The organism is Rheinheimera baltica, assembly GCF_030731985.1.
Classification (GTDB): domain Bacteria; phylum Pseudomonadota; class Gammaproteobacteria; order Enterobacterales; family Alteromonadaceae; genus Alishewanella; species Alishewanella baltica.
The window spans coordinates 1-57,671 of sequence record NZ_JAPJDY010000003.1 but is presented as its reverse complement, the minus strand read 5'-3'; the positions used below and the strand labels follow the sequence as shown (position 1 = coordinate 57,671).

Genomic DNA, 57,671 nt, shown 5'->3' with positions numbered 1-57,671 from the left:
AAGCACTGTCAGGCTATATTGGTGATGGTGCAGCACATAAACTCGCACTGAGCCTGAAACAACTGCAGCATTATATTAGTGCCAAAAGTAGTGCTGTGCAGCAGATGAGTATTGAGTTAGCGCAAGATGAGCTTAAATTAAGCCCGGTACCAGTTGAGATGGCCGAGTTTAGCGACGCAGTGAGTAAACTATCTGCCCGCGTTGACGTACTGCAGCAGCAGTTGCAAAAGTTTCAGGAGTCATAGTGCGTATCGGCCGCTTTTACCACATTCAAAAAACATTGTTACAGTTTGGTCTGGACGAACTTATTCCGTCTCAATGGCAACCCTGGTACGCCAAGTTATTTCGCCGTAGCTTATTCTGGCTGCGAAACCGCTATCCAGAACACCCTGTTGGTGTAAGGTTGCGGCTGGCATTACAAAGCCTCGGCCCGGTCTGGGTTAAATTTGGCCAAATGCTGTCAACACGTCGAGACTTGTTCCCGTCACATTTGGCTGATGAACTCGCAAAGTTACAAGACAAAGTCCCCCCGTTTGATGGTGCGCAAGCACAACGTTTAATCGAACAAGCGCTTGATTTGAAAAACATCTCCGATTTTTTTATCGATTTTGAACAAACCCCGTTGGCTTCGGCCTCCATCGCTCAGGTACACACAGCCAGATTGATGCAAGACGATGGCAGCTTGGCAGATGTTGTTATAAAAGTAATTCGGCCAAATATTAAACAGCAAATTCTTGCTGATTTAGCTCTAATGGACACTTTAGCGGATGCAGCAACCCGGTTCTTACCTGATGGCAAGCGTTTAAGGCCCCGCGAGGTGGTATCCGAATATCGTAGAACCATTCTGGACGAGCTGGATTTAAAGCGCGAAGCAGCCAACGCTATTCAATTACGCCGTAATTTCGACGGTTCTGACTCACTGTATATTCCTTTTGTTTATAGTGATTATAGCCGGGCGAATGTGATGGTTATGGAACGCATCTATGGTATTCCTGTGTCAGATATTGCCGCGTTAGAGGCGCAAGGCACAGATATGGAACTGCTGGCCAAACGCGGTGTTGAAGTGTTTTTTACACAGGTATTTCGTGATAGTTTTTTTCATGCTGACATGCATCCGGGCAATATTTTTGTTTCACGCGAGACGCCAACTAACCCCAAATATATCGGTATTGATTGTGGTATTGTCGGCACGTTAAATGCCGAAGATAAGCGCTACTTAGCTGAGAACTTTGTTGCCTTTTTCAACCGCGACTACAAAAAAGTCGCCCAACTGCACATAGATTCAGGCTGGGTGCCAGCTCATACCAAAGTGGAAGAGTTCGAGAGCGCTATTCGTACCGTGTGCGAACCCATATTCCAAAAACCGCTGGCAGAAATTTCCTTTGGAAACGTACTGCTAAATCTGTTTAACACCGCACGTCGCTTTGATATGCAGGTACAGCCACAATTGGTTCTGCTACAAAAAACCTTACTGTACATTGAAGGCTTAGGCCGTCAGCTATACCCGCAACTGGATTTATGGAAGACGGCAAAACCTTTCCTAGAAAACTGGGTTAAACAGCAAGTTGGTTTGCCTGCCATCTGGCGTCAGGTAAAAGATAACTTACCTTTTTGGGCAGAAAAAATGCCGCAGATGCCAAACCTACTGCACCAGTATCTTGAGCAAGGACCAAAGCAGCAGCATCAACTGTTGCAACAACTGCAACATCTGGCACAACAGCAACATAAGACCAGAACCCAAATTGTTGCGGCAACCTTTGCAGCAGCAAGCTTAATAAGTGCTAGTATGTTGCTTTGCTTTGGTCATAATGCTGTTGCGGCCGCATTAGCCTTATTAAGCATCGGGCTCGCATTTAAAGCTTGGCGCTGAACCAGCTGATAATATCACTGTCACAATAACGACATACACTGATGACTCTGAAATCGTGATGTATTATTAAAGAGGATTAACCATGTTCGGCAATATCAGTATTTGGCAATTACTCATTGTATTAGCAATTATCGTGTTGTTATTTGGCACTAAAAAACTGCGTGGCATTGGCACTGATCTTGGCTCTGCAATTAAGGGCTTTCGCAGCTCAATAAAAGATGAGCCGCAGGAAGATGATGAACTCCCCGCTGCACAGTTGTCAGAAAAGGCAAAAGCCGACGCCGAAAAAACCACTGCCAATCAGTCAGCAGCAAAAGACAAAGTGTAAATGGGTTTCTGGGAACTGATTGTTATCGGTGTTGTAGCCCTGTTGGTTCTGGGCCCGGAACGCCTACCCGGCGCTATTCGATCCGTGCATAAAACCGTGCGTAGTGTTAAACAATTTGGCCAGCAGATGCAGGCAGAACTTAACGCAGATTTACGAGCCCATGAACTTCACCAAAAGCTTAAAGATGCCGAAGCCAAAGGACTGTTAAATCTGACAGATCAAGAACAGGCTGCGTTGACAGAGTTGAAGCAGGCTGCAGCTGACGTCAATACCCCTATTATTAGCAGTGAAAAAAAACATGAGCCAGAACGCTAATCCCGACAGCCTGCTTGGCCACCTTATTGAACTTCGAAACCGGCTACTACGTTGCGTTGTTGCAGTAATTGTGGTGTTTGCCGCGTTGGCGGCTTTTGCTCAGGATATATATCATCTTTTGGCAAAACCTTTAATTGCGGTACTGCCTGAAAACAGCAGTATGATTGCAACCGACGTTGCAGCGCCGTTTTTTGCTCCCTTTAAACTCACATTTATCGTTGCGATTTGTTTTGCCATTCCCTATATTTTGCTGCAAGTGTGGCAGTTTATTGCGCCCGCTCTTTACAGCAGAGAGAAAAAGTTAATGGCTCCGCTCGTCATTAGCAGCACTCTATTGTTTTACAGTGGTATCGCGTTTGCTTATTTTGTCGTGTTTCCAATTATTTTCGGTTTCTTTACCAGTGTCGCGCCCGAGGGCGTTACCGTTGCTACCGATATCAGCAACTACCTTGATTTTGTCCTTAAGCTGTTTTTTGCTTTTGGTTTGTCATTTGAGATACCCGTTGCCATTTTGCTAATGGTATGGACCGGCGTTAGCACACGCGAAGGCTTGGCTGAAAAACGCCCTTATATCGTCGTAGGCGCCTTTATTTTAGGCATGCTGTTAACGCCACCTGATGTCTTGTCACAGACCTTATTGGCCGTGCCCATGTGGTTGCTTTTCGAGCTTGGTCTGGCGCTAAGCCGCTTTTACCAACCCCGTTCTATAGAAGAATCAGAAGATCAGGAACAGAAGCTATGAAACCGTTTTATGCTATTTGCTTTGTTATTTCCAGCCTACAGGTTAGCGCAGCTTCGCCGGTAGAGCAGGCCCTTGAGCTGTGTCGGGCTGAACAAAATTCATTGCGCCGTCTAACATGTTACGACGCGATTAATACCGACATTAACCCAAGCACGTCGACCAGCGCAGTTGTGATATCAAAGCCTGCTGTTCAGGAAGCAATTGCGGTTGAGGACGTTACAACTGCGGAGGCTTCAGTAGAGAGTAAGTTTGGTTTAGAGCACAAAGTAATTGACGATGAAGTGGCAGACAAACTCAGCGTCACCGTTAGTTCGGTTAGCTACAGCCCACGAAAAGAACTTATTGTAACCTTTGATAATGGTCAGCGCTGGCGCCAAATTGGCACTGAGCATTACAGTATCGCTGTTGGCGAACAGCACTATGTTAAACGCGGTGTTCTCAATTCATTTTTATTAGGCAATAATAACAACAACCGTTCTATAAAAGTCAAACGCGATAAATAATATGCTGACCTGGTGCGATATTGGCGTTAACATTTTTAGTAGTCAGTTCGATACCGATAGACAAGCTGTAATAAAGCGTGCCGCCAATGCAGGTGTTCGCCAGCTGATTCTTATTGGCAGTGATATCGCAGAAAGCCAGCTGAATATCAGCTTTTGTCAGCAAAATACCGGCTGTTATACCACCGCAGGTGTGCACCCACATCAGGCTGCTAATGTGAAAAGCGGTTGGCTTGATGACCTGACACTGATGCTAACTAAGCCAAATGTTATCGCTGTAGGCGAGTGCGGGCTTGATTTTAACCGTGATTTCTCACCACGCCCGGTACAGCAGCAGGTATTTGCCGAGCAGCTACAGCTCGCCGTATGTACCAATAAGCCGGTGTACTTGCATGAGCGCGATGCGTTTGATACTCAACTGGCTATGTTAAAAGAACAGCCGAAAATAACGGGCGTTGCACACTGTTTCACTGGGGACTCGGTCCAATTAAAAGCCTGGCTCGATCTTGGCTTATATATCGGCATTACAGGCTGGTTATGTGATGAACGCCGCGGCGACGTCTTGCGCCACGCATTACAGTATATTCCTTTAGATCGTTTGCTTTTGGAAACGGATGCCCCTTATTTGCTCCCTAGGAATTTGACACCAAAACCAGCCAGCAGATGCAATGAACCGGCTTTTCTTGTGCATATTGCCAACACCGTAGCAACACTGCGCCAACTGGAACTAAGCGATATTGCTAGAATTACAGTGGCTAATAGCAAGGAGTTGTTTAAGCTAAACAACTCGCTATTGGCAGTGGAGGCATAATATGGTCGACTGGCTGCCGTATTTTTTCGCTGGGTTATTAGTCGGTGCAGCTTTGGCCGGTATTGTCGGATATAAAATGTTAGTTCGCTGGCAGCATGCGGCTTCAGATATGGAAACCCAACTGCGTAGCCATAGCTTTGAGCTGCAAGTTACGCTTGATGAACTGGCAGAAAAAAACCAACAATTAGAGAAACAGAGCCAGCGCGATGCTCTATCAGGAATATACAACCGCGCATACTTTGACCGGCAAATGAGTGCGGAAGTAAAACGTAGCAGACGTGAACAACGCTCTTTGGCCATTATCTTATTCGACATTGATCATTTTAAAAAAATCAATGACACCTACGGACATTTGGCCGGTGATCAAGCAATTAAGCAGGTATCTGCTGCCATCTTGCAACAGCTTAAACGGCCCGGTGACAAACTGTGCCGCTATGGCGGTGAAGAATTTGCTTTAATTTTGCCTAATACAACGCTAGCAGGCGCCAGGCAACTCGCTGAACAGATCCGACAGTACATGGCAGACAACAAACTGCTGTTAGCAGAGCAGCACGTCTCACTGACGCTCAGTGCTGGCTGCTATGCTGCCATACCACAACCCGCCACAAACAATGACGAGTATATCGCTTTTGCCGACACCGCACTTTATCGTGCTAAGTCTGCCGGGCGTAATCAAGTGCAAAGTTATCCGCCAATGGCGGCGAGCGACTGCCTTGATATACCAGGAGAAGTTAATGAACACTAACCGTTTTTTCCCTGCCAGCCGTTTACGCCGTATGCGCGAACATGACTTTAGCCGTCGTTTAATGGCAGAGCATCAGCTGACGGTAAACGATCTGATTTATCCTATGTTTATTGTCGAAGGAGAAAATCAGCGTGAGGCTATAGCCTCGATGCCTGGGATTGAACGTCTTAGTCTGGACCTGTTGCTAACTGAAGCTAAGCAACTCGTCGAGTTAGGTATTCCGGCTATTGCGCTGTTCCCGGTTATTGCTAGCGGTAAAAAATCACTGCAAGCAGAAGAAGCCTGGAACCCTGAGGCACTCGCACAACGCGCCGTTCGGTTGCTAAAACAACATGTGCCAGAACTGGGCATTATTACTGATGTAGCGTTAGATCCCTTCACGACGCATGGTCAGGATGGCATCATCGACGACAACGGCTATGTGATGAATGACATTACCACAGCAGCCTTGGTCAAGCAGGCATTGTCGCATGCTGAAGCGGGGGCAGATGTGGTTGCGCCATCAGATATGATGGATGGTCGTATCGGTGCTATACGAGAAGCGCTAGAAGAGGCAGGTTTTGTTAATACCCGTATTATGGCGTACTCAGCCAAGTACGCATCCAGCTATTACGGCCCGTTTCGCGATGCCGTAGGTTCTGCCGGTAATTTGAAAGGTGGTAATAAGAAAAATTATCAGATGGACCCGGCAAACAGTAATGAAGCCTTGCATGAGGTAGCACAGGATTTAGAAGAAGGCGCCGATATGGTGATGGTAAAACCAGGCATGCCCTATTTGGACATTGTTCGCCGGGTAAAAGACGAATTTGGCGTGCCCACTTTTGCTTATCAGGTTAGTGGCGAATACGCCATGCATATGGCTGCCATTCAAAATGGCTGGCTAGCGGAACAGCCGGTAATTATGGAGTCATTACTGGCGTTTAAACGCGCCGGCGCCGATGGCATTTTGACCTACTTCGCTAAAAAAGTAGCTATTTGGCTACAACAAAAATAGTTAACGCGAGTCTTTGTATGTCCTCTTTTAAACAACAACCCCGTTTGATAATCAGTCATCAACCAACACCGCTTGAGCAGGCGCCGCGCTTGTCTGCCAAGCTGGGAATTAACTTGCTGTTTAAACGCGATGACTGCACCGGCTTAGCCGGCGGAGGCAACAAAACCCGCAAGCTCGAACATCTGCTGGCTGATGCGCAACAGCAAGGTGCAGACACACTGGTTACCATAGGTGGCTTGCAATCTAACCATGCCAGACAAACTGCAGCGGCGGCAGCCAAATTTGGCTTTAACTGCGAATTGGTGCTGCAAGATGTTCCTGGCACGCCCAGAGTAGACTATTTAACTAATGGCAATATGTTTTTACATGAATTATTAGGCGCCACAGTTCATCAGGTGCCGGTAAAAGAAGATTGTCACCAGTATGCCAATTCGCTTGTCGCACGCTTACAACAGCAAGGCAAAAGGCCGTATCTAATACCTATTGGTGGTTCAAACGCCGTTGGGAGTTTGGGTTATGTCCGATGTGCACTAGAGCTGATCGAGCAACTAGATGAGCAGGCTTTAAAAGTCGATCAGCTTGTTGTCGCCACCGGCAGTGCCGGCACACAGGCTGGTTTACTGGCAGGATTGATTATAGCCGGAGTGGATATTCCGATTCTGGGTATCACAGTAAGCCGTCCCGGGTCAGAGCAAGAACAGCTGGTGTTGACGCTATTACAGCAAATTCTACAACGGCTAGGCCTTGACCCGGTGTTAGCCAACGGGAAAGTGCATGCAAATGGTGACTATTATGGTGCCAGCTATGGCGTTGTCACGCAGGACTCACTTAATGCAATATCAACGACTGCGCAAACAGAGGGGATATTGCTGGATCCGGTGTACACAGGTAAGGCAATGGCAGGATTAATTGATTTATGCCAGCGTGGTATTATTGCAATAGGGAGTACGCAGTTGTTTTTACACACCGGCGGTAGCCAGGCTCTTCCGGCGTATATCTCAGCATTTAACTGAGATTAACCGCTGCCATGTTTATTTAAAAGTGAACTCCCAACCTGCCAGCTGCTGATATTGCAGTTCTTGCTCCAGCTCAGCACGCATTAAAGGATGCTGTTCCAGCCAGCCAATTGGCATTTGTAACATGATCGCCTCACCTTTACTGCTGATGTTAACCTGCGGCAGTACTTCATGCCGCCGACGCATAGACAAAATTACTGCTAAGCGCAAAATTCGGGTTAAACGTACAGTCAGTAATACCGAAGTCATGGTTTGGCGGGCAATAACATCCCGGCTAATATCGGCACGATGGTTATGTACCAACGCCATAACTAATTGCTGTTGGGCGCGGGTAAAACCGGGTAAGTCAGAGTGATTAATTATGTAAGCGCCATGGTGATGGTGGTTTTTGTACTCGATGAGTAGACCTAATTCATGTAGCAAGGCACCACAACGTAACATGCTGTGCCCTTCAAACTTATTCAGATCCCAGCGTATTTGTAACTGATTAGCCAATTCCTCGGCCATTTCAGCCACACGCTCTGCATGTAGCTGGTCAATAAAATACCGCACCATCAAACTTTGTACGGTACGATTGCGCACGTCAGCATGCTGCAGTTGCGGCAGCATGCTGTAAAGCACACCTTCGCGCAGGGCGCCTCCAGACAACGTCATACCGCTAATGTTTAAACAACGAAACAATGCGATTAAAATGGCCAACCCAGACGGAAATACCTGCTTTCGCTCTTGTGCCAAACCAACAATGTTCAATTGTTCCATGCGGCCACATGCCAAGGCTTGCTGCATAATGTCTTCTAAACGGCTTAACGTAATGACTTCATCTTTACCCTGAGCGACGAGGCATTCCTGCATGGCCTGCACAGTGCCAGACGCCCCAACAGCTAGCTGCCAGCCGGTTTGCTGATATTGCTGTGCAATAGCCAATATTTCTTGCTCTGCTGCTGCGATCGCCTGATTAAAATTGTCTTCGCTTAGCTCGTCATCGCTAAAGTATTTTTCTAAATAGGTGACACAGCCCATATTCAGGCTGGATAACAGCAGTGGCGCGAAACCGGCACCAATTACTACTTCAGTACTGGCACCGCCAATATCGATGACTAACCGGTTACTGTCACTGTTGGATGTGTGAGCGACACCAAGATAGATAATACGGGCTTCGTCTTCACCGCTGATAACGGTAACTTTTTGCCCCAGGATGGTTTCTGCTTCTTTGAGGAAAGTTTTAACATTCTTAGCGAGTCGCAACGTGGCGGTGCCAACAATACGGATGTTTTCTGGCGGGATATCCTGCAGCCGTTCAGCAAACAATGACAAGCATTCCCAGCCACGCTTCATCGCTTTACGGCTTAAGACCAAATTATCATTTAACCCGGCGGCTAAGCGTACTTTACGTTTCACCCGACCAATAACCTGGACCGATCCACCAACCACTTTAACCATCAGCATATGGAAGCTATTAGAGCCAAGATCAATCACCGCATAGATATCCTGATGCGGTGATTGGCCGGTTGTTAAGGCCGGATTAACGAGGACGGTTGCGAGGAGCTCTTGCGCCATTACTGCTACGTCCACCTGAGCCACTGCGACTACCGGTTCTTGCCTGGCCAGCACGACGACGGACCCGAGGTTTAGGTGTTTTGATATCATCCAGCAAAGCGCTGGCATCATACTGGCTTACCGGTACCATATGACGAATATAGTCTTCTATCGCGGTAAGATTAAGTGCATAACGTTCACAGGCAAAACTTATCGCTTTACCGCTCTCACCGGCCCGGCCGGTGCGGCCGATACGGTGCACGTAGTCTTCACAATCGTCCGGTAAGTCATAGTTAAAAACATGACTCACTTTGGGTATATGTAAACCACGGGCGGCAACGTCAGTTGCGACCAGAATATCTAACTTACCGCTGGTGAAGTCTTCTAAAATGCGTAACCGTTTCTTCTGGATCACATCACCGGTTAGCAAACCAACACGATGGCCATCCATTTCCAACCAGTTATGTACTTCTTCACACCAGTGTTTAGTATTGGCGAATACAATGGCTTTATCTGGCCATTCTTCTTCCATCAACGTTAATAATAACGGTAGCTTATGCTCATCTGATGGGTAAAACAGTTCTTCACTTATGCGGCTGCCGGTCATTTCTTCCGGCGCAATGTGAATATGTTCTGGTTGATTCATTTTCTCAAACGCCAGTTCCTGCACCTTGTAGGATAACGTAGCGGAGAATAACAGGCTTAAGCGCTCTGTCGCCGGAGGCATACGGTTAAACATAAAACGAATATCTTTAATGAAACCTAAATCGAACATACGATCAGCTTCATCCAGCACGACAACCTGAATTTGTGACAAGTCGTACAAGCCCTGCTTTAAATAATCGATTAGCCGGCCAGTAGTACCAATTAAAATATCTACGCCTTTTTCCAGTAACTGCCGTTGAGTATCATAACCTTCGCCCCCATAAATCAAACCAAGGCGTAAGCCTGCCTTTTCGGCAAGCATTTTAGCATCCTGATGGATTTGTACCGCCAGCTCTCGCGTTGGTGCCATAATAATGGCTCGCGGCTGGCCTGAACCTTTTGGTTCGTGGGTCAGTAAATGGTGGAAGGTCGCTGTTAAGAACGCCAATGTTTTGCCTGTGCCCGTTTGGGCCTGCCCAGCAATATCCTTGCCGGCTAACGCCAGCGGTAAACATTGGGCTTGAATAGGCGTACAATAGCCGTAACCTTGCGCGTTAAGAGCGTCAAGAACCTGTGGTGCCAATGCAAAATCGGCGAATTTATGTGATGTTAAGTGTGTTTTATTCATACGGCGCTAAGCATAACCGTTACGCTTGCAATAAGGAACAGCCACGTTTAAATTGATAACACTTTTTTGCAGCGATGCTGCACAGCACTAGCGGAGACACAAATGAGCGAACATATTTTACAGGTTTCTGATGACAGCTTTGAAACCGACGTACTAAAAGCCGAAACCCCGGTTTTAGTCGACTTTTGGGCAGAGTGGTGTGGTCCATGTAAAATGATCGCTCCGATTTTGGATGAAGTTGCACAGGAATACACGGGTAAAGTCGCCGTGGCCAAAGTAAATATTGATCATAATCCGAATACACCGCCAAAATTCGGCATTCGCGGCATTCCAACCTTACTGTTATTTAAAAACGGTGCGGTAGCGGCGACTAAAGTGGGCGCGCTGTCAAAAACGCAGTTAAAAGAGTTTTTAGACAGCAACATCTAAATAAAATGAAAAAAGGCGTATTTTTATACGCCTTTTTTATTTCACCGCTGGACGCACCCATGGCCAGCTGCTATTGTGTAGCAAATAAATTGTGCAAAACCACGCTTGTCTGTCGAAAAAACCACTTCCAAACCTTATTTTATCGAACCGATAAGCATTACCCTGTTTTTATATCAACAAGAAACCCATCAATATGCATTTAACAGAACTGAAACTAAAGCCAATTAGCGAGCTGGTTGAATTGGCTGAGTCTATGGGCCTGGAAAATATGGCCCGCCTGCGTAAACAGGACATTATTTTCGCCATTTTAAAATCACATGCCAAAAACGGCGAAGAAATTTTCGGTGATGGCGTACTGGAAATCCTGCAAGACGGTTTCGGTTTCCTACGTTCCGGCGATAGCTCTTACTTAGCTGGACCAGACGATATCTATGTGTCGCCCAGCCAGATCCGCCGCTTTAACCTGCGCACCGGTGATAGTATTTCTGGTTTAATCCGACCGCCAAAAGAAGGCGAACGTTACTTCGCGCTGTTAAAAGTTAACGAAGTTAACTTCGGCCGGCCAGAGCAAGCCCGCAACAAGATTTTGTTTGAAAACTTAACGCCACTGCATGCCAACTCTCGTATGCGGATGGAGCGTGGTAACGGCAGCCGTGAAGATATCACCGCACGGGTACTGGACTTAGCGTCTCCGATCGGTAAAGGTCAGCGCGGCTTAATCGTGGCACCGCCAAAAGCCGGTAAAACCATTTTACTGCAAAATATTGCCCAATCTATTGCCGCTAACCACCCAGACTGTGTGCTGATGGTGCTGCTGATTGACGAGCGTCCGGAAGAAGTTACCGAGATGCAACGCCTGGTAAAAGGCGAAGTTATTGCATCTACGTTTGATGAACCTGCTAGCCGCCACGTGCAAGTAGCCGAGATGGTTATTGAAAAAGCTAAACGCCTGGTTGAGCATAAAAAAGACGTTATTATTCTGCTGGATTCTATTACCCGTTTAGCCCGTGCTTATAACACCGTAATCCCTAGTTCAGGCAAGGTATTAACCGGTGGTGTTGACGCTAACGCGCTACACAAACCTAAGCGCTTCTTCGGTGCGGCTCGTAACGTTGAAGAAGGTGGTAGCTTAACCATTATCGCTACTGCGCTGGTTGATACCGGCTCGAAAATGGATGAAGTTATCTACGAAGAGTTTAAAGGTACCGGTAACATGGAAATGCACTTGTCGCGTAAAATCGCCGAGCGCCGTGTGTTCCCTGCTATCGACTTTAACCGTTCAGGTACGCGCCGCGAAGAGCTGCTGGCGTCGCCGGAAGAACTACAAAAAATGTGGATCCTGCGTAAAATTCTCAACCCTATGGACGAGACCGAATGCATGGAGTTCCTGATAGACCGTCTGTTGATGACCAAAACCAACGACGAGTTCTTCGATGCCATGAAACGGCAAAAAAGTTAACTACATAAACCGGCCTTAGCGCCGGTTTTTTCTTGCCCACTTTTAACGGCAAGACGTTGCACTACTTTATTTTTGACAGAAGGAAGTAGCACATGACACGCCCACGCATACTAATTGTTGGCGGAGGAGCTGGCGGCCTGGAACTGGCAACCCGCTTAGGTAATAAGTTAGGCCGTCACACCAAAGCGCATATTACCTTAGTAGACCGTAACCACACTCACATTTGGAAACCCTTACTACACGAAGTTGCTACCGGCACATTAGACATCGAAATTGATCAGCTCAGTTACCGCGCCCATGCCGCTGCACACGGTTTTGATTTTCAATTAGGCCGTTTTGACGGCCTGAACCGGCAACAGCAAAAAGTTATTTTGGCCCCCGTATTTGCTGACGATGGCGAGGAAGTGCTAGCAGCAAGAGAACTGGACTATGACTACTTGGTGTTGGCCATCGGCAGTGTGTCAAACCACTTCAATACCCCTGGCGTAGCAGAGCATTGCATCTTTTTAGATAGTCCGGCACAGGCACAGCGCTTTCATCGACACTTACTTGACGCCTATTTAAAGCTGAATTCACCGCGTCACCCGAAAGAAACGCTCAATATTGCCATCGTTGGTGCAGGCGCTACCGGAGTTGAACTAGCAGCTGAGCTATATCATGCCGCCGCCGAACTCAACTTGTATGGCTTTGCTGACTTACGAAAAGCGCGTTTAAACATCAGTGTGATAGAGGCCGGGCCGCGTATTTTACCTGCGCTACCAGAGCGCATTGCCATTGCTGCGCAAAAAGAACTAGAAAAACTGGGCGTTAAGGTACGTACCAATACTAAAGTCACTGCGGCGAACAGCACTGGGCTGCAGTTAGGAAGTGAACAGTTGGACGCCGAACTGATGGTATGGGCTGCAGGTATTAAAGCGCCAGATTTTTTACATCACCTTGACGGCCTGGAAAACAACCGCATTAATCAGCTACTGGTAAACAGCAAGCTACAAACCACGCTGGACAGCCGCATTTATGCTATTGGTGATTGTGCCGGCTGCCCTTTACCAGACAACAAATGGGTGCCACCACGAGCACAGTCGGCGCATCAAATGGCCAGTTCTGTTGCCGATAATATTTTGGCTGAGTTAAATGGCAAATCGCTACGTGAATTCACCTACAAAGATCATGGATCACTGATTTCGTTAAGCCGCTTTGGTACCGTTGGCAGCCTCATGGGCAACCTGGTTGGTGGCGCCATGATGATTGAAGGCCGCATTGCCAGACTGGCTTATATTTCGCTGTATCGAATGCATCAGGTTGCGCTACATGGCTGGTTAAAGATGTTGGTTATCAGCTTAGTAGCGCGCATCAATCGCATCGTGCGACCGCGCCTGAAGCTACACTAAGGCCTGCTGTAGCCTCCAATCAGTACGAAAGACTCAGTACGCAAGACTTGCTAGGCGGCACCCTGAAGTTGACTTGCAAAATAACAGTCAATTTCGGGTGCGCAATGCCAGTTAACCAATAATATGATGCACCAATGGGGCTGCAGTAACTTGTTCCGCTATCGATAGCGCAGCCAGATACTCTGCAGAAGCTATCGTTGCCGCCTCTATACTGGCAGCGTGCACACAAGCAATGACATCGCCCTGCTGCACTTTGCTACCACCGGCTAAAATATGACTAAAACCGACGGCGGGGTCTATTTGCTGACTAGGGTGAGAGCGGCCGCCACCCAAGCGCACTACTGCCATACCAAGCCCAACAGTATTGGTATAGTTTAGGTAGCCGCTTGTCGGTGCAACAATGTCCTGTACCACAGGTGCGCTTGCGAGATACTGCTGTGGCTTTTCCAGTAAATCAACCGGGCCACCTAAGGCTGAAACCATTTGTGCAAAAATTTCAGCGGCTTTGCCTGAGCTTAAACTGTACTCTAACGCTGCAATTGCGGAGGCTTTATCTTTATGCAGCCCACCCAGCATCAGCATATTGGCGCCAAGTTCCAGTGTTACCTGATGTAAGCGTGGCTCACGGTATTTGCCGGTTAAATAATCCAGCGTTTCAACAACCTCCAGCGCATTACCGGCAGTACGACCTAAAATCTGGTTCATGTCTGTTAGCAGTGCGCGCGTTGGCACACCCGCCCCATTGGCGACATTGACAATGCTGCTGGCCAACGCAGACGCATCATCTACCGTACGCATAATGGCACCATTGCCAATTTTTACGTCCATTACCAAGGCATCTAAACCTTCTGACAGCTTTTTGGACAAAATTGACGCGGTGATAAGGGGGATAGATTCAACGGTGGCTGTGACATCACGAATAGCATATAAGCGACGGTCGGCCGGCGCCAGCTGGCTACTTTGTCCAACAATAACGCAGCCCAATTGTGGTAATAATTGCTCAATTTTATCCAAGGGTTGCGTACAACTATACCCAGGGATCGTTTCCAGTTTATCTACCGTGCCGCCAGTATGCCCTAAGCCACGACCGGCAATGCTGGGCATAAAAGCACCACACGCTGCTACCATGGGTGCCAGCATCAAGGTTACTTTGTCACCCACGCCGCCGGTGCTGTGCTTATCCACCACCGGGCCATTTAGCTTACCTTGCCAGTTTAGTACCGTACCGCTGTCACGCATGGCTAGCGTTAACGCGACGATTTCGTCTACATTCATACCATTTAAGTAAATGGCCATCGCCAATGCCGCTACCTGGCCTTCGCTAAAGCTGTCATCGGTTAAGCCGCGGACAAACTGGCTAATCTCGGCCGGGTTTAACTGGCCACCATTACGCTTGGTTTTAATAATTTCCTGCGGGATCATATATTAAGCTCCAACTTTAGTGCTGTTGGCTAGGTAGGTTGGGGTAAAGGCAGACGGCAGCAACTCAGCCAATGTCCAGCTTTGCTGCTGACCTAAATGGTTGCAACTTGCAACTGGCGAGTCTGGTGTAAAAAATTCGGCGATAACCTGACGACAGATACCACAAGGTGGCGTTAACATCTCTTGCGGTGTATATACCATCAGCGCATCAAATGCACGCTCACCCGCGACCACGGCAGCCGCAATTGCGTTACGCTCCGCACATATTGTGCCGCCATAAGAGGCGTTTTCAACATTACAGCCACTGTAGATTTTACCACTGCTGGCCAATACGGCTACGCCGACGGGGAATTTGCTGTAAGGCGCATAAGCCTGCGCTGCGGCGTTTTTTGCGGCTTGCTGCAAGGCAGCCCAGTTAATTTCACTCACTGGTTAAACTCATGTTAGTTATGGGCATATAGTGTTACTGCGAATAGCGTCCGGGTCAAGCCTGTGTATAGCAATCAATAAAACATACACCGCAATGCATACTGACGGCAGTTTAGATGCGCCTTATAATGCCGGCATAAATAATTAAAGATACGATAATGTGAAGCCCATGAATTACCTCGCCGGCTACCCGGCGCACATTCAGCAGCAAGCTAACGAACTGTTAGACAGCGGACAACTTGAGGCGTATTTGGCGCGCAAATATCCTGCGCCACATCAGGTGCAAAGTGATAAGGCGCTGTACAGCTATATTAACGAATTAAAAAATGACTATATGCGTAATAGCGCACCGCTAAGCCAGGTAAGGTATGACAGCAAGTTAAATGTATTGCAGCAAGCACTCGGTATGCACACCTATCAATCCAGGGTGCATGGTCACAAATTAAAATCGCATAACAGTATTACCGTTGCTGCATTGTTTAAGCAGGCGCCAGCCGAATTTTTACGTATGATCGTGGTGCATGAGCTGGCTCATTTCAAAGAGAAAGAGCATAACAAAGCCTTTTATAAACTCTGCCAACATATGGAGCCCGCCTACCATCAGTTGGAGCTGGATACCCGGCTCTGGTTACTTTGGCGGGATTCGAGTAAGACTTAAATATCGACCAAACAAAACAATCTAAATATGTTCCCGACCTATTTGTCCGGTCATCCAGGGGCTCCAACAGTTCATTTGGAGCAAACCGATCATGATTTTGCCGGTATCAGCGCAAAGGCATCAGTATCTAAATAGGCCGGAAATTGCTGCCGGTATTGGTTTAGCGCAGCTAAGTTAAGTGCTGCTGCTAAAATGGCAGGGCTAGCGGGTGCTACATCAGCCAGTGGCTTGCCCAAAAAATCAACAATCAAGCTATCGCCACGATAGCTAATACCATTGCCGTCCGTGCCTACGCGGTTACACCCCAGCACGTAGGCCTGGTTCTCAATGGCACGCGCCTGCAATAGTGTACGCCAGGCATGGGCCCTTGCCGCTGGCCAGTTTGCCACATACAGTGCGATATCGTAATCGTTGCGGTTACGGCTAAACACCGGGAAACGCAGGTCGTAACATACCTGCAGCAGCAAACGCCAACCACGATACCTAACCACTACACGTTCGTTGCCAGCAACGTAAGCCTGATGCTCACCCGCCATACGAAACAGGTGCTTTTTATCGTAATAGGTTACATCGCCATCAGGGGTAACAAAGTAGCAGCGGTTAACACAACCTTGCTTTATGCGGGTAGCCACAGAACCTACTAGTGCCGCCTGTGTTAAAACCGCCTGTTGCTTTAACCAGTTTAGTGTTTCTCCTTCTGGCTCGGCAATATCGGCACTTTGCATGGAAAAACCACTGCTAAACATTTCAGGCAATACGATAACATCTGCCCCAGTGCAATCTAGCAATTGCTTCGCAAGCTGCAAGCGGTTTGCCGCTGCATCCTGCCAAACCAATTCAGTTTGCAGTACCCTAACATTCAGTTCTGTTAAATCCGGCATAATGCCTCCGCTGCCGCGTTAAGCGTGCTGGCTTGCTTAGCAAAACAAAAGCGAACAATGCGGGCAGTGGGCGGCGTTTGATAAAATACTGATAGCGGGATAGCAGCGACCTTATGTTCTTTAGTTAACCATTGGCAAAAACTCACATCGTCTAAATCGCTTATCGCGCTGTAATCGGCCAGTAAAAAATAACTGCCCTGACAGGGTAATAACGTAAAGCGACTAGCCTGCAACAGGCTGGCAAAATGGTCGCGCTTTTGCTGATAAAACGCGGCCAAGCCACTAACCTGCTGTGGTTGCTGTGCCAACATATCGGCAATAGCATGTTGTGCTGGGGTAAAGCTGGAAAACGTAACGTACTGATGTATTTTGCGAAACTCTGCACTTAATGTCGCAGGCGCTACACAATAGCCCAGCTTCCAGCCGGTGACATGAAAGGTTTTACCAAAAGAGGAAACTATAAAACTGCGGGCCGCCAGATCTGCAAAGCAGTTTGCGCTAAGCTGTGGTGCCCCATCAAACACCATATGTTCGTATACTTCATCACTAATGCAGTACAAATTATGTTTAACCACCAACTGCTGCAAACTGATCCAATCTTGCGGGGTAAACACCATACCGGTTGGGTTGTGCGGGCTATTGACTAAAATAAGCCGGGTACGTGTGGTAATAGCCTCAGCCACCTGCTGCCAATTAATAAGATAGCCTGGGGGCGTCAGAGCAATATGCACAGCCTTGCCGCCACACAGGTTAATGGCAGGCTCATAACTGTCGTACGCCGGGTCAAATACTATTACCTCATCCCCTGGCTGCACCACAGCATTGATGGCAACAAACAACGCCTCTGTCGCACCGCTGGTTACGGTTACCTCTTGTTCGGCATTCACCGTACGCTGGTAGCACCGCTGCACCAAACTGGCAATTTGAGTCTGCAAAGCCGGTATACCTGGCATAGGGGCATACTGATTAAACCCCTGCTGGCTATATGCCGCCAGGGCATCCAACAACAGTGGGTCCGGAGAAAAATCAGGAAAACCTTGCGATAAATTAATCGCTTGGTGCTGTGCAGCCAGTTGTGACATCTGACTAAATATAGTTGTGCCTACCTTAGGCAGTTTGCTTTTAAGTGTCATAGCAGCAAGAAAAAGTTGCGAAAACCGGTTTGAATGCTATCATTTAGCCCGTTTTATGTATAGACATCTAAACGCTTAAACGTATAGCAACCAGGTTTACACTAAATATGAATAATACCGCTCAGCTGCATCAACTTAATCCACATGCCATTGCTTTGTGTGCGTTAGGTCGCTGGATCGCCAGCCGACATTGGGTACCGGCCACCGGCGGTAATTTTTCTATCCGAAGTGGCGAGCACAGCGCATTGGTAACGGCCTCTGGCAAAGATAAAGGCGAGTTAAGCCCGCAGGATTTGCTACCAGTAAGCTGGCAAGATGGTAGTTTAAGCTGCACGGGCACACCGTCAGCCGAAACCGCCTTGCATGCCAGGTTGTACCAGCTTGACCCGCAGATAAAGGCGGTATTGCACACGCATTCGGTACAAGCCACGGTGTTTTCGCGGATAATCAGTGAAGACAGTTACCTGTTTCAAGGCTATGAAATGCAAAAAGCCATTAGCGGAAATACAACACATACCGCAGCTTGTCCACTGGCATTGTTCGACAACACACAGCATATCCCTGAGCTTGCCGACAAGCTCAGTCAACGCTGGCAGCAACAACCATTACATTGGGGCTTATTGGTGCGGGGTCACGGCTTGTATGTATGGGGTCGCAGTCTCGATGAAGCAAAAAGGCATTTAGAAGGTTGGGAGTTTCTTATAAACTGCGAGCTGGAAAGGTTAAAACTAACAAGGTAAGCCGTGAAGTATTCCGCCATTATTACAGACATTGAAGGTACCACCAGTCGCATTAGCTTTGTTACCGACGTGTTGTTTCCTTACGCAGCCACTGAATTGCCAGCGTTTATTCAGGCACAACAACACAACGAAGCCGTCGCCACGCAATTGCAAGCCTGTCGCAACCTAATGCAGCAGCCATCGGCTAGCCTGGCGCAAATTAACGAACAGCTACAACAATGGATAGCACAAGACGCTAAAGTGACACCGCTAAAAGCCTTACAAGGCATGGTGTGGCAGCATGGCTATCAAAGTGGCGCCTTTACCGGCCATGTTTATGCCGACGCTGCCGCACAGCTACATCATTGGCATAACAGCGGCATAAAGCTGTATGTCTATAGTTCAGGATCAGTACAGGCGCAGCAACTGTTGTTCCAACACAGCGATGCCGGTGATTTAACACCATTATTTAGCGGCTATTTTGACACACAGATTGGTGCCAAGCGCGACATATCCTCCTATGCCGCTATAGTGCAGCAACTCCAATTACCGCCGAAACAAATACTGTTTTTGTCTGACGTGACGGCTGAGCTGGATGCTGCCGCACCGCTGGGTATTGATACCGTACAACTTATTCGCGAAGGACAAACCGCAGGCAGCCACAAAGTAGCCAGCGACTTCTATCAGGTTTTGGAGCAATAACAATGAGCCGGTTAACTGTATTTAGTGCCGATAATCCGCAACAAGCGTTGTTTGACAGTAGCGAGCCAGAGGCTATTACACAACAATTACAGGATGCAGGGATCCGGTTTGAACAATGGCACGCCGCCGCCCCAATTAGCCCTGACAGCACAGATGAGCAAATCCTTACAGCTTATGCGGCAGATATTAATCAGCTTAAAGCACAGCGGGGTTACCTTACCGTTGATGTGATCTCACTTAACGCCAACCATCCGGACAAAACGCTATTGCGGCAGAAATTTCTTGCCGAACATACACACAGCGAAGATGAAGTTCGCTTTTTTGTTCGCGGCCAGGGTCTGTTTTGCCTGCATATCAACGGCAAGGTGTATCAGGTGTTATGCCAACAACATGATTTAATCAGCGTTCCTGCTGGCACCACGCATTGGTTTGATATGGGCAGTGAGCCAGAATTTACCGCCATACGGTTATTCAATAATACCGAAGGCTGGGTCGCCAATTTTACCGGTAGCACCATCGCCACCGCTTTCCCATTACTGAACTAAGGCTGCACCAGCGTGGTGCACAGCGTCGCTGCGCTCCCGCTGCAACAAATTAAAACCAAGATTTCTCAGTTAATTAGCACTAAAGCTTGCACTGGCACTGCTATTGCTTATGCTTTGTCATACGGTGCTGCAATACTGTGGCAGTACGCTTATTTATCCCGGGTTTATTATGTTACCAATTCAGACCCCTATGCGGGGCCTACGCTGTTTTTGTGTTGCCGCTGAGTGTTTAAGCTTTAAAGAAACAGCAAAGAAACTGTACTTAACACCATCTGCGGTAAGTCATCAAATTAAACAGCTGGAAGAAAACCTTAACCTGCAGCTGTTCGAGCGCCAAACCCGAGCCATCGTATTGACAGAAGTTGGCAAGCAGTTTTATCTGGCGATAGAGCCGTTAATGCAACAACTCGCCACCACTATTGGCGAATTCAGCCAGGCTGAACGCATGTTAGAAGTCAGTATTTCCATGCCAGAGTTTTTTGCCAGCGAGTTGTTTGTACCCCGGCTTATTGGCTGGTCAGAACAATATGCCAATATCAACCTGAAGCTGGAAACCGTTAAGTCTCGCAGGGACAGCCCCAAGTACACGGATTTGTCGATTGTTTTATCGGGCAAAAAGCCTGTTGAGCAAGAGGCGTACGACTTATTTCCAATAAGCTACGTGCCTGCCTGCAACCCACAGCAGTATCAAAAATGGCATAGCAAAGGCTACCGTGTACTGGAACAAGTACCGCTTATTTTGCATCAGGCACGGCCGCACGCCTGGCACCAATGGGCCGAGCATGTTGGTTACCATAATTTCCAACCCAAGCAGATTATTCAGCTGGACAGCATGTTTAGCGTAGCGCGGGCGGCACAGCAAGGGCTGGGAGTGGCGCTCGTCCCACTGCCAATCAGCAATGGCTGGTTTACCAGTGGCAGCTTACAACGGCTGTTTGAACAAGAACTACTTAGCCGCGATCGCTATTACCTGGTGCGCCACGATGACGACCCCAGCCGGCATGAAATTAAGCTGTTAATTGATTGGGTGTTACAAAGCTTTCACGTTACTCCAGAGGCGTCTTAATTTAACAATACCGGTGCAGCACAACATGACTGCTTGATGACACCGGTAGATGAATAAATTTCACTTATCAGGTTTTTTTTTATCGTTTGTCAGATTTAGTGCTTTTGCTCAAACTTAGCTTGCAGACCAAACATGGCTGCCTGGATGGGAAAATTGGGAGCAACACACTATGAAAGCGAGATCAATTAAATTAGGCAGTTCTTTGGCGTTGATGCTAATGGCCTCGGGTTCATTTTTCGCATCAGCCAACACCAACGGCTATAAAATGGTCATCATTGAAGATACACCTGGTGTTGCGGCATTACAGGCCGGCAAGTTTGACCAGGGTATTAATGAAACACTTGATAGCAACAGTGCAGAAGTGGATAACTTCTCTCGTCAAATGAGCCTGTGCGTCGGTTTTACCAAAAGTAACCAGCTGCAGCAGGCTGAGCAAGCCTGTAATAGCGCTGTGGCGTTAGTACAGCAATTTACCCATGTTAGCGCGGGTGATAAACGTGAAATGCGGGCGCATGCGCTGAGTAACCGTGGTGTATTGCGTCTATCGCAAAACAACAACCTGGCCGCACTGGCAGACTTTAAACGTGCCGCTGAATTAAGCCGCAGCGAAGTTAGCGTACACAACTTACAACGTTTAGAACTTGCCTTAAACAAAGCCAACAATGGCCTTGACCTGGCGATGACCACAGCCGAGTAACACCGAAGTAAACCTTATTCTGCTGACTACAGCAGAACACTGTGCAAATTAAGCGCCTGCACAGTGCCGGCAGCGAACAGAGTAAGCGCCTGTTCATTGCTTAGCTTAACTTAACTTACACTCCCCCGTGTGTATACAGAGTTACATCCCCCCGGTGTAACTCTGTTTTTTTGCGCTAACCCCGACAATGCAACGGCGGCAACACTCGCTCTGGCGGGATCAGGCAAACTGCTGTAATACACCGGCGGCAATATCAGCGTGTGAGTACACACCAGTATCGAATACCCACCCGGTTACCAGAGCTGCGGGCGTAACATCAAATGCCGGGTTAAATACCGGTGCCTGCTCGGGTGCCCATACTGTTTTACCAAAAGCACCGCTAACTCCGCGCACTTCGTCAGCATGGCGTTGCTCTATCGGTATCGCACTACCATCAGCACAGGCTAAGTCTACTGTGGTATGTGGCGCCACTACGTAAAACGGCACCTTGTGGTAATGCGCTAGTACGGCCAGTGAATAGGTGCCTACTTTATTGGCAAAATCGCCATTGGCGGCGATACGATCAGAGCCAACAAATATACGGTCTACCTGACCGCGAGCCATTAACATCGCCGCCATATTGTCGCAAATAAGCTGATATGGAATACCCAGCTGCTGGCATTCCCATGCGGTAAGCCTGCCGCCTTGCAGCAGGGGCCGGGTCTCATCCACCCAAAGGCGGATATTCTTACCCTGCTGATGTGCCAAGCTAATAACGCCCAGTGCGGTTCCTACCCCAGCGGTAGCAAGGCCTCCGGTATTGCAGTGTGTAAGTAACTGCTCCCCCTCTTGCACTAACGCCGCACCATGCTCGGCCATGCGCTGGCACAGTTCAACATCTTCTGCAAACAGCTGCTCAGCGCAGGCAATGGCGGCTAAGGTAAAGTCGGTTTGCTTAAGGGCTGCTAGCATGCTGTCAAGGTTATTCATCAGGTTCACGGCTGTAGGCCGGGCCGCACGCAACACTTCAGCGTCTAGTAGCAGCTGCTCACGACTGTCACCAACACTGGCCCGGTATGCCAGCAGTAAACAGGCGCCAATGCCAATAGCCGGGGCGCCACGCAACTGCAGCGCTTTAATCATGCTAACCATTTGCGGCACGGTTTTGCAGCTGTGCCAAACTTGCTGCTGTGGCAACAACGTTTGATCCAGTACATACAGTTCACCCTGTACCGTTTTAACACTCAGTGCCGTTAAGTTTTTCATCGCTTATTCCTGTTTAGCGTTGCAGACGTCTATCAGGTTTGCGATTATGCAGTCCGTCAATATTCAACACAAGTACAGGACTATACCATGGCCGACTACCGCACCTTTACCACGGAAGATGCCAAACGCTTTGCTGATGAGCACAGCACCTTGTTTGGCGATCACAGCAAGTTGCATTGTGAAGAATTTGGCGACGGTAATTTAAATTTGGTATTTCGTGTCAGTAATGACAAAGGCACCAGCCTTATTGTTAAACAAGCCCTGCCCTATGCGCGTTGTGTCGGTGAAAGCTGGCCGCTAACCATAGACCGTGCCCGCATTGAAGCTGAAGTATTAATTAAGCATCGTAAATTGTGTCCCGAGCACACGGTTGAAGTGCTGCACTATGACCCCGTACAAGCAGCTATTTTAATGGAAGATTTAACCGACTATCGTATATTACGGGCAGAGCTTATCGCGGGTAAGCAGTATCCACACTTAGCCACTCAGCTGGCAGCGTACTTAGCGCAGACCCTGTATTACACCAGTGATTTTGCGTTAACCGGGCCGAACAAGAAACAGCAAGTGGGCCGTTTTTTAAACCCTGAGTTATGCTTGATCACTGAAGATTTGTTTTTCACCGATCCCTACTGTAACCATGAACGCAACAATGTACATGCTGAAATTCGCAGCGATGCGCAACAGCTATGGCACGACGAAGCGCTTCAGGCCGACGTCGCGCAATTAAAAGTCAATTTTCTATCTAAACCTCAAGCGTTACTGCACGGAGATGTACACAGCGGTAGCATTTTTATCAACGATGAAAACTGCAAACTGATTGACGCTGAATTTGGTTTCTATGGCCCGATAGGTTTTGATGTTGGTAGCTTGCTAGGCAACTTGCTACTGAATTATCTGGGACATTTTGGTTTAACAGCTGATGCCGACATCCGTCAGCAACATCAGGCTTATTTGCTCGAACAAATTCAAACCCTCTGGCAAGCGTTTGCCACAAATTTTCAACAGCTTATGAGTAATGAATGCCGCGAGCCCAGCTTGCAAAACAGCCTGTACCAACAGCGCTTTATGCAGCAAGTCTTTGCCGATACACTAGGGTATGCCGGTTGCGAGCTAATCCGCCGCACGGTTGGCTTAGCGCATGTGGCCGATCTGGAACAAATAAGTGACAGCGCAACACGCGGGCAAAGTGAGCGCAAAGCCTTAAAGCTGGGGCGTGAACTCATATTGCAACGCGCAAGCCTGGCGAATATCGAGCAAGTGATCGCGCTGGTGCGCTATCAGTAAATAAGCAGCGATAAACCGATGCCGAAACAGCTTGTTACATTTTAGTACAATGCCTGTCGCCGGCCCACGTTCCAGAATCAGCAACATTGTGGCATGCTGCAAATATAGCTAATTAAAGGACGTTGTAATGATCGCAGCTAAGGAGTTAAGCCGCGTTTTTGGGCAGGGCGAAAATGCTGTGCACGCCTTGCGCAATGTAAGCTTACAAATTGCCGAAAATGAATTTGTAGCTGTCATGGGTAGCTCGGGCTCTGGCAAGTCCACACTGATGAACATTCTTGGCTGTCTGGACACCCCTAGTAGCGGCAGTTATCAGCTCGACAATCAACTTATCGGTCAGTTAGACGACATCAGCCTGTCGGCTATGCGCAATCGCCATATTGGTTTTATTTTTCAATCATTTCATTTACTGCCCCGCTTAACTGCAGCGCAAAACGTCGCCTTACCCCTTCGCTATACCGACACCGACCCGGCAGAGGCGCTAGCACGAGCTAATACGCTATTGGAGCAAGTTGGGCTGGGCCATAGAACAAGCCATAAACCGCACGAAATGTCAGGCGGACAACGGCAGCGCGTTGCTATTGCCCGGGCACTAATCAACCGGCCTAAAGTGATATTTGCCGATGAACCTACCGGCAACCTTGACAGTAAAACGTCGAAAGAAATTATGCAGTTGCTTTGCGACTTACACAGCAAAGGCAATACCATTGTTATGGTAACGCACGAAGATGAAATCGCCGCCTATGCTAACCGGGTTATCCGTATGCGCGACGGCCAAATTTTACAGGACAGTGGATGTTAGCCACATTTTTTAGCTTACTATTGCTCAGCAGCGCAACAGAACAACCGATGCCGTTATTGTTAACGGGTACTTTGCAGTCAGCAGATAAGCAAACCGTCGTATCGCCCATGAGTGATACCTGGCGCGTACAGGTGCAGTGGCTGCATCCGGAAGATGAACCGGTAAAGCACGGCGATCTCATAGCCGTGTTTGATGCTGGCAATATAAAAACGCAAATCGAACAGCTTAAAAGCGCCATTATTAACCATGAAGAACGGCTAAATCAGTTAAAAAGTGAACACAAGCAAAAGGTTATGGAAGCGGAATATGAACTAGAACGCCGTCAGCTACTACTGGAAAAAGCCGGTATCGACGCGTCAGTACCGCTGGCAAACTTAAGTGCGTATGATTACGAACAATATCAATTAGAGCTTAAACGGGCGCGCACAGAATCAGCCAAAGCAGCAGAACAACTTGCGGTAGCACGTATTACAGCAAAGTCAGCCTTATCCAAACAACAACTGCAACTGGAACAATCGCAGGCGGAACTGCAAGACGCCGACGTGCAACTGGGGCAAATGAGCGTAATCGCCACCCAAGATGGCACTATCAGTTATGGTACACACCCGTGGTATGGCACTAAAATTTATGCCGGTATTACTGCGCAGCCAGGTTGGAATATTGCCGAGCTTAATCGTTCCGACAGCCTGTATATTGAAGCCTGGGTGCATGAAACTGATATACCCAGGTTACAGCAGCATGTATTTACTGCTCGATTTGACATAGCGCCACAATCGCCATTTCCTATTACCTTGAGCGAGGTTGCGCGCCAGGGTGAAAAGCGTCAAAGCTGGGGCAATGCGCTGTATTACAAGGCTGTTTTCATGTCGGAACGCTTTCCGGTTTCACAACCAATGCTTGGCATGGGCTTACTGATAGAGGTAACACAACCATGACACGCCATTTCATTACCTGCAGCCTGAGCCTGCTTATGCTAGTGGCGCTTAGTGCTTGCCAACCAGAACAGCAAGCTGTGGTAGAAACGGTTAATCGTCAGGTGCGCGCCACCGGCGAGCTTACCGCAGCCAACGCTTTTAAAGCCTCACCACCTAGCGTAAAACATTTGTGGCAATACAATATTAAACAACTGGCGCCCGAAAGTAGCCTGCTGAAAGAAAATGATCTGGTTGTGGCGTTTGATGCACAAACCCAGATAGATGAACTAAAAAACAAAAGTATTGAACTGCAAAGTGCCGGGCAAGAACTGGCAAACCGCTTACGCAGCGACGAACAACGTTTTGAAGAATTAAAGCTTACGCTGGCAGAGCGTAATATGGAATTCGACCGCGACAAACGCAAAGCCGAGATTGTCGACCAATCACGCTCTGCCAATGACCGGCGTAAAGCGCAAATTGACTTCACCATCGCTAACAATCAAAAGCAGTTGGCTGAAGCCCGTCTGGCCAGCCATCAACAGCAGCGCAAAGCGGAAGAACAAATGTTATTGGCCAAAGTAAGCCGGTTACAGGCTGAAGTGGATGATTTAAAGCGCAGCATTGACAGTATGCAGGTAAAGGCCCCCTTTGCTGGCGTGATGGTTTACAGCCAAAACTTTGATGGTGAAAAGTTTTCCACCGGTGATACCGTGCAGTTTGGTCAACCAGTGGCCGAAGTTAGCCAGCTGGACAGCTTATATATTAAAGCAGAAATAGACGAAATCGATTTAAAACAAATACATCCGGGGTTGCAGGTTGAAATTACATTGGATGCCTACCCGGAAAAGCGTTTTCTTGGTGTACTGCAAAGCCTGGGTAATGCGGTAAGGGACAAGTCCCGTGATAATTTACGCCGTGTAGTAGATGCAAGAGTGAGTTTGGACTCAGTAGATACCGACACCATGCGTCCAGGCATGACAGCAAGGCTTAATATTCAATTGGCAGCCCCTGCGGGAGGTGCAGATGCGCCATAATAACGCTTACTGGCTAAGTGCATTTTGCGCCATTGCCCTTGCTGGCTGCAGTGAACCTCAACTGCAAGTGCCCGTGTATCCGGTAGTTGAAGATACCCTAGTGCATAAAATAAATGCCGACGGCGAATTGTTTGCCGTTAATTCTGTCAGTATCAATGCCCCAAAAACAGTGCAGGGCCCCCGCTTTATTGCGTCACTCGCCAAAGAGTATTCTGAAGTGCAACCTGGCGATGTGGTCGTAACATTTGATGCCACCCAACTGCTTCGATCCAAGGTAAAAGCCAGCTCCGGTTTGGGAGCCGTCGTCGCTGATGAACAACAAAAACTGGCTGAACAACAAAACGAACAAACCGCAATTGGCCTTGACCAAACATTGAACGGCCATGAGTTTTCTTTCGCTGATCGTTTCAGTATTGACGATGTGCAAATTCGCTCGCGGTTAGAAATTCTCGACTCAATGCAGAACAAAGAGTACTTGGGTGACAAACGCGACTATTTAGGCTGGCAAGAGCAAAGTTTTTCCCAGCGTAGTAACGGTGAGCTGGAGTTGCTGCAACTGCAACGTAACCAACAGCAAAGCTTATTGCAACAGGCTGAAAGTGGCTTGGCTGCGCTGGAAATCCGTTCGCCACACCAAGGTATTTTGTTGTTCGAAGCTAATTGGCGTGGCGAAAAGCCGGAAGTGGGCGGCATGGTGTTTCCTGGCGCTCGGATTGGCAGCATTCCGGATCTAAGCCTGCAACATATAAAACTACAGGTTATTGAGCAGGAAGCCATAGGCTTGGCCGCGGGCCAAAAAGTAACCTTTGCATTAACAGCCTGGCCGGACGACAACCTGACAGGTGAAGTCGTATCTGTAGCGGCAGTTGCCCAGTCTCGCGAGCGACGTGACCCGCGAAAATTTATTGAAGTGGTTGTTGCGCCAACCCGGCAAGACCCCCGCTTTATGCCGGGTAATAAAATACTTGCTGAGCTTTGGGTCGATGAAACTGACAACATACTGATGATCCCGTTACAAGCTATTTTCAGTGATCAGCAACAGCTCTATGTCTACAAACGTGATGGTACACACTTTGTAAGGCAACCCATCGAAATCGGTAAAAAGAGCCTGAGCCACGCCCAAATCAGCCGTGGTTTGCAAGCGGGTGATCAAATAGCCCTGATTAATCCGGAGCGTTGAGGCGATGAAAATAAGTTCATTAATAACGGATACATTGGCCGAATTAGCACAGCATAAACTGCGTACCTTTTTAACCCTGCTGGGCATGATATTCGGCGTTGGTGCCGTCATTGCCATGCTTAACATAGGTGAAGGGGCTGAACGCGAAGCGCTAAAAACTATTGAAACCATGGGGCTTCGCAATCTGATAGTAGAAGCCCGTAGTTTTGATGAAAAAACGCTGCAAGAACAACGTAAACATTCACTCGGACTAAGTCAGAGCGATATCGATACAGCCGTTGCTACTATTCCGGGAGTCACAGCATTTAGCGCTGAGCGCAAAGTAGATACACACAACATCTACAGCCATCAGGGAAAAAGTGATGGCATCGCCATTGGCGTGTCGCCAAGCTATATGGCATTAAGCAAACTTACCTTTGCCAGCGGACGTAACTTTACCGAACAAGAAAACCGTTATGCCGCCCAAGTGGCTATTTTGGGCGCCCGCGTTGCGCAAAGCCTTTTCCCCAGAGGCGACGCGTTAGGAAAAGCGGTAAAAGTAAACCATGTCTGGCTACAGGTTGTGGGTGTACTGGCCGAACCGTATGCCGGTAGCAATGAGTTTCAGGGCATAAAATTGGGCGGCGAACAAAGCCAATTGTTTATGCCACTTAACACCGCACAAACGCGTTTTAAAGCCGAGCCGCTAAGTGCCGAGCTTACCTCGTTCCGGTTGCAGCTTGATGAGGACGCCAATAACGCTTTAAGTGCCCGCGCCCTGGATTACCTGTTAAAACAGCGCCATAACGACATCGACGATTACAATATTATTGTGCCTGCAGCGTTATTGGCGCAACAAAAGCAAACCCAGCAAATTTTCAATATCGTCATGTCTTGTGTCGCGGGAATCTCTTTGTTAGTTGGCGGCATTGGTATTATGAATATCATGCTGGCAACCGTGCTTGAACGCACCAAAGAAATTGGTTTACTACGCGCCATTGGCGCAACTCAGCGTGATATAAAACTGCAGTTTGTTGCAGAGAGCTTTGCCATTGCGATTCTTGGCGGCTTGTTAGGCATAGTGTTTGGTATTTTACTGTCAGAACTTATCGCCTTTTATTCTGACTGGGCAGTAAGCTGGTCGCTGCTGGCGATAGTGTTGTCGTTTAGTATTTGCGCGCTCATCGGTATCGCTTTTGGCGTGTATCCGGCGATTAAAGCCTCGCAGCTTGACCCTATAACCGCCCTGCAAAGTGAATAATTTGCCTGGCGGACTATACACTGGGTGTCATAACAAACCGAGGCCGCTTAGTAGAGACAATATTAACTGAACGCTACATCTGGCAAAAGCTGGCATAGAATATTGAACACCCTCTCAATATTTTCCCACATCAATACTAAAGACCACAGTTTCGTTAATGATAATACTTTATCTAGACACATTTCACTGCAGGCGGTCTTTTCGAAACAAAACCGGGCCAGTCTGAGTGTGGAAATTCAAACCATCAATTTGCCCCGAGATATCTAACCTAAACATCACAGTAAACTCTGGATTAAAATCTTCTCTAAAATCTGGCATTCCTTGAAGATAAAAGCTGTCATGATTTAGGTGAGAAAGCGTAAATTCAAACGTTGGAAACTTAGCGATTAATGTGCCATTTTTCAATCTTACATCGATAAATCCATAACCATTTGCATGGTATTTCCCTACATATCTTTGAAGTTCTAAAGTAGGCATCGCTTCGGCATTAAAACGTTGTTCCGTATTTTGGGGGCGGTACATTTCGCTAACCACTATTGGGTAATCTGACTCGGGTAAATTCAATATTTTGCGTGAAATAAGATCTGAAACAATATAGGGCAAAACAGAGTTTCCTTGATTACTAAGAACCGCTATGCCGAACTGTTTAAAAGGATACATATTAATTACAGATGAAAAACCATTGGTATTGCCGCCATGACGTACTCTGAAGTGACCATCGGCGACTCCTAATCGCCATCCATACCCTTCGCCTTGAAGAAAGGCATCCTCTGTGTAAGGGTCTGATTTTATATTTTGTAGTCTTGTTGCTTGTTTAATGTATCCTGCTGGAACAACTTGTTTTTGATTGTATTTTCCTTCGTTTAACCAAACTTTCATCCATTTTGATAGATCAATTGCTGAGCTCTTTATTGCGCCTGCTGAACTATATGAGTAGTAATTTTCGAATGGTACTTTAACCATGTGTTCGCCCAATTTTGCATAGCCATAAGCATAATTATTGGTCTGTTTCATTTCAGCAACACTGGTTGATGAGTGAGTCATGTCTAATGGAATAAATAATTTTTGTTTTATCTGCTCTTCCCACGTTCTGTAAGTCACAGTTTCGACAATCGCGCCGGCTAACGTATAGCCAATATTGCTATAAATAAAACTATTGCCTATTTCACCTTGAGGCTTTAGGTAAGGCAATCTTTTTATCATTTCTGACTTGCTTGGCTCCGGAAAAAGAACAAGTGATAAACCATGGTCACCAATGCCACTTCTATGGCTGAGTAAATCACCAAGGGTAATACGTTGATCCATTTCCGTATTAAAAAATTTCAAGGTAGGGATATAAACTGATGGTCTGGCAGATAGTTCTAATTTATCTTCACTGGCCAATTGTCCTATTAACGCTCCAGTAAAAGCTTTTGTAATAGAGCCGATATGAAAAACTGTCTCAGTATCCACCGGAAGTTTATTTTCAGGGTCCCTCCAGCCATAACCCTTCGCGAAAATAACCTCATTTTTATATACAACCGCAACAGATAATCCAGGGGCATTATATTCTTCAACATAGCGAAGAATCTGGGTATTTATTTCTGCAATTGGTAAAGATAACTCTTCAGCTTTCAGAGACAGAGACAATAAAAACGAGATTGTAAGTAGGACGCTTTTCGTCATCAGTATTTATTCCTGTTGAGTTATATGTTTGTCGAGCTCAATAGCGCACTTTAATTAAATTTTTCTCTGTTGATCGCTGTTATTAAAATCTTGGTTTGATGACAAAAAAATGCTTTATTGTTGGTCATAAAAAAGCATGTTTTTTCAATTCTAGTTAGGTATCGCCTATAAAAAACATGCAAAATGTATGCGTTGTCTTAGTTTTGTAGCCAAGCAATTGCACTGGCTAGCGTATGCTCACTTGATGTCGCCTCATCCACGGGGATGCGCACACCATATTTTTGTTGTTCACGATCAGCGATAACCGCTGTTGTAAGAAACAAAGCGCTATTGTCACTCAGCGTAAAATTGGTATTTGCAGTAGATAACCCACAGCTATCAGTTCCAAAAAATTGCACGTTGAATTGCTTTTTAAAAGCAATTACGGTGGCTTCACCCGAGCTTGCCGTTCTTTTACTAGTCAACACGGCAATTTTTGGTAAGGGCGTAATTAGACTATAAGGTTTATCTACAGTAACGACAGGGCTACCACCTAAGAGCGAAGACCCATTGTTGTAACCCCACCAGGTCGAATTTTCGTCAGCATCGATAAAATAGCCCAGTGTAGTACCTTCGAATAAAGGCCCGAGTCCCGCTATCATTGGCCACATATTGCCGCCTTGATTGTTTCGAAGATCAACAATCCATGCCGTTACACCTTGATTGTCTTGTTTAGCTATTTCTTGCTGTATTGTTGTCGCTATTTGCTTGGCTTCAGCCGCGTCTCGAGACATAACAGCATCTACTCTTACATAACCTATTCCGGGTTCTTCAGGAGTGTCTAAAGCCAGATTTTGCTCACATCTGATTGTTGACGGATAAGTTATCAATGCGCCTAAAGGGGAATTTAGAAAAGAATGATTTGTGTTTATCAATTCTAGTGCACGCGTAATCGCAGGATAAGTATCTTTAATTGCACCAACATTTGCAGCCAATTGACTAACCTCAGATTCAAGATTGCTCCAATTCACTTCATTCCGAGTTAGGGCATTGTTACGCATAATTGTAATAATTTCAGACAAATAGGCCTGAGCCATCCTTTGTTGAGCAAGAGATAGATCGTCTCCACTATTATCGCTACCTCCACATGAAAGCAAAAGCAAAAAAGACGTAAGTAAAATTATAAAAGAAAGTAATTTTTTAACTGCACTCATTATGTGTTTTCCTAATTCCAATGTGCATTATCACGCCAAATGGTTGTAGGTAGCGTTATGTTTTGCCAAATTTATTTCCAATTATCAGCGACCACCAACAGAACAAAACGCCGCTCATTCATCGTACGAATGTAACACCGCCATCTCGCTGGCGGTGGTTAACCTAGAATCGTATTCCCTGTTAATTTACTTTTTCAAATTTAAGCTTATTGATAAGCGTTCCAGATACCTCTAGTGCCGCTACTTGGGATACATTATTACGAATAAATTTTGCCCGAAGAAAGAAGCCGGTATTTCCAGAAAAAGTATTGGTATCGAATGGCGTCAAATACACTTCACTTCGCAAGTTTTTGGCTTTAAGTTGATTGTCTTCCAGCACCAGTTCATAAGTGGTATCTAACTCCTGGCTGTAATAGCGTCCTGTAAATTCAGTCAAATTGACAGATTCAGCATTAATCGAGGGAATTGCTACCCGCTCCCCAACCAAGGTCTGGCCACCATAAATGCCTTCAACAAGGGTAATTTTCTCTACGTTTTTAGTGTTAACTGCACCAAATCTTAATTTACGCCCTTCATCGCCAAAACTGAATTCATTGTCAGCCAAATGGGTTAAGGGCTGCTTGGCTCCCCCCATTATCTGTAAATAAAGCTGTGTGCCATCTTGGTTAATGCTGTAAATAAGCCCGCCTAATAATTCAAAATCACCGGTATAACTTGCTAATGTCTCAGTTGACAATGCTGAGGTGCTCAGCCGTTTCTGGGGTAACGCTGACAAATAAAAATCAGCAATGTCGTAGGCGATATTCAGTGGATTGAGATAAGGCATATTAGCCAGCACCACGACTGATAGTTTTTCACTGGGCATTCTTAGCAAAAATGTTCTATAGCCCGCTATTGTGCCACCATGACCCATTGCTTCAATGCCACGATGTTTATCTATTACCTGCCCGAACGCATAATTTATGGTCTCGCCATTATTAAATACATTCGGTGTTTTCATTTGTTGAATAACAGCAAGGTTACCCACTTTTGGCTGTTCAAAGTTGACTGCCCATTTGGCTAAATCTTTAACCGTAGTGGTTAAACCTGTTGAACCGACCATATCTGACAGCAATACACTTTTAGCAAAACCATTAGTAGTGCGCCGGTAGGAATAGGCTTTGTTTTTAATCACTGCGCGATAGTTAGCTGGAAAAGCACTGTTGGTCATTCCCAGCGGTTTAAAAATGCGATTTTGTGTGAACTCTGCAAAAGATTGTCCTGAAACCCGACTAACAATTTCAGCTAATAAGAAGTAACCTGAATTACTGTATTCAAACGTCTCACCCGGTGTGAAATTTAAATCTTTTTGCATGCTAAGCAGTTTTAACGCCTGTGCTTGGGTTGCAATGTCATCACTTTGCCACCCGGCTATTTCAAGCAGTACGCCTTGCTGACGCAATCCACTAGTATGATGCAATAATTGTCTTAAGGTGATTTTATGGCCAAGATCAGACAGCTCAGGCAGGTATTTAGTTATTTCATCATCAATTGATAATCTCCCCTCATCTGCTAATAACAAAATTGAGAAGGCAGTAAATTGCTTAGAAATTGAAGCGACTTCAAATACCGTGTCAGGCGTAATCGGAATGCCGTATTCAAGGTTTGCCAGCCCAACTCCTTTGCTATAGACCAACTCACCATCTTTCACTACAGCAACGGCTAACCCGGGTAAGGTAGTACTCGCCCATCTTGCTAAATACTGATCTACTTTTTCTGCTGCATTTTTTTGTGCAGTTGCTGCCTGAAGTTCAGTTAGTAACCGGTACTCAGATTGAGCGGCGAATACATTTAGGGCTAAACAGCTACAAATTAACAGTGTGATACAACGGATGTGGTAGAACATCATGCTAGAAAGCCCCCATATATTAAATCTAATCACAATTTAGTCTTAATGTTTGAGTGACTCGACCGACTAAAAAAAGTCGAACCAATTAGCATGAAACATTTGGTTCGACCTTTAGCAACCACATGGTTTTAATGGTTTTTTTTGCTTAAATGATTTTTACGATATTGGGTAGGAGTAAAGCCTGTATGGTTTTTAAAGGCAGTATTAAAAGAGGATTTTGAATTAAAACCAACCTGATACAAAATTTCCAGCACAGTGAGTTTTTGTTTTGTGGAGTCTTGAAGCAATTTGGTGGCTGCATCAATTCTATAGCGATTAATAAAATCAAAAAAGTGTTGGCCCATTTTATGGTTGATCAAGATTGACAGTTCTTTAGATGGAACCTGCATTTGTGCCGCCAGTGTTTGTAACGTAAGGGACGGGTCTAAATAAGGCGCTTCTTTTTGCATATACTCTTTAACCCGCTTAGTTTCTGGGGAGTCATCGTCAATAGGCGTCTTTAACTTGCTGGCGATAGCTCCCTTTTGCTGTTTTACTAAGGTTTCAACTAGCTGCAACTCGCCATCTATGCCGCGAAATAACTCCGGAGACGATAGCGCCTTTAACACAAACCATGTAATCACTGATAAAGCCGATACTCCTACGGCCAACTGAAGCCCCTGAAATAACTGGTTGTATGTGGTAAAAGAAATCACTTCTTTGACAGTAGCTAATGAACCCGCAATAACAAAAACAACGGTCAGTTGCCCCAGCCAACGGTAGCTTTGATTGCTGTGCTCAGTATAGTTCTGTCGATAAATACGCTTAAATCTTCGCAAGGTAAAAGCGACTAAAAGGATATAACCTAACCATTGCATACTGCTGGCCAGCGACAACCAGCCAGGCTGACTAAGTTCAAAGACGGCTAAAAAATTAACGACCAAAAAAGGAATGCCATGCAGCAAATGGCTAAGCTTTAACCTGAAGTTTTTATAACAAATTGCCAATACATACAAATAGAACACGGGCATTTCAAGAAATGAGAATGACATTCGGAACAGTTCTAACGCATAGTTACCCGGCAAAAGTAACCATATAAACCAACCACTCAGGTTAAGGGCTGTGAGGGTTAGGAATAACGCAAAAAGACGATTCGCCAGTTTGTTGTGTGTATTGACGCTCAACAAAAAGCTGGCCAAAAGCAACAAAACAAAGACACATAACACGCCAATTACATTAATTAACTGCAATTTTTAGCTTCCAATGAATGAGCATGACAATCCACTTATGTCATGCTGAACAATAAGGCTCTAAAGTAATTACATTAGGAACCAGTACTAAGTTTTTTACAGGGTAATATAGATAGGAGGGCCGAACAACGACACTGGCTTTAAAGAAGTAACGTCCGGTACAGCAGTACGCTCTTTAGCACCGCTGTACCGGTTATGTTTTAGTAGTGTTAAAACCTAGTACTTCACACTACAACCGTACGGCTTTGTAATGGCCGGATCAGGTGTATTTCCGACCAGCACAGCGTTTGCTGCGTTAGCAAATAATGGGGTGGCCTTAGCAATATCGTCTACCTTAGCCGAGGGAATACTGTCGATACCGCCCATGTATTGCAACACACCGGATTTGTCGATCACGTACATATGTGGCGTGGTTTTAGCATCATAGGCTTTACCTACCACACCCGTTTCGTCAAATACGACAGCCGTAGGCGCCGCATTTCGGCTAGCGGTTAGCTCGTCCGCTTTAGCACCACTAACATGGCCCTGCTTGCCCGGTGCTGAAGAAATGACACTTAACCACACCACGTCGCGTGCAGTCATATCCGCTTGCAATGCCTGCATGTTGCCGCTGTAGTGCTTTACAACAAACGGGCAGTCATGGTTGGTCCATTCCAGCACCACATTTTTCCCCGCAAAATCTTTTAAACTATGGCTGTTGCCCTTGGAATCTACCACGGTAAAGTCCGGGGCGGGTGCACCTATCTGTGGCGCTGCCGCTACACCTAAAGAAAAACATGCCGCTGCTGCAGCCAGGACCAGTTGACGTAATTTCATAGTATTACTCCTGTTTAACATGGCCTGCCAGGCCGTTAGGGTTGCCGACTTACCCGCTGTAAAGTTTGCGCTAAGGTGTCGGGTGTTAAAATTTGTGGCAGCACTTCTGGTGGCTGCCCCGGCCAATACAACACATATAATGGCACACCATCACGCTGATACAGGCGCAGATATTCTGTAATGGCAGCGTCACGCAGTGTCCAGTCGCCTTTTAAATAGGTTACATCGTACAGTGCCAGCGCGGCTTTGCTACTTTCAGTATTCAATGCCACGCGCTCGTTTACCAAACACGTAATGCACCAGTCTGCTGTCATATTCACCAGTACAGGCTTACCCTCGGCGCGCAGTTGTTTAAGCGTGTCACCTGACCATGGCTGCCAATGCTCCGCACCAGCTGCATCTTTCTGTGGCATTTTAGCTGGCGCAAAAGCCGGTATAGTCAGTGCGGCTAACACTAACAGCAGCGCCACTGAAGCCGTTACTTTGCCTGCCAGCGCCAGTTGCGTTCGGCCCCACAGCCAACACGCCGCGGCAATACACACCACACCAATCAGTAACAGCGACTGCGCATCCACGCCGCTTTGCCGGCCATAAACCCACAACAACCACACTGCACTTAAATAAAGTGGGTAGGCCAGCCACTGTTTCACCGTATCCATCCAGGCGCCGGGCTTGGGCAGCCGTTTAGCAAAACCGGGCACGAAGGCTAATAACAAAAACGGTAACGCCATACCCACACCCAACGCAGCAAACACTAATACTGCGACAAATGCACTTTGAGTTACCGCATAACCCAGCGCCGAGCCCATAAAAGGCGCTGTGCAGGGGCTGGCTACAACAACGGCCAGCACACCGGTAAAAAATGCGCCCTTTCCACCTTGTGCAGTAACCAGTGAGCTACCAGCATTCATTAACCCTAAACCAAATTGCACAACACCGGATAAACTTAGCCCCAGTGCAAACAGTAAGTACACCAGCAATGCCACTATATACGGGCTTTGCAGCTGAAAGCCCCACCCTACAGCGGCGCCAGCGCTACGCAATGCAATTAGCACTATCGCCAGGGTGACAAAGCTAACCACCACACCTGCGCTATAAAATAACGCATCACGTTTTTGCTGCTGATGCTGCTGGCTATTTGCGGCAATGCTTAATGCCTTAAGTGATAACACCGGAAATACACAAGGCATCAGGTTCAGTATCAAACCACCTGTGGCAGCCATCAATAAAATTAGCCACAACCCAGTGTCAGTTTGCTGCCCTCCAGTAATGATAATTTCAGTTGTCTCAGGCCCACTTTGCGTAAGTAACACACTGTACGCCGCAGTATCACTTACCAGCACCAGTTCAATTTGAGCTGCTACGCCAGAGTAGTAGGTATTAAGTGGCTGTTGCAGCAAAAGCTGGTCACCTTGCTGGCTAATAAGCTGAGCGCCGGCATGGTCAACCAATTCCGAAGCGGCAACAAAGAAACCGGTAATTTGGGTACTGGGTTGCCAGTCGATCACCGCAGAAAAGGCACCACCAGAGGTATCAAACCGACCATTAACATTGAGCGGTTGTGGTAATTGTTGCTGCGCCTGGGTAAACAATGCCTGATAATCAGCGGCAGCAATCGCCTCGCTCGCCACTGGCAGGCTAAGGCTGAATTGCGCTTCGGCAGGAATGCATATTTCTTCACAGACTAACCAATCTGCCTGCAACTGAATATCAATAGTTTCGGCGGTGTAATCAGCAGGAATTCGTAATTCTGACAGCAAAATAGTGCTGCCCTCAAAACCATAATTTACCAATGGCGGTACCGAAATTGCCTGCGGTGTAGGCCATTGTATATCGCCGACGCTGACCCCCTCTGGCAACTGCCAGCTTAGTCGGGTAGGTAACCCGGAGTCGCCGGGGTTTTGCCAATAAGTGTGCCAGTGTGCGTCTGGAATAAAGTGCAGCGCCAGCTGCCCCTTTTGTCCAGCGCGCACTTGCTGAAATTCACTTACCAGCTCTGCTTGTAGATGCTTTGCTGTTTGCCAGCCCGAGCTAGACGCCAAGGCCGCAACACTAAACCAGCTACATAGCAGGGCAAAAACGATGAATCGCATAACACTCTCTTTTTTTGCAGTTATCTCAGCTACGAGCCTACACAACTTTGGCTCACCGCGTTGATAAAATATACGTTAATTAACGCTAAATTGAGCAATTTGAGCGACAAACTGCTATATTAGCTTGGTTTATCTGGGCGAAGTACTGTGGTCACTCCAGTCATTATTTCGTTACAGAACACCTAAATTTAATTATTTTAAACCACCAACTAAAGGTTCACCTTAATGACGCTATTTACCAAGTCTGTGTTGTCAGTGGCTGTGAATGCCGCCCTGTTTAGTGCCGCTGTTGGTCTTTCTCCGGTGCTAATGGCACAGGAAAGTGACAAAGATCAAAACGCTAAACAGCAGGAACTGGAAACCATTACTGTTACTGCGCAAAAGCGCAGCCAAAGTATTCAGGAAGTGCCAATTTCAATTGCCACCTTATCAGGTGAGAAATTTGATGCCATTTTTTCGTCAGGCGATGACATCACAGCATTAGCCATTAAGGTACCAGGCTTGTATGCAGAAACCTCTAATGGCCGTGCTGCGCCGCGTTTTTATATTCGTGGTTTAGGCAACACCGACTTTGACTTAGCCGCGTCACAACCGGTATCCATTATTATGGATGAAGTGGTAATGGAAAACGTGATTTTAAAAAGCACGCCATTATTTGACGTACAGCAGGTTGAAGTCATCCGTGGCCCACAAGGTACGTTATTCGGCCGCAACACCACGGCTGGTATTATCAAGTTTGACAGCGTAAAGCCCCGTCAAGAGTATGATGCTTACGTCAAATCAACTGCTGGCACCTTGGGCATGTTTAACCTTGAAGGCGCAGTAGGTGGCGGGTTAACGGATGAGTTATCAGCGCGTATCTCTTTATTATCGCAGCACCGCAGTAACTGGATAGACAACAGCTTTACCAACGAAAGTGATGTGATGGGCGGTTACAACGAACGTGCTGGCCGGCTGCAGTTTTTATATGAAGGCAATGCAGTAGATGCCTTATTTAATGTGCACACCCGCAACTACGACGGTACATCCAGTATGTTCCGTAAAAACATTTTGTCGCCAGGCAGCAACGACCTTAACGGCAACTATGACCGCGACACCGTGGCCTATGATGCTCCAGGGCGCAACAGACAAAGCTATGATGCCTGGGGTTCGTCATTAAAACTCGACTTCCAACTGGACGGTATGACATTAACCAGCATTACTGCAATTGAAATGGCAGACGGTGGTGGTATCGGCGATATCGACGGCGGTAACCCAGATCAAGCTGGAGACGCCAACGTAGGCAATGCGGTAACGGAAGATCAACTGCGTGATTTAGAGCAACGCACGCAAGAAATTCGTTTAGCCAGCGACACTGACGGGCCACTGAGCTGGCAAGTTGGTGGTTTTTACTTTGACTCTTCCTTTGGTGTAAACAGTATTGATGGCTTCTTTGGTGCTACCGAAGTTTTCCATGGTAATACCAGCTGGGCATTGTTTGGTCAATCCTCGTACAAAGTGAACGACAAACTGGATGTGACTGCGGGCGTACGCTACACCGACGACGAAAAAACCTTCTCTGTAGGCCAGCAAAACGTCGATGGTTTTGCCTTGGTTATTGGCTTTGCACAAATTCAAGATTATGACCCTATTAAAGTTACGGATGACAATATCAGCTGGGAATTAAGCGCCAATTACCGCTTAACCGACAAAACCAGCTTATTTGCCCGCGTTGCTGATGGCTTCCGCGCGCAATCTATACAAGGTCGTGATGTGGCCTTTGAAGCGCCACCGTCAGTGGCTGATTCAGAAACCATTATGTCTTATGAAATTGGTGCTAAATCTGACTTGCTTGACAATACACTGCGCTTAAACGGCGCCCTGTTTTACTACGTGATTGACGATATTCAGTTATCAGCAATTGGTGGCGAAACACAAGGTAACCAGCTGATTAACGCTAATAAAGGTGTTGGCTACGGCTTCGAATTCGACTTCGACTACCGGGTATTGCCTAACCTGAGTGTTGGTGGTGGTTTTAGTTACAACAACACAGAATTACAGGACGATACTTTAACCGTAGCGCCATGTGGTTCAGGCATGTGTACCGTACTGGACCCTCGCAATGCGCAAGATCTGGCATTAATCGATGGCAACCCATTTCCGCAAGCACCAGAAACCATTCTAACCTTAAACGCACGCTATGACTTCCCAATAGAAAGTGGCGAAGTCTATGTGTACGGCGATTATCAATTACAGGGTAAAACCAACCTGTTTTTGTACGAGTCTGCTGAGTTTAAATCCAATAACAACTATGAAGCTGGTTTACGCGTAGCCTATATCAACTACGATAATAACTACGAAGTAGGCGTGTTTGGCCGCAATATTACTGATGCAGATAACCTAAAAGGTGCCATCGACTTCAGTAACCTTACCGGCTTTGTAAACGAGCCACGCACCTTTGGTGTCGACTTTAAGATAAGTTTTTACTAAACACTTATTTGCAACACTTGTTCGTATAGTATTCAGGGCAGTTTATACTGCCCTTTTTTATCATCAAGCTTATTTGCGAAAGGCCTATCCTTATTTGGCCCGTGCAAATTGTTACAGGGAGTAACAATAGCATGCAACACAGCAGTAACCGAATCGACTATCTTGATGCGATGAGAGCGGTGTTAATGATGCTGGGCATCATTTTACACAGTGCACACCTGTATAACCCCAGCCATAAATGGCTTCTTCATGAACCACAAAGCCAGCCGTTCTTTTACTACCTGATTGAAGTAATCCGGGTATTTCGTATGCCGGCCTTTTTTGTTGTATCAGGGTTTTTCTGCGCCATGCTAATACAGCGTTACGGCTCTGAGCCATTTATGCAGTCGCGTTTAAAAAAGTTACTGGTGCCGTTGCTGGTTAGCGCGGTAACGCTGAATGTAATGCAGGCGTTCTTACTACAGCAATTTGGCTGGCTACCCGAAGCGTTTATACCCTACTTGCTACATGGCGGCTGGGTACAACATCTTTGGTTTTTGCTGGATTTATTGGTTTTTGTGTTTCTGTTGTATTTAGGCTATCGCCTGCCAAGAGCGCGACAAGAGCTTCAGCGCCTGAGTGCTAAAACCATTAGTACATTACCGTTACTAGTGTTGATTAGCTTACTGCCATTGTATCCACTGGCTATGATTGTGCTGAATAAACTGGGCTTACCCATGTATCATGCCTGGTTCGGCGTCATGGGCATATATGAGTTACTGTACAACTTACAGTTTTTTCTGTTTGGCTTAATGCTATATAGCAGCCCGAAGTGGCTGACACAGTTTAGCAATGTAAGGCTACGTTATGGCACGCCTGCATTGATTACGCTTATTGCGCTGCATTATTTCAGCGCCAGCCTAACGGGTGTGGTTGGGCAAGTGTTAGCCATTTACTCTAACACTTTGCTTTGCTGGCTCAGTATTGCGCTGTGCTTCACGGTGTTTAATCGCCTGGTAACGCATAGCAGTGCGCACTGGCGCTTTTTATCCGAAGCATCGTACACGGTGTACTTGTTTCATCACTTTATTGTCATTGCATTAGGGCTAAGCATAATGCAGACAGGATTACCGCCGGTGGTGGGCTACAGCTTGGTAGTTATCGCAACACTGTTGCTAACTTTGGCTATTCATCGGTATGTTATCGCGCCTAGCCGTATTTTACGTTTGGGCTTTAACGGCAAATAACTTACTGGCAATGCAATGTGATAAGGGACACCTTGATGGCTGATTTTCGCAGCGACACCGTTACCCAGCCTTCATTGGCAATGAAAGAACGCATGTTTAACGCGCCATTAGGCGACGACGTGTTTAACGACGACCCCACCACGTTAGCGCTACAACAACATGCTGCTGACATGCTGGGCTTTGACGCCGCCTTGTTTGCACCCAGTGGCACCCAAACCAATTTAATTGCCATGATGAGCCATTGCCAGCGCGGTGACGAAGCCATTGTTGGCCAGCAGTGGCACACCTACAAGTGGGAAGCCGGCGGCATGGCGGTGTTGGGGTCCATTCAACCACAGCCACTTGAACTACAAGCCGATGGCACCCTGCTACTTAGTGATATTGCCGCAGCGATAAAACCTGATGACCCACACTTTGCCCGCACTCGCTTAATTGTTATTGAAAACACCGTTGGCGGTAAAGTGCTGCCACTGAGTTACATGCGTGATGTGGCAGCGCTGGCGCAAGAGAAGCGTTTAGCCTGCCATATAGATGGCGCCCGGCTAATGAACGCTGCCGTTGCGCTGGCATCGCAACACGGCTTAACACCGCAACATATGGCGCGCGAACTGTGTAGCGGCTATGACTCGGTGAGTTTGTGTTTATCAAAAGGCTTGGGTTGCCCGGTTGGCTCTTTGTTGCTGGGCTCGACCGATTTTATTAACCGCGCCAAACGTGTACGCAAGATGCTTGGCGGCGGCATGCGCCAAACAGGTATCTTAGCGGCAGCCGGTTTATTTGCGCTGGAGCACAATATCGACAGACTGGCCGAGGATCATGCTAACTGTAAACGTTTAGGCGATGGTTTAACGGCGCTAGTCACGCAACTGCCTGCGCTAAGGGGCCAGCTACAGGTGTTACCGGTACAAACCAATATTCTGTTTACTGACATCAGCATCGCGCTGGCAGATAAGCTTTTGCCTTATTTGGCCGACCGTGGTGTACAACTTACCGCCAGCAATTATCAAAGTGCTAACGGCGCTATTCGTCGCGTACGTTGGGTATGCCATTTAAATATTAGCAGCAGCGATGTTGAACAAACGCTACAGGCAGTGGCAGACTTTGCCGAAAAGTACTAACAAACACGGGTAAGAACCGGTTCAATTCCTACTCTGTCGTTGAAAGCCAATGCACCTTTTGCCTGTCTACTACGTATAACGGTTCACGTATTGACAGGCAGAGGTTCAAATGTCGCTTCTAAGATTATTCCGTACATTCAGTAAAACCAGTGCTTTAGTGGCTATACTGGCTCAATTTTCAGTACAGGCCGATAGCAGCATGCCTGCAACCCTGCACACTGAAACCATCGTAGTGGGTGCGGGGTGTTTTTGGGGTGTGGAAAAGCGCTTTGAAGCCATGCCCGGTGTTATTAATGCGGTATCGGGCTACGCCGATGGCAATGGTGTTGCCCCAACGTATAGTGCTATTACGCAGCGCGCCAACAAAATGAACCCGAACAACCATGCCGAAGTGGTACAAATTAGCTTTAATCCGGCGCAAATTAGCCTTACCACCGTGCTACAGCGTTACTTTGAAATGCATGACCCAACCCAGTTAAACCGTCAGGGCAATGACGTTGGCACTCAATACCGCTCAACTATTCTCACTAACAGTCAGGAACAGTTTGATTTTGCCCAGCAAGTAAAGGTGCAATACCAACCTCTGCTAAGCAAAGCGGGCTATGGTGAAATCACTACCAAAATTAAGCCGCTGCAACAATTTTTCCCGGCCGAACAATATCATCAAGACTACATCGCCAACAATCCAAATGGCTATTGCCCGGACCACAGTACCGGAGTGCGCTTTGAGCCAGCGGTAAAAACTCAGTTGGCTAAAGTTGACAATAACGCGCTAAAAAACGGCAAACACATTCTGGTTATTGACTCAGAAAGCTACTGCCCCTACTGCGAAAAATTTAAAGCCGACGTTACCAGTAAATACAACGGTGATATCCCGTTGCATTTTCGTTATGCCAATCAGCTTAAAGGTTTAACATTGAAAACCGCAACCTGGGCCACACCCACCATTATTTTGCTTGAAAACGGTAAAGAGGTGTTTGGCCGTCAGGGTTACTTAGCTCCTGAGCAGTTCTACCTGCTGCTGGGTAAGTTTAAGCTTGGTGACAGTGAAGCCTTTAATGTGGCGTTTGACGAAGGCACAGATGGTCGCTTTTGCCAGCAGTATGAGATATTTAAAAACACCCCCGAGGGCGTTTTTATCGACAAACTGAGTGGTGCGGCATTGTTTGACACTAAAGACCGCTTTGATTCAGGTACCGGTTGGTTGTCGTTTACCAAGCCAGTAGCGGATGCGGTCATTGAAAAGCCGGATAACCGCTATGGCATGCGCCGCACGGAAATTCGCGCCAAAGTGTCCGGCATTCATTTAGGCCATGTGTTTAACGACGGCCCCGGAGGCTTGCCACGATATTGCATTAATGCCACGGTACTGGATTTTGTGCCACGCCAGCAGGGAAGTTAACTTTTAGTCGTCTTGGCTGCCGCTTTGCCACCGGGTAACAGGTTTTCTTCTTCAGAGTGCTGTAAATCATCCTGAACCTGTTGCTCAATGGTAGTGTCGGCACTGACATCCACCGCAGCCATTGAGGTCGCGCTGGCTGGCACATCAATGGCTGTTAGAGCTGTGGCAGTCGGCGCCGCCGCATGGTCCGCTGCCACTGGCATTTCCGCCATATGAATGCGGTAAATCGGTTCTGGCATTTCAATTCCGGCCTTGTCAAAGGCGGCTTTCACCAGCCGGATGGCTTCGCTACGGGCTTTCAAAAAGTCAGTATCACGCTGATCAACCCAGGCCAGCACGCGCACGGTAACGGTGCTGTCGCCCAGTTCCTGCACCAGCACCCGTGGTCTGGGGTCGGCTAAAATACCGGTCATCTGCTGCAAGGTAGCAATAGCCAGTTGTCGCACCACCACCAAATCCAGGTCCACCGACACGCCGACGCTAAATTCAAACCGGCGCAGCGGGTTACGGCTAAAATTGGTCATGGGCGAAGTAATAATCTGGCTGTTGGGAATGCGCAAATGGTTGCCATCCAACGTCATTAGTACCGTATCACGTGAGGTTAAGCGCACCACGCTGCCGCTCATGGAATCAACCTGAATAAAATCGCCGATGGCAAACGGGTTGCGGGTGCTGAGTAACACGCCTGCAAGATAGTTTTCGACGATATTGCGAAAAGCAAAACCCAGCGCAATACCAATTACCCCAGCCACGCCCAGCACGGCACTGACCAACGCGGTAGCATCCAGCAGCTCCAGCGCGATCAATATGCCAATACTGGTAATAATTAAGCGCACAAAGCGCATACCGAGGTTTGTGGCAAGCTCACTCAGCCCCAGCCTACGCAGTAAGGCGCCACGTTGTGACAGCCAACTGCCTGCCAGCCAGAACAGCACTATTGAAAGCAGCGCCAGCAGCAGCAACGGCAGCATTTGCACAGCATTCGTCAGCATTTCGCCAAATTTGTCGACAGCCGGCGCTAAACGCGAACGCAGCGCCACCGGCTCCTGTAGCTGGTTTTGTACATGCACCACGCCTTGCAGGCGGTTAGCAATATCTGCCGCAGCAGTTTTAAGCTGTGCCGTGTTAACCTCGCCCTTTAATGTCAGCACCCCGGCCTGCACGCTAACTTCAACCGTTTCCATACCCGCTATCGCTGCCGAAATAGCCCGAAATCGCGCTGCAATGGCCTCGTCCTGTGGTGCATTTATCACCTGTATCGCCGCTGTTTGGCTGTCGCTCTCTCCCTGCGCTGGCATGGCCATGCTGTTATCGGGCAGGCAACACACTAGCAATGCCAGTAGTAAGGCTTTCATCCGCTCTCCGGTTTTGCTTTATTAAACAATATGCTAACTATAGCAGCCAGCTCGACAGCAGTTATAACTGGACGCTGGCCGGCCGCACTATTTCCGGTAGTGCGGCTTTGTGCCGTCGTGCCAGCAATAAGCCGGTGAGGATAATCAGCAGCACGCCGCCCAGTTGCAGCGGGGTCAGGCTTTCGTTAAACAGCCACCAGCCGGCCAGTATTACCGTAACCGGCTCTAAATATGCCAGCGTGGCATACACCCGGGTGGGCAGATGCTGCAGCGCGATAATGGCGCAATAAATCGCAATAAAACCGGGGAAGATACCCGCCAGCGCTATCCACAACACATCATCGGTTGTGGGCATATTCATGCCGGTTAAAAACGGCAGCACACAACAAGCGCCTATAATCAGCTGATAAAAGGTGCGCTGCAATTGTGAATGCACCGGCAAGGATCGGCGGTTTAGCAGTAAAAAGCTGCTGTAAGCACACAGCGACAGCAGCCCCAGCAGCAAACCGGGAAGCTGCGTAGTGTCCAGTACCAGATCGAACTTAAACTGCTGCAGCATGGCAAAGCCGAAAAACGACAGCACAATCAGGCTGGCATCGGGCAAATCGAGGGTTTCGTTCAGCAGCCAGTGGGCGATAAAGGCCGACAGCGGCGGCGCTAAATATACCAACATAATGGCGTTGGCCAGGCTGATATAGTTAATGGCTGATAAAAAGCTCAGCATAAAACTGGCCAGCAGCACGCCGTTTAGCGCCATACGCCAGTCGGGCTTGCCTTTTAGCAGCGCAAGCCGGCCGCTTAGGCCAACAAACAACAGCAAACACAGCGCACCCACCGCCAGCCGGTAAAAGGTTAACTCAGCCGCAGCAAGGCCACTAAAGCGGGCAATAATGCCACTGCTGGCCATCGCTACCGCAGATACCAACGCCAACAGCGCGTATACACCCATACTGAATTCACATCCTGAGTAGCAAAGGGATGGGCCTTACTCTAAACCGACCGTTGCAGGCCTGGATGGCCGAATCGAGCCTACAGGGACGTATTTACGGCGTGCCGGTGTGAGTAAGTCCTATCCCGCAGTTAATAACCGACAGATTATGCCGGTTTTATCTGTTACTAACGAGTAGCCAAGCCGCTTTTGTTTAACCAGAATTTCGCATACCGGCTGCGATACCCGCGATAGTCACCATTAGCGCACGGCTTATCATTGGGTTTACCCGCTCTGGCTGGTGTCGCACACGGTGTAACAGCTCTGCCTGCAAGATATGCAGCGGATCAACATAGGTGTTGCGTAACATAATAGACTCGCGGATCCAGCTCTCTTTCGACATTAGCGTATCGCTGTGGATCAGCTTTAACAATAACGCCCTATCAGCCGCCAATTGCGCGCGTAGGCTGTCACCTAAATGCTTCAACTCATCCGGTACTAATACCTTGTCGTAGTAAGCGGCAATGTCGGTGTCTGCTTTTAAAAATACCATTTCCAGCATTGACATACGGGTAGCAAAAAACGGCCATTGCTGCTGCATTTCATCCAGTAATGCCGTTTTATCCTGCGCTGCGGCATTGGCGAGCGCATTACCTGCACCTAACCAGGCGGGAAGCATCAGGCGATTTTGCGACCAGGCGAAAATCCATGGAATAGCGCGTAAACTTTCTACGCCACCAGTAGGGTTGCGCTTTGCTGGTCGGCTACCCAATGGCAGTTGACCAAGCTCCTGCTCTGGCGTTGCCGCGCGAAAATAAGGCACAAAATCGGCGTTATGCCGCACCACAGCACGATAAGCCTCGCACGAGTCACTGGCCAATTGCTGCATTAAATCGCGCCAGCTTTGTTTGGGCACCGGCGGTGGCAGTAATAACCCTTCCAATACCGCACTGGCATACAACGCCAAGCTGCGCTCCGCTAACTTAGGTAAACCAAATTTAAAGCGGATCATTTCGCCCTGCTCGGTTACCCGCAAGCCGCCGGTTAACGAGCCAGGTGGTTGCGATAAAATAGCGGCATGCGCCGGACCGCCGCCACGGCCAATGGTGCCGCCACGGCCGTGGAACAAGGTTAACTGCACCTTAGCCTGCTGACAAATAGCCACTAAGGCTTCCTGTGCACTGTATTGTGCCCAGGCAGCAGCAAACACACCGGCGTCTTTGGCGGAGTCAGAGTAGCCAATCATCACTTCCTGTTTGCCGTTAATATAACCGCGATACCAGTCAATGCTAAGCAAGCGCTGCATACAGTCTGGCGCGTTTTGCAAATCACTTAAGGTTTCAAACAACGGCGCCACCGGCATGGCAAAGCTAATACCGGCTTCTTTTAATAACAGCTGCACAGCAAGTACATCAGACGGCTTACCTGCCATGGAAATTACATAAGTACTAAGTGCTTCACTACCATGACGCGCCACAATCTCGCAGGTATCCAGTACTTCTTGTACGTCAGCTCCCGGCTGCCAGTTTTTCGGAAATAACGGCCTGCGGTTAGCTAATTCGGCTAACAAAAATGCCTGGCGGGCGCTTTCATCCCAGGCGGCGTAATCGCCCAAGCCTAAATGCTGCGTCAGCTCGCTAAATACCTGAGCATGACGACCTGCGTCTTGCCTGATATCCAGCTTTAACAGCGTTAAACCAAAGGCATAAGCCCGGCGTACGGTATCGAGTAATTTACCATTGGCAATAACCTGCATACCGCAATCAAGTAACGATTGGTAACACAAGAGCAGAGGCTCAAGCAGCTGGGAATTATGCCAGACCAAATCTTGTGGGCGCTGCAGCCGGTCATGCTTTAACGCTTCCGTTAACCAGTCACGGGTTTGCAACAAGCCAGTACGCAGTTTGTTCAGCACCATACGGTAGGGCTCACTCACGTCACCGGCAACGTCTTTTAATGCCGCATTGGCTTGATACATCGACAATTCACTGCTGAGCAGATCTAAATCCTGCGCGAACAAGTCAGCGGCTTTCCAGCGACTGAGTAATAACACCTGCCGGGTGACTTTAGACGTAACAAAAGGGTTGCCGTCACGGTCACCGCCCATCCAGGAAGAAAACTTTACGGGTGCAGCATCCAGTGCCAGGCCCTTACCTACACTGGCAATAAGCTTGGTATCCAGCTCACGTAAGAAGTCGGGAATGGCTTGCCATAGCGAGCTCTCAATAACTGCAAAGCCAGATTTCGCTTCATCTACCGGCGTGGGTCGTTGCTCACGAATTTCGTTAGTATGCCAGGCTTGAGCAATCAGCTCACTTAAGCGCAGTTCAACTTTTTGCTGCTGCACAGCCGTTAGCTCCTGTTCCAGCTCGGTTAAACAGGCCGCAATTTCTGTAAGTTTATGAATTAAGGTGCGCCGTGATACTTCAGTCGGGTGCGCCGTTAACACCAGCTCTATTGATAAGCTAGCTACGGCTTTTTCAACGCTGGCACCGTCCAGCTGTTTATCCTGCAGTAAACTGAATAACTCTTGCAGCGGCTCAGGTTTTTCTATGCTGGCATGGCCAATACGGCTAATTGTATGGTGTTGTTCCGCCAGGTTAGCTAAATTTAAAAATTGCGCAAAGGCACGTGCCACCGGCAGCAACTCATCGTCGCTCAGGCTGCGCAGTACCTGCTTCAGTTTATCGGCTTGCAGCTCCTCGCCCTGACGTGCGGCTTTCGATAACAAGCGAATTTGCTCAACCCGCTCCAGCAATGCATCACCTAACTGTCCGCGAATGGTGTCGCCCAGCTTGGTGCCCAGTAAGCCAACGTTGGCTCTTAATGCTGCGTAATGGTCCATATTTATTGCCTCTGTCGCCTCGTGTTGCACCACCCTAGCGCGATATCAACTGGTACTCAACATTGATTGTTTACAAAAGCGGCAACGAAATTGGTAAGACCAAATTACAACGATCCCCGTGCAATTCCCGTTATGCACTAAATAAATAGTTGCTATACTGCCTCATCGTATTCTTCGGCAGACGCTACAATGGCAACAGAAATAACAACCAAGAAATCTGGTTTTTTCAGCAACCTGATTATTAATGTAATTATTCCAGCCGTGGTGTTAAGCCGGTTAAGTGGCGACGATATGCTCGGCCCGGTATGGGCGGTGATAGTGGCATTGGCGTTTCCGCTGTTGTTTGGTGTGTGGGAGTTAAAGCAATCTGGCAAAGTGAATTTTTTCTCGGTGCTGGGCATTATCAGCGTAATGCTAACGGGCGGTATCAGCCTGTTGCAGCTGGACCCGGCCTATATCGCCATAAAAGAAGCACTGATCCCAGGTGTTATCGGCGTTATTGTGTTACTAAGCCAACGCACAAAATTTCCACTAGTGAAAAAATTGCTTATTAACCCTGAATTGCTCGACACTGAAAAGCTTTACCAGACCCTGGCCAGCAAGGATAACCGGGTAGAGTTTGAACATCGTATGGCAAAAGCAGGTTATATCGTCGCGGCGTCATTTTTTATGTCTTCTGCGCTTAATTATATTTTGGCCAAAGCCATTGTAGTAAGCCAGCCCGGCACCACAGCGTATGCTGAAGAGCTGGGCCGCATGACATGGTTAAGTTATCCGGTAATCGTGCTGCCCAGCACGGTAATGCTATTTGGCGCCATAATTTATATGTTCCGTCAAATTGGTAAACTTACCGGCCAATCGCTGGAAGATTTTATTCTTCAGTAGGTTTTTTAATCTGTTGCCGCAGCAGCTGTAACTCTTGCTGCAAAAGCTGCATTTGAGTCAATAATTGCTGCTGCGTGGCCGCATCGGCATCATGCTCTGCCTGATGCTCTTCATCGTGCATGCTTTGTACCGCGTTAACAATAACGGCAATAAACAAATTCAGCATGGTAAAGGTAGCAATAAGAATAAACGGCACAAAAAAGGCCCAGGCATAAGGAAACTCTGCCATAACCGGCCGGGCAATCCCCATCGACCAGCTTTCCAGTGTCATTATTTGGAATAAGGTATACAGCGACAACCACAAGCTACCAAACCACTCTGGAAACTCCTGGCCAAATAGCTTGGTTACCATCACCGCGGCCACGTAGTAGATTAAGCCCAGCACCATGGCAATAGACAGCATGCCGTTAAGAGACTGGATAAGCGCACCAACAATTTTACGCATTGACGGTACAAAAGTAAGCACCCGCAAAACCCGCAATACTCGCAGCGCCCGCAGCACCGCAAAAGGCCCACTTGCCGGCACTAACGCGATACCTACCACGATAAAATCAAACACACTCCAACCATCTTTAAAAAACGCCAGCCGGTGCACGAATAAGCGGATAGCAATTTCCACCACAAACACCACCAGTATCGCCTTATCCAGCGCAAGCAAATACTGCCCTGCTGAGGCCATGACTTCAGGCATCGTTTCCATACCCAGTATCACGGCATTAATTAAAATCAATGCCAGCAAAATACGCTGTACAGTGTTGTTTTCAATAAACTTCCGGCAACGTTGACGCAACGTTAGCACGGCCATCACGGTTTCACTGCTCATACGGCTACCTTAAACAGAAGAAGTGGCTAAATTGGCGCTATTGTATGTCAGTAGTAATGGCCGTCAATGGCTGTTTAGTTAAAGCATCAATAGGTGTTTAAACCAGGTGTGATAACGGGCTTTTTACCGCATTGCCGCCTTGTTTCAGCACATGGGTGTAAATTTGTGTGGTTTTAACGTCAGTATGGCCTAGCTGCTCTTGCACGGTGCGAATATCCATGCCCGCCTCAAGTAAATGGGTAGCAAAAGAATGTCGTAAAGTGTGGCAGCTAACTTGCTTATCAATAGCAGCCTTTTTACTGGCGACACGCACCGCTTTTTGTAATGAGGTTTCGTCAACATGATGCCGGCGCCATACATTAGTCTGCGGGTCGATACTTAAGCGGACTGAAGGAAAAAGGTATTGCCAACCCAACTCTTTGGGTGCTGCCGGGTATTTGCGCGCCAACGCAAACGGCAACCATACACCAGCAAATTCAGTTGTTTGCATGTCTTGCTGATAAAACGCGTCAACCAAACGGATTTGCCGGCGTAATGGCTCAACTAACTCCGGCGCCAGGGTTACCCGCCGATGCTTGCCACCTTTGCCATGCCAAACCATTAGCGATAAATAGTCAAAATCGATAGCGTTAACTCTAAGCCTTACGGCCTCCATTAGGCGTAGGCCACTGCCGTAAAGTAGTTGCGATAACAGTAGATAGTGCGGGTCAAGACAGGCTAAAAGCTGCTTAATCTCGGCCTTAGTTATTACCACGGGTAACTTTCGCGGTTTAGCCGCCTGATTAAAATTAAGGCTCAATGTCAGCGGCTGTTTGATAATTTCTTTATATAAAAAGCTTAATGCATTAAGCGCCAACGCCTGGGTTTGCACGGCAATATTTCGGTTAACGGCAAGATGGGTTAAAAACTGCTCCACATGCTCATTTTGTAAGTCTTTAGGATGCTGTTTTTTGTGAAATAAAATAAAAAATTTAATCCAATGTAGGTACGTTTCAACGGTGCGCTTAGCATAGCGCCGGGTATACATCTCCTCAGCGACGTATTGCAAAAATGGTGATCGTTCCGACATAGCAACACTCCAAAATTATACTGTTTAAGTATACAGTTATTTTTGAATTGTCAAATTTGCCTTATTAGGCGGGTCGACCCGTATTTTCTGCCGGCACTAAGCCCGAAACGTCCTCATCTCATTGTGTTTTTTATAAATGCCCAGTAATCTATTGCACATTAAATTTACAAATACGGGTCAACCCGTATTTAAACGCGGGCCGACCGGCCTAATAAGCGTTATGTAGCTCTGCCATAAAAACGTGTATTAATTGAATGTTGTGCCAACGGCTTTTAAAAACGATCTTTACTGATGTTTTTGCGTCTTAAAATTGTTGGGTGCGTTTTGAAGGTTGTCGGCGAATTTGTGCGGGTTGTTAATTGTGAACAAGTGGAAAGTGCATTTTTGTCCAAATGGCAATCGCACTTGGTAATGTCGGGACCATTCTATTGTTGTAAACTTTAGGTAGTATTCGGTAAAGTTAGTGGTGGAATTCAGCAAGGGCAAGTACGGTAGTTTCGTTCTTCTTTGTTGTTTGGGAAATCTGTATTGGGGCAAGTGTGTGCATTCTATTTGTCGCAAAAAATTAATTAAGCGCCGCTCTCGCTCTGCAACGTGGTTCTAAATATTTTGTGGTGTCGCATACATAACAAGGCCATCTTGCATCGCCCGCGAGCGGGCTGGACAAATTTTTCGTTACTCGTTTTGTGTCTTAACGCTACGCTAACACAAAACGCTTCACTACAAATTTGCCGCAAATGGCGGCGTTATGTGAATATTTGAAAAAGGAGTTTTCGTGAAGAAACTATCTATCTATTTGGCAAGTTTAACTTTGTTCAGTGCCAGTACTTTGGCTGATGATTTTGACTATGATGCGTTCGTTAAAGCATACTACCATGCAGAGGTAATGACTCAGCAACCGAATGCAACAAAGGAAGACCTTGAACACTATTTGTCTTTTTTAACTGAAGATGTCGGAAATCAGCATTTCCCCAATGCACCAGATGATTCGCGAGAACCAAATGGCAAAGCTATGATGCGTAAAGGCATGACCTACTACCTTGGCGTTCACACAAAATACAAATCGGAACTCATCGACTATCAGTATGGTTACAATGCTGTCTCTATCAAACACAAGTTCTCAGCCAAAGGTAAACGAGCGGATGGTTCAGAGTTTAGCTACAGCAAAATTGCTCTGGATGTGCTTGAACTTGAAAATGGTAAAGTCTCTGTTATCCGTCGGTACAGTGAATAATTCACATAACAAGCAAATTTTATCGCCAGCAAAGAGCGCTGGCTGCGACGTCAACCCGCTGCGCGGCTTTCCGCGCTAAATTTGGGCGTTAGGCAAGCGCAACTAATATGGAGTCAGCAATGGAAAATGAGCCTTCTTTGTCTGGTGAAGAGATAAAAGAACGAGTGCTGAAGAAAATCGAAGAATACGAAGGATTGAGCCATTTAGAAAATTATGCAATGTACATGGGGAAAGCCCAGCTCCTTGAAATGGCATTAAAGTCATTACTTTCCAGAAAATACAATGTCCCGGAAGAGTCGATGGAAAGATGGACCTTGGGGCGCGTAAAAAATGAATTGAGAGATAAAGGGCTGCGCCCGGACTTTATCGCTTTTCTTGAGAGCGTGGTTGATCACAGGAATTATATTGCACATGAATTTTTAGCGAACAACGCTATTACACAAAGCATGGCAAATTTTAGTGACCGCAAGCTATACGGAGACCTCTTTCGAGCAACCTATGAGCTTGAGCAGATCATCATTCTTTATGATTGGTGTGAAGAGCACAATGGTTGGGATCAACACTAAAATGCCTAACAAGGCCAGTCAGCAACGGCCACTGCGTGGCCTGGACCTCAAACCCGCTGCGCGGATTTTTCGGCCGCTGCTGGCGGCGTTAGGCACTCATGAGATTCATACTATTTTTCATAATTTCAATATTCTCAGGAACCGCAATGTCATCTGAACCTGCAAAAGCTATCGTTCTTCAAAACTCTGATGAGCAGCATATTGGCTTCACGTTATTTCACCCAGATTTCGGAGCGGGTAAAGGTGACTGTGTTTTTGTCATTGTTCCAAAAAAGGCAGATCTATTTGAATCCAAAGAAGTTTCTATTCTGCTAGATATCAAGGAGGCTGGTGAACACCAGTGGGTTCGTTCTGAAGGTGAAGTTATTGTTTCGTTTAATGGTGTTCAAATTTTACAGTATCGGGCTGATGGCACTCTTGTTCATATACCGTCGGCTGCAGAGCTAGGGGTTTGGTTTCCTGCCCCTGCTAAGTAATAATGCCTAACAAAAGTAGGCAAGCGACAATTTTTGCGTCGCTCCGTTTGTGCTGGGCTACGCCCTTTATAGCACAAACTCCACAACACAAAAATTGCGCCTGCTACTGGCGTTATGCGCTAGAGAGAAACTATGCAGTTTTCTAAATTTGAATCAGCATTATATATCTGTATATCCAATGTAATGGAGTCGGAAGCTGGTTTGAGTGGCCATGAATACTCTGACGGATATCGCTCTGGCCATCTTCAAGTAGGAGATGACTCTGATCCAATTCAAGTGGTGTTCTCTTTTCCAAGAGAGTCCGATGATTGTTACCTAATGATTACCGATGGTGATCCTGAGAAACTCGCAAAAGAAATGGCCGCTCTTCAAGAGTACAACGAAAACGAGGCTCATTTATGTAAAGGTCATACGGTTCCGACCGATAGCGCCTATCTAAACGATGCAGGTTGGAATTCATACCTTATTACTACGCCTCGATTTTCTTACGCAGACTTCCCGCTAAATCATGAAATAGATGGCCGGGAAATACGGTTTCATTTGGCTCTGCCTTTAACCAATATGGAAAGAGAAATTAAAATGAAAGATGGACTTGAGACTCTATTAGATCAGTTTGAAAGAATAAATAGAGACACTATCACCTTCAACCAATCGCATAACAAGGCATTGCACCGGACAAGCCGGTGAATGCGGCGTTAGCCTTTATGAGAAAAAATCATGAAATGGTCTCAACTCAAGAAACGGATTGAAGAGAATTTTGCTGAATCTGTCGGCGGCAGGATTGAAGTATTCACTACTGCATACAGACGCCAGGACGAAATTGCCCGAAGCTGGGTGGTTATCGATGGGAAACAGAAAGTAAGCCTGACAGATGTGCATGCAATTTGGGAACATGGAGCTTACTTTCATGAGCATACTCCTACAGATTGCCTTACTCACCCAGCGGTAGATGATGCAAAGCGAACAGAGAGCAATCTTCATGAGGTAGGTGAGTTCAGTAGTTATGACTTTAAAACAATGTGCTTTGAGTCATTAAGCATCTCCGCACAAGATTGCATCAAGGCAAAACACCCTTTACTTCGAGTAATTGGAGTTCTTCACAGAAAATTGGGAGTCGCCAAAGCGAAAGAATTACAAAACGATCCTCACCCAATGGTCGCATATTTTGCCAAATTCCGTGTGCAGGCGGAGTTGGCTAACAAACAAAGGCAGCCGACGCGTACCGCGCAGCTGCTTTGAGCGTTAGGCGGTAACCATGAGTCAGGCTGAACTGTTCCAAAACTGGCGTATACCGTTTGTTATGTTTGGGCGGGAGTGTGTGGTTGCCAGGGCAAGTGCAGTTGACGTGATAAAACAAATTTATGGTAATGGTTTTATCTTTCTGGGCTACGATGCTTTTACCGTATTTCCAGACGGTAAGCGGCAACCGATAACGGAGTTTTGTGCTTCATTTTCTGCTGAAAATCAGCCCAGCATTAATGCCGCTACACTCTCACTTAAAAACGATCCGTTGCAGGTAACACATTATGTTTTTGTTTTTAAACCCAGCGCCTAACAAAGTGCGGCATTCGGGGCCTGCGGCCCCTGCGACGCTCACAAGTTCGCGCGCATGCGCACGGCGTTATAACTTCCGATAGTGAGATCTGCGAATTGACAGAACTTGAGAGCAAATATAGTGGCACTGTAGAAACTGGATTAATAGTCGTCTTTATAGTTGGCTTGCTCTCAATTACGTGGTTATTGTTTCGGTACGTTGTTAATTTAGACTTTGTATATTACTTGGTTGGTGACAACTATTTAGCTCGAAAGGGTTTAGTTGCGGCATTTTTTTTGTGTTTTGTTTTATTCTTCTATCGCCCGTTAATGAAGTTCGTTTTATATCATGAGCAAAAAAAGTTATAACACATATGAGCCTTCTCGGAGTCAATAGGTAAAACCGCTCTTCTGGCCGCGTTAGCGGTCAGTTTGTTGTCCATCAGCAAGAGAGACTGCTTCATCTGTCATCATGGTTGCCAGGCAATGGCCTGCAACAAACACATATAGGGGCTCTCTTATCTCATTCTCAATGAGTGCCTGCTGATTTCAGCATCCTTGCTGACAGCAGGGGCACCAGACATTCATCGGTTAACCTGTTGCTGGCGCTATTCAAGGCGACGGGCTTAAAGCCAGTTAGTTTCAGGCTCAGCACAGGTGCAAACCATCTTGCTGATGGTAATGCGCGGCGACAAGGTGTCTAATCAAGGCAATCTGGCTACGGCAATGTGCCAGAAGGCGGGTGATTCAGCTTATTGCTAAGGGTTACCCAACCATCATTTGAGCATCAGCCATGGTGTTCCAGTTAGACGTTCAGCTCACCTTGTCCCGCGACTTAACCGGCTAAAAAACGTTTCTCATCGAACACCTTCTGATTTTTCAGCATGTAGTAAACGCAACGGCCAATTTTATGTGCCAGTGCTGAGAGCGCCTTGGCTTTACTCATGCGTTTTTGTAGTTTTTGTAAGTGGGCTTTGGCTTTGTCGTTACCGCGCAGATAAAGCACGGCAATCTCACCGAAGGCCCACTTAAGGTGGGCATTGCCGATTTTATTGCCTTGGGTGCCATAACTTTTACCAGCCGATTCGGCTTTGCATTTAATCAGCCGGCTGTAGGATGCAAAGTCCTGTACCGTGCTAAAGCGGGCGATATCACCAATCTCATACAGAATGGTGAGCGCCAGAATGCGACCAATGCCGGGGAAACTGGTGAGAATGTGATAATCCCTACCGCTATGATGTTTCGCATGTTTTTCAATAAAACATTCAACAGAGCTGAGTTCATGTTTGTAAAACGCGATGATATTAAGGTCGAGGTCGATATTGCGTTGTACACAATCATCGTCAAAGCGGTTTCGCATGGCTTCGCGTGCAAAGTCATACCGCAAGTTCAGATCCATTGGCGGCAAATTGTATTGGCTGGTCGTGTTTTTGACGTGAGCTTTTAAATCAGCGCCATGGCGGACAATACGGGTGCGGCGGCGCAGTAAGTCACGGGCAGA

The 57,671-nt window shown here is 47.3% G+C and carries 55 protein-coding genes (1 of these 55 running past the window's edge); 36 read left to right on the top strand and 19 right to left on the bottom strand.

Features of this window, described 5'->3' with window-relative positions:
- The 10 genes from ORJ00_RS05780 to ORJ00_RS05735 all read left to right on the top strand — a co-directional run.
- On the top strand, positions 1-245 hold the final stretch of the coding sequence (locus ORJ00_RS05780) for a ubiquinone biosynthesis accessory factor UbiJ (RefSeq protein ID WP_306139272.1). The gene continues 364 nt to the left of window position 1, outside the view; the window shows 245 of its 609 coding nt (coding positions 365-609); the start codon falls outside the window, past its left edge; its stop codon occupies positions 243-245.
- Positions 245-1,870: a ubiquinone biosynthesis regulatory protein kinase UbiB gene (ubiB, locus tag ORJ00_RS05775; RefSeq protein WP_027671201.1), complete on the top strand. Its 1,626-nt coding sequence runs from the start codon at positions 245-247 to the stop codon at positions 1,868-1,870. The genes ORJ00_RS05780 and ubiB overlap by 1 nt, the downstream gene beginning before the upstream one ends.
- Before the next feature lie 82 nt (positions 1,871-1,952).
- A complete protein-coding gene (locus ORJ00_RS05770; protein ID WP_027671202.1) occupies positions 1,953-2,198 on the top strand; it encodes a Sec-independent protein translocase subunit TatA in 246 nt (81 codons plus the stop codon).
- The gene (gene tatB, locus ORJ00_RS05765; protein WP_027671203.1) at positions 2,199-2,513 is read left to right on the top strand and encodes a Sec-independent protein translocase protein TatB; all 315 of its coding nucleotides are present in this window, start codon (positions 2,199-2,201) and stop codon (positions 2,511-2,513) included.
- Positions 2,497-3,255 carry a twin-arginine translocase subunit TatC gene (gene tatC, locus ORJ00_RS05760; protein WP_027671204.1) on the top strand — a complete coding sequence of 253 codons (759 nt, stop codon included), beginning with the start codon at positions 2,497-2,499 and terminating at the stop codon, positions 3,253-3,255. Before tatB ends, tatC begins: the two co-directional genes overlap by 17 nt.
- Positions 3,252-3,758: a hypothetical protein gene (locus ORJ00_RS05755; protein WP_305976270.1), complete on the top strand. Its 507-nt coding sequence runs from the start codon at positions 3,252-3,254 to the stop codon at positions 3,756-3,758. The genes tatC and ORJ00_RS05755 overlap by 4 nt, the downstream gene beginning before the upstream one ends.
- Before the next feature lies 1 nt (position 3,759).
- Positions 3,760-4,566: a TatD family hydrolase gene (locus ORJ00_RS05750; RefSeq protein ID WP_027671206.1), complete on the top strand. Its 807-nt coding sequence runs from the start codon at positions 3,760-3,762 to the stop codon at positions 4,564-4,566.
- Between the two features lies 1 nt (position 4,567).
- Positions 4,568-5,311, top strand: a complete 744-nt coding sequence (locus tag ORJ00_RS05745) for a GGDEF domain-containing protein (RefSeq protein ID WP_306139271.1) — start codon at positions 4,568-4,570, stop codon at positions 5,309-5,311.
- Entirely contained in the window at positions 5,301-6,305 is a 1,005-nt protein-coding gene (gene hemB, locus ORJ00_RS05740) for a porphobilinogen synthase (RefSeq protein WP_305976266.1), read from the top strand. The genes ORJ00_RS05745 and hemB overlap by 11 nt, the downstream gene beginning before the upstream one ends.
- 17 nt (positions 6,306-6,322) lie before the next feature.
- A complete protein-coding gene (locus tag ORJ00_RS05735; RefSeq protein WP_306139270.1) occupies positions 6,323-7,318 on the top strand; it encodes a D-cysteine desulfhydrase family protein in 996 nt (331 codons plus the stop codon).
- Between the two features lie 18 nt (positions 7,319-7,336).
- Here ORJ00_RS05735 and gppA read toward each other — a convergent pair whose 3' ends face one another.
- Together gppA and rhlB are read right to left on the bottom strand one after the other, a co-directional pair.
- A complete protein-coding gene (gppA, locus tag ORJ00_RS05730; protein ID WP_370304639.1) occupies positions 7,337-8,902 on the bottom strand; it encodes a guanosine-5'-triphosphate,3'-diphosphate diphosphatase in 1,566 nt (521 codons plus the stop codon).
- The gene (rhlB, locus tag ORJ00_RS05725; RefSeq protein WP_027671210.1) at positions 8,844-10,130 is read right to left on the bottom strand and encodes an ATP-dependent RNA helicase RhlB; all 1,287 of its coding nucleotides are present in this window, start codon (positions 10,128-10,130) and stop codon (positions 8,844-8,846) included. Before rhlB ends, gppA begins: the two co-directional genes overlap by 59 nt.
- A 102-nt stretch (positions 10,131-10,232) precedes the next feature.
- On the opposite strand from rhlB, the gene trxA reads away from it, so the two are divergent.
- From trxA to ORJ00_RS05710, 3 genes are all read left to right on the top strand, one after another.
- On the top strand, positions 10,233-10,559 hold the full coding sequence (gene trxA / locus ORJ00_RS05720; RefSeq protein ID WP_027671211.1) for a thioredoxin TrxA: 327 nt from the start codon (positions 10,233-10,235) through the stop codon (positions 10,557-10,559).
- A gap of 193 nt (positions 10,560-10,752) precedes the next feature.
- A complete protein-coding gene (gene rho / locus ORJ00_RS05715) occupies positions 10,753-12,018 on the top strand; it encodes a transcription termination factor Rho (protein ID WP_027671212.1) in 1,266 nt (421 codons plus the stop codon).
- Positions 12,019-12,110: 92 nt separating this feature from the next.
- Positions 12,111-13,406, top strand: a complete 1,296-nt coding sequence (locus ORJ00_RS05710) for an NAD(P)/FAD-dependent oxidoreductase (protein ID WP_306136624.1) — start codon at positions 12,111-12,113, stop codon at positions 13,404-13,406.
- A gap of 111 nt (positions 13,407-13,517) precedes the next feature.
- Here the strand turns inward: ORJ00_RS05710 and deoA are convergent, their stop codons facing one another.
- A complete protein-coding gene (gene deoA / locus ORJ00_RS05705) occupies positions 13,518-14,828 on the bottom strand; it encodes a thymidine phosphorylase (protein ID WP_027671214.1) in 1,311 nt (436 codons plus the stop codon).
- A gap of 3 nt (positions 14,829-14,831) precedes the next feature.
- A complete protein-coding gene (locus tag ORJ00_RS05700) occupies positions 14,832-15,257 on the bottom strand; it encodes a cytidine deaminase (RefSeq protein WP_027671215.1) in 426 nt (141 codons plus the stop codon).
- 169 nt (positions 15,258-15,426) lie between these two features.
- Here ORJ00_RS05700 and ORJ00_RS05695 point away from each other — a divergent pair, with 169 nt between their 5' ends.
- Positions 15,427-15,915, top strand: a complete 489-nt coding sequence (locus ORJ00_RS05695; RefSeq protein WP_037054439.1) for a YgjP-like metallopeptidase domain-containing protein — start codon at positions 15,427-15,429, stop codon at positions 15,913-15,915.
- A gap of 89 nt (positions 15,916-16,004) precedes the next feature.
- On the opposite strand, the gene ORJ00_RS05690 is transcribed toward ORJ00_RS05695, so the two are convergent.
- Together ORJ00_RS05690 and ORJ00_RS05685 are read right to left on the bottom strand one after the other, a co-directional pair.
- Complete coding sequence (locus tag ORJ00_RS05690; RefSeq protein ID WP_306139268.1) at positions 16,005-16,796, bottom strand: amidohydrolase; 792 nt, start codon at positions 16,794-16,796, stop codon at positions 16,005-16,007.
- On the bottom strand, positions 16,784-17,929 hold the full coding sequence (locus ORJ00_RS05685; RefSeq protein WP_306139266.1) for a methionine aminotransferase: 1,146 nt from the start codon (positions 17,927-17,929) through the stop codon (positions 16,784-16,786). The genes ORJ00_RS05690 and ORJ00_RS05685 overlap by 13 nt, the downstream gene beginning before the upstream one ends.
- Positions 17,930-18,036: 107 nt before the next feature.
- Between ORJ00_RS05685 and ORJ00_RS05680 the strand changes: the two genes are divergently transcribed.
- The 5 genes from ORJ00_RS05680 (at position 18,037) to ORJ00_RS05660 (ending at position 21,658) form a co-directional block, all read left to right on the top strand.
- Complete coding sequence (locus tag ORJ00_RS05680) at positions 18,037-18,669, top strand: methylthioribulose 1-phosphate dehydratase (RefSeq protein ID WP_306136627.1); 633 nt, start codon at positions 18,037-18,039, stop codon at positions 18,667-18,669.
- Positions 18,670-18,672: 3 nt separating this feature from the next.
- Positions 18,673-19,350, top strand: coding sequence for an acireductone synthase (mtnC, locus tag ORJ00_RS05675; protein ID WP_306136628.1), 678 nt, complete (start codon positions 18,673-18,675; stop codon positions 19,348-19,350).
- A gap of 2 nt (positions 19,351-19,352) precedes the next feature.
- Positions 19,353-19,895, top strand: coding sequence for a 1,2-dihydroxy-3-keto-5-methylthiopentene dioxygenase (locus ORJ00_RS05670; protein WP_305976742.1), 543 nt, complete (start codon positions 19,353-19,355; stop codon positions 19,893-19,895).
- 169 nt (positions 19,896-20,064) lie between these two features.
- The gene (locus ORJ00_RS05665; protein WP_305976741.1) at positions 20,065-20,961 is read left to right on the top strand and encodes a LysR family transcriptional regulator; all 897 of its coding nucleotides are present in this window, start codon (positions 20,065-20,067) and stop codon (positions 20,959-20,961) included.
- Between the two features lie 169 nt (positions 20,962-21,130).
- The gene (locus ORJ00_RS05660; RefSeq protein ID WP_306139265.1) at positions 21,131-21,658 is read left to right on the top strand and encodes a hypothetical protein; all 528 of its coding nucleotides are present in this window, start codon (positions 21,131-21,133) and stop codon (positions 21,656-21,658) included.
- A gap of 219 nt (positions 21,659-21,877) precedes the next feature.
- Here ORJ00_RS05660 and mtnA read toward each other — a convergent pair whose 3' ends face one another.
- Positions 21,878-22,903 (bottom strand): S-methyl-5-thioribose-1-phosphate isomerase, encoded by a 1,026-nt coding sequence (gene mtnA / locus ORJ00_RS05655; protein WP_305976739.1) that lies wholly within the window; start codon positions 22,901-22,903, stop codon positions 21,878-21,880.
- An 87-nt stretch (positions 22,904-22,990) separates the two neighbouring features.
- Between mtnA and mtnK the strand changes: the two genes are divergently transcribed.
- From mtnK to ORJ00_RS05625, 6 genes are all read left to right on the top strand, one after another.
- Positions 22,991-24,187: an S-methyl-5-thioribose kinase gene (gene mtnK, locus ORJ00_RS05650; protein WP_306139264.1), complete on the top strand. Its 1,197-nt coding sequence runs from the start codon at positions 22,991-22,993 to the stop codon at positions 24,185-24,187.
- Positions 24,188-24,314: 127 nt separating this feature from the next.
- A complete protein-coding gene (locus ORJ00_RS05645; RefSeq protein ID WP_306139262.1) occupies positions 24,315-24,989 on the top strand; it encodes an ABC transporter ATP-binding protein in 675 nt (224 codons plus the stop codon).
- On the top strand, positions 24,983-25,924 hold the full coding sequence (locus tag ORJ00_RS05640; protein WP_306139261.1) for an HlyD family secretion protein: 942 nt from the start codon (positions 24,983-24,985) through the stop codon (positions 25,922-25,924). The genes ORJ00_RS05645 and ORJ00_RS05640 overlap by 7 nt, the downstream gene beginning before the upstream one ends.
- Positions 25,921-26,937 (top strand): HlyD family secretion protein, encoded by a 1,017-nt coding sequence (locus ORJ00_RS05635; protein WP_306139260.1) that lies wholly within the window; start codon positions 25,921-25,923, stop codon positions 26,935-26,937. The genes ORJ00_RS05640 and ORJ00_RS05635 overlap by 4 nt, the downstream gene beginning before the upstream one ends.
- Positions 26,927-28,117 carry an efflux RND transporter periplasmic adaptor subunit gene (locus ORJ00_RS05630; protein WP_306139259.1) on the top strand — a complete coding sequence of 397 codons (1,191 nt, stop codon included), beginning with the start codon at positions 26,927-26,929 and terminating at the stop codon, positions 28,115-28,117. The genes ORJ00_RS05635 and ORJ00_RS05630 overlap by 11 nt, the downstream gene beginning before the upstream one ends.
- Before the next feature lie 4 nt (positions 28,118-28,121).
- Complete coding sequence (locus ORJ00_RS05625) at positions 28,122-29,357, top strand: ABC transporter permease (protein ID WP_027671891.1); 1,236 nt, start codon at positions 28,122-28,124, stop codon at positions 29,355-29,357.
- Positions 29,358-29,540: 183 nt separating this feature from the next.
- On the opposite strand, the gene ORJ00_RS05620 is transcribed toward ORJ00_RS05625, so the two are convergent.
- The 6 genes from ORJ00_RS05620 to ORJ00_RS05595 form a co-directional block, all read right to left on the bottom strand.
- Positions 29,541-31,022 carry a serine hydrolase gene (locus ORJ00_RS05620; protein ID WP_306139258.1) on the bottom strand — a complete coding sequence of 494 codons (1,482 nt, stop codon included), beginning with the start codon at positions 31,020-31,022 and terminating at the stop codon, positions 29,541-29,543.
- A 197-nt stretch (positions 31,023-31,219) separates the two neighbouring features.
- Positions 31,220-32,215, bottom strand: coding sequence for a S41 family peptidase (locus tag ORJ00_RS05615; protein WP_306139257.1), 996 nt, complete (start codon positions 32,213-32,215; stop codon positions 31,220-31,222).
- A gap of 181 nt (positions 32,216-32,396) precedes the next feature.
- Positions 32,397-34,103: a serine hydrolase domain-containing protein gene (locus tag ORJ00_RS05610; RefSeq protein ID WP_306139256.1), complete on the bottom strand. Its 1,707-nt coding sequence runs from the start codon at positions 34,101-34,103 to the stop codon at positions 32,397-32,399.
- Between the two features lie 128 nt (positions 34,104-34,231).
- The gene (locus tag ORJ00_RS05605; RefSeq protein ID WP_306139255.1) at positions 34,232-34,960 is read right to left on the bottom strand and encodes a helix-turn-helix domain-containing protein; all 729 of its coding nucleotides are present in this window, start codon (positions 34,958-34,960) and stop codon (positions 34,232-34,234) included.
- Between the two features lie 588 nt (positions 34,961-35,548).
- Positions 35,549-36,148, bottom strand: a complete 600-nt coding sequence (locus ORJ00_RS05600; protein WP_306139254.1) for a redoxin domain-containing protein — start codon at positions 36,146-36,148, stop codon at positions 35,549-35,551.
- A 35-nt stretch (positions 36,149-36,183) separates the two neighbouring features.
- Positions 36,184-38,241, bottom strand: a complete 2,058-nt coding sequence (locus tag ORJ00_RS05595) for a protein-disulfide reductase DsbD family protein (RefSeq protein WP_306139253.1) — start codon at positions 38,239-38,241, stop codon at positions 36,184-36,186.
- Between the two features lie 225 nt (positions 38,242-38,466).
- On the opposite strand from ORJ00_RS05595, the gene ORJ00_RS05590 reads away from it, so the two are divergent.
- From ORJ00_RS05590 to msrA, 4 genes are all read left to right on the top strand, one after another.
- Positions 38,467-40,710 (top strand): TonB-dependent receptor, encoded by a 2,244-nt coding sequence (locus ORJ00_RS05590; RefSeq protein ID WP_306139252.1) that lies wholly within the window; start codon positions 38,467-38,469, stop codon positions 40,708-40,710.
- A 131-nt stretch (positions 40,711-40,841) separates the two neighbouring features.
- Positions 40,842-41,936 carry an acyltransferase family protein gene (locus tag ORJ00_RS05585; RefSeq protein WP_306139251.1) on the top strand — a complete coding sequence of 365 codons (1,095 nt, stop codon included), beginning with the start codon at positions 40,842-40,844 and terminating at the stop codon, positions 41,934-41,936.
- Positions 41,937-41,971: 35 nt separating this feature from the next.
- Complete coding sequence (gene ltaE / locus ORJ00_RS05580) at positions 41,972-43,054, top strand: low-specificity L-threonine aldolase (protein WP_306139250.1); 1,083 nt, start codon at positions 41,972-41,974, stop codon at positions 43,052-43,054.
- Positions 43,055-43,163: 109 nt separating this feature from the next.
- On the top strand, positions 43,164-44,456 hold the full coding sequence (gene msrA, locus ORJ00_RS05575) for a peptide-methionine (S)-S-oxide reductase MsrA (protein ID WP_306139249.1): 1,293 nt from the start codon (positions 43,164-43,166) through the stop codon (positions 44,454-44,456).
- Here the strand turns inward: msrA and ORJ00_RS05570 are convergent.
- The 3 genes from ORJ00_RS05570 to ppc all read right to left on the bottom strand — a co-directional run bounded on the left by ORJ00_RS05570 (position 44,453) and on the right by ppc (position 49,584).
- A complete protein-coding gene (locus ORJ00_RS05570; RefSeq protein WP_306139248.1) occupies positions 44,453-45,811 on the bottom strand; it encodes a mechanosensitive ion channel family protein in 1,359 nt (452 codons plus the stop codon). The genes msrA and ORJ00_RS05570 overlap by 4 nt on opposite strands.
- A 61-nt stretch (positions 45,812-45,872) precedes the next feature.
- Positions 45,873-46,760 (bottom strand): DMT family transporter, encoded by an 888-nt coding sequence (locus tag ORJ00_RS05565; RefSeq protein WP_306139247.1) that lies wholly within the window; start codon positions 46,758-46,760, stop codon positions 45,873-45,875.
- A 193-nt stretch (positions 46,761-46,953) separates the two neighbouring features.
- Positions 46,954-49,584, bottom strand: coding sequence for a phosphoenolpyruvate carboxylase (gene ppc, locus ORJ00_RS05560; protein WP_306136591.1), 2,631 nt, complete (start codon positions 49,582-49,584; stop codon positions 46,954-46,956).
- A gap of 189 nt (positions 49,585-49,773) precedes the next feature.
- Here ppc and ORJ00_RS05555 point away from each other — a divergent pair, with 189 nt between their 5' ends.
- Positions 49,774-50,469, top strand: coding sequence for a VC0807 family protein (locus tag ORJ00_RS05555; protein WP_305977425.1), 696 nt, complete (start codon positions 49,774-49,776; stop codon positions 50,467-50,469).
- Here ORJ00_RS05555 and ORJ00_RS05550 read toward each other — a convergent pair.
- The gene (locus tag ORJ00_RS05550) at positions 50,456-51,292 is read right to left on the bottom strand and encodes an ion transporter (RefSeq protein ID WP_306139246.1); all 837 of its coding nucleotides are present in this window, start codon (positions 51,290-51,292) and stop codon (positions 50,456-50,458) included. The two genes, ORJ00_RS05555 and ORJ00_RS05550, sit on opposite strands and share 14 nt — an antisense overlap.
- Before the next feature lie 97 nt (positions 51,293-51,389).
- Positions 51,390-52,361: an integron integrase gene (locus ORJ00_RS05545; protein ID WP_306139245.1), complete on the bottom strand. Its 972-nt coding sequence runs from the start codon at positions 52,359-52,361 to the stop codon at positions 51,390-51,392.
- Positions 52,362-53,136: 775 nt separating this feature from the next.
- Here ORJ00_RS05545 and ORJ00_RS05540 point away from each other — a divergent pair.
- The 6 genes from ORJ00_RS05540 to ORJ00_RS05515 all read left to right on the top strand — a co-directional run bounded on the left by ORJ00_RS05540 (position 53,137) and on the right by ORJ00_RS05515 (position 56,192).
- The gene (locus tag ORJ00_RS05540; RefSeq protein WP_306126507.1) at positions 53,137-53,595 is read left to right on the top strand and encodes a nuclear transport factor 2-like protein; all 459 of its coding nucleotides are present in this window, start codon (positions 53,137-53,139) and stop codon (positions 53,593-53,595) included.
- Between the two features lie 119 nt (positions 53,596-53,714).
- Positions 53,715-54,161: a hypothetical protein gene (locus ORJ00_RS05535; RefSeq protein WP_306139244.1), complete on the top strand. Its 447-nt coding sequence runs from the start codon at positions 53,715-53,717 to the stop codon at positions 54,159-54,161.
- A 146-nt stretch (positions 54,162-54,307) separates the two neighbouring features.
- Positions 54,308-54,637, top strand: a complete 330-nt coding sequence (locus tag ORJ00_RS05530; RefSeq protein ID WP_306127155.1) for a hypothetical protein — start codon at positions 54,308-54,310, stop codon at positions 54,635-54,637.
- Between the two features lie 132 nt (positions 54,638-54,769).
- Complete coding sequence (locus tag ORJ00_RS05525) at positions 54,770-55,324, top strand: suppressor of fused domain protein (RefSeq protein ID WP_306139243.1); 555 nt, start codon at positions 54,770-54,772, stop codon at positions 55,322-55,324.
- Between the two features lie 30 nt (positions 55,325-55,354).
- Positions 55,355-55,876 carry an SF0329 family protein gene (locus ORJ00_RS05520; protein WP_306139242.1) on the top strand — a complete coding sequence of 174 codons (522 nt, stop codon included), beginning with the start codon at positions 55,355-55,357 and terminating at the stop codon, positions 55,874-55,876.
- Positions 55,877-55,892: 16 nt separating this feature from the next.
- A complete protein-coding gene (locus ORJ00_RS05515) occupies positions 55,893-56,192 on the top strand; it encodes a hypothetical protein (RefSeq protein WP_306139241.1) in 300 nt (99 codons plus the stop codon).
- Between the two features lie 813 nt (positions 56,193-57,005).
- Here ORJ00_RS05515 and ORJ00_RS05510 read toward each other — a convergent pair.
- On the bottom strand, positions 57,006-57,671 hold a 666-nt coding region (locus ORJ00_RS05510), incomplete at its 5' end, for a transposase (RefSeq protein WP_306139240.1).

Excerpts from the sequence above, each read along its gene's own strand:
- rhlB (WP_027671210.1), bottom strand. The coding sequence starts at position 10,130 with ATGAATAAAACACACTTAACATCACATAAATTCGCCGATTTTGCATTG.
- ORJ00_RS05595 (WP_306139253.1), bottom strand. The coding sequence starts at position 38,241 with ATGCGATTCATCGTTTTTGCCCTGCTATGTAGCTGGTTTAGTGTTGCG.
- ORJ00_RS05545 (WP_306139245.1), bottom strand. The coding sequence starts at position 52,361 with ATGTCGGAACGATCACCATTTTTGCAATACGTCGCTGAGGAGATGTAT.
- ORJ00_RS05745 (WP_306139271.1), top strand. The coding sequence starts at position 4,568 with ATGGTCGACTGGCTGCCGTATTTTTTCGCTGGGTTATTAGTCGGTGCA.
- ORJ00_RS05620 (WP_306139258.1), bottom strand. The coding sequence starts at position 31,022 with ATGACGAAAAGCGTCCTACTTACAATCTCGTTTTTATTGTCTCTGTCT.
- ORJ00_RS05590 (WP_306139252.1), top strand. The coding sequence starts at position 38,467 with ATGACGCTATTTACCAAGTCTGTGTTGTCAGTGGCTGTGAATGCCGCC.
- ORJ00_RS05680 (WP_306136627.1), top strand. The coding sequence starts at position 18,037 with ATGAATAATACCGCTCAGCTGCATCAACTTAATCCACATGCCATTGCT.
- ORJ00_RS05690 (WP_306139268.1), bottom strand. The coding sequence starts at position 16,796 with ATGCCGGATTTAACAGAACTGAATGTTAGGGTACTGCAAACTGAATTG.
- ORJ00_RS05520 (WP_306139242.1), top strand. The coding sequence starts at position 55,355 with ATGAAATGGTCTCAACTCAAGAAACGGATTGAAGAGAATTTTGCTGAA.
- hemB (WP_305976266.1), top strand. The coding sequence starts at position 5,301 with ATGAACACTAACCGTTTTTTCCCTGCCAGCCGTTTACGCCGTATGCGC.
- ORJ00_RS05695 (WP_037054439.1), top strand. The coding sequence starts at position 15,427 with ATGAATTACCTCGCCGGCTACCCGGCGCACATTCAGCAGCAAGCTAAC.
- ORJ00_RS05710 (WP_306136624.1), top strand. The coding sequence starts at position 12,111 with ATGACACGCCCACGCATACTAATTGTTGGCGGAGGAGCTGGCGGCCTG.
- ORJ00_RS05600 (WP_306139254.1), bottom strand. The coding sequence starts at position 36,148 with ATGAAATTACGTCAACTGGTCCTGGCTGCAGCAGCGGCATGTTTTTCT.
- ORJ00_RS05630 (WP_306139259.1), top strand. The coding sequence starts at position 26,927 with ATGCGCCATAATAACGCTTACTGGCTAAGTGCATTTTGCGCCATTGCC.
- ORJ00_RS05635 (WP_306139260.1), top strand. The coding sequence starts at position 25,921 with ATGACACGCCATTTCATTACCTGCAGCCTGAGCCTGCTTATGCTAGTG.
- tatB (WP_027671203.1), top strand. The coding sequence starts at position 2,199 with ATGGGTTTCTGGGAACTGATTGTTATCGGTGTTGTAGCCCTGTTGGTT.
- rho (WP_027671212.1), top strand. The coding sequence starts at position 10,753 with ATGCATTTAACAGAACTGAAACTAAAGCCAATTAGCGAGCTGGTTGAA.
- tatC (WP_027671204.1), top strand. The coding sequence starts at position 2,497 with ATGAGCCAGAACGCTAATCCCGACAGCCTGCTTGGCCACCTTATTGAA.
- ORJ00_RS05640 (WP_306139261.1), top strand. The coding sequence starts at position 24,983 with ATGTTAGCCACATTTTTTAGCTTACTATTGCTCAGCAGCGCAACAGAA.
- ORJ00_RS05565 (WP_306139247.1), bottom strand. The coding sequence starts at position 46,760 with ATGGGTGTATACGCGCTGTTGGCGTTGGTATCTGCGGTAGCGATGGCC.
- ORJ00_RS05645 (WP_306139262.1), top strand. The coding sequence starts at position 24,315 with ATGATCGCAGCTAAGGAGTTAAGCCGCGTTTTTGGGCAGGGCGAAAAT.
- ORJ00_RS05750 (WP_027671206.1), top strand. The coding sequence starts at position 3,760 with ATGCTGACCTGGTGCGATATTGGCGTTAACATTTTTAGTAGTCAGTTC.
- deoA (WP_027671214.1), bottom strand. The coding sequence starts at position 14,828 with ATGATCCCGCAGGAAATTATTAAAACCAAGCGTAATGGTGGCCAGTTA.
- trxA (WP_027671211.1), top strand. The coding sequence starts at position 10,233 with ATGAGCGAACATATTTTACAGGTTTCTGATGACAGCTTTGAAACCGAC.
- ORJ00_RS05530 (WP_306127155.1), top strand. The coding sequence starts at position 54,308 with ATGTCATCTGAACCTGCAAAAGCTATCGTTCTTCAAAACTCTGATGAG.
- ORJ00_RS05535 (WP_306139244.1), top strand. The coding sequence starts at position 53,715 with ATGGAAAATGAGCCTTCTTTGTCTGGTGAAGAGATAAAAGAACGAGTG.
- mtnK (WP_306139264.1), top strand. The coding sequence starts at position 22,991 with ATGGCCGACTACCGCACCTTTACCACGGAAGATGCCAAACGCTTTGCT.
- ORJ00_RS05515 (WP_306139241.1), top strand. The coding sequence starts at position 55,893 with ATGAGTCAGGCTGAACTGTTCCAAAACTGGCGTATACCGTTTGTTATG.
- ORJ00_RS05615 (WP_306139257.1), bottom strand. The coding sequence starts at position 32,215 with ATGAGTGCAGTTAAAAAATTACTTTCTTTTATAATTTTACTTACGTCT.
- ORJ00_RS05685 (WP_306139266.1), bottom strand. The coding sequence starts at position 17,929 with ATGACACTTAAAAGCAAACTGCCTAAGGTAGGCACAACTATATTTAGT.
- ORJ00_RS05605 (WP_306139255.1), bottom strand. The coding sequence starts at position 34,960 with ATGCAATGGTTAGGTTATATCCTTTTAGTCGCTTTTACCTTGCGAAGA.
- ORJ00_RS05610 (WP_306139256.1), bottom strand. The coding sequence starts at position 34,103 with ATGATGTTCTACCACATCCGTTGTATCACACTGTTAATTTGTAGCTGT.
- ppc (WP_306136591.1), bottom strand. The coding sequence starts at position 49,584 with ATGGACCATTACGCAGCATTAAGAGCCAACGTTGGCTTACTGGGCACC.
- ORJ00_RS05525 (WP_306139243.1), top strand. The coding sequence starts at position 54,770 with ATGCAGTTTTCTAAATTTGAATCAGCATTATATATCTGTATATCCAAT.
- ORJ00_RS05665 (WP_305976741.1), top strand. The coding sequence starts at position 20,065 with ATGTTACCAATTCAGACCCCTATGCGGGGCCTACGCTGTTTTTGTGTT.
- ORJ00_RS05585 (WP_306139251.1), top strand. The coding sequence starts at position 40,842 with ATGCAACACAGCAGTAACCGAATCGACTATCTTGATGCGATGAGAGCG.
- ORJ00_RS05670 (WP_305976742.1), top strand. The coding sequence starts at position 19,353 with ATGAGCCGGTTAACTGTATTTAGTGCCGATAATCCGCAACAAGCGTTG.
- ORJ00_RS05570 (WP_306139248.1), bottom strand. The coding sequence starts at position 45,811 with ATGAAAGCCTTACTACTGGCATTGCTAGTGTGTTGCCTGCCCGATAAC.
- msrA (WP_306139249.1), top strand. The coding sequence starts at position 43,164 with ATGTCGCTTCTAAGATTATTCCGTACATTCAGTAAAACCAGTGCTTTA.
- ltaE (WP_306139250.1), top strand. The coding sequence starts at position 41,972 with ATGGCTGATTTTCGCAGCGACACCGTTACCCAGCCTTCATTGGCAATG.
- ORJ00_RS05555 (WP_305977425.1), top strand. The coding sequence starts at position 49,774 with ATGGCAACAGAAATAACAACCAAGAAATCTGGTTTTTTCAGCAACCTG.
- ORJ00_RS05770 (WP_027671202.1), top strand. The coding sequence starts at position 1,953 with ATGTTCGGCAATATCAGTATTTGGCAATTACTCATTGTATTAGCAATT.
- ORJ00_RS05735 (WP_306139270.1), top strand. The coding sequence starts at position 6,323 with ATGTCCTCTTTTAAACAACAACCCCGTTTGATAATCAGTCATCAACCA.
- ORJ00_RS05625 (WP_027671891.1), top strand. The coding sequence starts at position 28,122 with ATGAAAATAAGTTCATTAATAACGGATACATTGGCCGAATTAGCACAG.
- mtnA (WP_305976739.1), bottom strand. The coding sequence starts at position 22,903 with ATGAAAAACTTAACGGCACTGAGTGTTAAAACGGTACAGGGTGAACTG.
- ORJ00_RS05755 (WP_305976270.1), top strand. The coding sequence starts at position 3,252 with ATGAAACCGTTTTATGCTATTTGCTTTGTTATTTCCAGCCTACAGGTT.
- ORJ00_RS05660 (WP_306139265.1), top strand. The coding sequence starts at position 21,131 with ATGAAAGCGAGATCAATTAAATTAGGCAGTTCTTTGGCGTTGATGCTA.
- ORJ00_RS05550 (WP_306139246.1), bottom strand. The coding sequence starts at position 51,292 with ATGAGCAGTGAAACCGTGATGGCCGTGCTAACGTTGCGTCAACGTTGC.